This window comes from Photorhabdus cinerea (genome assembly GCF_011189575.1).
Taxonomy (GTDB): Bacteria; Pseudomonadota; Gammaproteobacteria; order Enterobacterales; family Enterobacteriaceae; genus Photorhabdus; species Photorhabdus cinerea.
Genome location: NZ_PUJW01000028.1, coordinates 1 through 46673, shown reverse-complemented (window position 1 = coordinate 46673; position 46673 = coordinate 1). Strand labels below are relative to the sequence as shown.

The 46673-nt window shown below is 42.2% G+C and carries 32 protein-coding genes and 4 pseudogenes; 17 read left to right on the top strand and 19 right to left on the bottom strand.

Annotated features, from left to right (window positions below; all coding sequences use genetic code 11):
• From C5469_RS19435 to C5469_RS19415, 5 genes and pseudogenes are all read right to left on the bottom strand, one after another.
• Positions 1-3073, bottom strand: a 3073-nt coding sequence (locus C5469_RS19435; protein ID WP_166310078.1) for a two-partner secretion domain-containing protein, incomplete at its 3' end; no start/stop codon positions are given.
• Positions 3074-3496: 423 nt separating this feature from the next.
• Positions 3497-8359, bottom strand: coding sequence for a non-ribosomal peptide synthetase (locus C5469_RS19430; RefSeq protein WP_166310076.1), 4863 nt, complete (start codon positions 8357-8359; stop codon positions 3497-3499).
• Positions 8356-13065: a non-ribosomal peptide synthetase gene (locus C5469_RS19425; RefSeq protein WP_166310074.1), complete on the bottom strand. Its 4710-nt coding sequence runs from the start codon at positions 13063-13065 to the stop codon at positions 8356-8358. Before C5469_RS19425 ends, C5469_RS19430 begins: the two co-directional genes overlap by 4 nt.
• Positions 13062-16565, bottom strand: a complete 3504-nt coding sequence (locus tag C5469_RS19420; RefSeq protein WP_166310072.1) for a non-ribosomal peptide synthetase — start codon at positions 16563-16565, stop codon at positions 13062-13064. Before C5469_RS19420 ends, C5469_RS19425 begins: the two co-directional genes overlap by 4 nt.
• A 192-nt stretch (positions 16566-16757) precedes the next feature.
• A pseudogene (locus C5469_RS19415) lies at positions 16758-17042 on the bottom strand (IS630 family transposase); the annotation flags it as partial.
• Positions 17043-17948: 906 nt separating this feature from the next.
• On the opposite strand from C5469_RS19415, the gene C5469_RS19410 reads away from it, so the two are divergent.
• Positions 17949-18536 (top strand): beta-class carbonic anhydrase, encoded by a 588-nt coding sequence (locus C5469_RS19410; RefSeq protein ID WP_166310070.1) that lies wholly within the window; start codon positions 17949-17951, stop codon positions 18534-18536.
• Between the two features lie 786 nt (positions 18537-19322).
• Here C5469_RS19410 and C5469_RS19405 read toward each other — a convergent pair.
• The 3 genes and pseudogenes from C5469_RS19405 to hrpB form a co-directional block, all read right to left on the bottom strand.
• Positions 19323-19622, bottom strand: a pseudogene (locus C5469_RS19405) (S-type pyocin domain-containing protein); the annotation flags it as partial.
• Between the two features lie 236 nt (positions 19623-19858).
• Positions 19859-22321, bottom strand: a complete 2463-nt coding sequence (gene mrcB / locus C5469_RS19400; protein WP_166310068.1) for a bifunctional glycosyl transferase/transpeptidase — start codon at positions 22319-22321, stop codon at positions 19859-19861.
• Between the two features lie 96 nt (positions 22322-22417).
• Positions 22418-24859: an ATP-dependent helicase HrpB gene (gene hrpB / locus C5469_RS19395; protein WP_166310066.1), complete on the bottom strand. Its 2442-nt coding sequence runs from the start codon at positions 24857-24859 to the stop codon at positions 22418-22420.
• Between the two features lie 91 nt (positions 24860-24950).
• Here hrpB and sfsA point away from each other — a divergent pair, with 91 nt between their 5' ends.
• The 8 genes from sfsA to panD all read left to right on the top strand — a co-directional run bounded on the left by sfsA (position 24951) and on the right by panD (position 31663).
• Positions 24951-25661, top strand: a complete 711-nt coding sequence (gene sfsA / locus C5469_RS19390) for a DNA/RNA nuclease SfsA (RefSeq protein WP_166310064.1) — start codon at positions 24951-24953, stop codon at positions 25659-25661.
• A 191-nt stretch (positions 25662-25852) separates the two neighbouring features.
• Positions 25853-26308 (top strand): RNA polymerase-binding protein DksA, encoded by a 456-nt coding sequence (gene dksA, locus C5469_RS19385; RefSeq protein WP_011145244.1) that lies wholly within the window; start codon positions 25853-25855, stop codon positions 26306-26308.
• 64 nt (positions 26309-26372) lie between these two features.
• The gene (gluQRS, locus tag C5469_RS19380) at positions 26373-27260 is read left to right on the top strand and encodes a tRNA glutamyl-Q(34) synthetase GluQRS (RefSeq protein ID WP_166310062.1); all 888 of its coding nucleotides are present in this window, start codon (positions 26373-26375) and stop codon (positions 27258-27260) included.
• Positions 27261-27349: 89 nt separating this feature from the next.
• Positions 27350-28918, top strand: a complete 1569-nt coding sequence (pcnB, locus tag C5469_RS19375; protein WP_166310060.1) for a polynucleotide adenylyltransferase PcnB — start codon at positions 27350-27352, stop codon at positions 28916-28918.
• A gap of 2 nt (positions 28919-28920) precedes the next feature.
• On the top strand, positions 28921-29436 hold the full coding sequence (folK, locus tag C5469_RS19370; RefSeq protein WP_166310058.1) for a 2-amino-4-hydroxy-6-hydroxymethyldihydropteridine diphosphokinase: 516 nt from the start codon (positions 28921-28923) through the stop codon (positions 29434-29436).
• A 66-nt stretch (positions 29437-29502) separates the two neighbouring features.
• Positions 29503-30294, top strand: a complete 792-nt coding sequence (gene panB, locus C5469_RS19365) for a 3-methyl-2-oxobutanoate hydroxymethyltransferase (protein WP_166310056.1) — start codon at positions 29503-29505, stop codon at positions 30292-30294.
• 53 nt (positions 30295-30347) lie between these two features.
• Positions 30348-31202 carry a pantoate--beta-alanine ligase gene (gene panC, locus C5469_RS19360; protein WP_166310054.1) on the top strand — a complete coding sequence of 285 codons (855 nt, stop codon included), beginning with the start codon at positions 30348-30350 and terminating at the stop codon, positions 31200-31202.
• An 80-nt stretch (positions 31203-31282) separates the two neighbouring features.
• Positions 31283-31663 (top strand): aspartate 1-decarboxylase, encoded by a 381-nt coding sequence (gene panD, locus C5469_RS19355; protein ID WP_166310052.1) that lies wholly within the window; start codon positions 31283-31285, stop codon positions 31661-31663.
• A gap of 86 nt (positions 31664-31749) precedes the next feature.
• Here panD and C5469_RS19350 read toward each other — a convergent pair whose 3' ends face one another.
• Together C5469_RS19350 and C5469_RS19345 are read right to left on the bottom strand one after the other, a co-directional pair.
• The gene (locus C5469_RS19350) at positions 31750-32520 is read right to left on the bottom strand and encodes an ABC transporter permease (RefSeq protein WP_166310050.1); all 771 of its coding nucleotides are present in this window, start codon (positions 32518-32520) and stop codon (positions 31750-31752) included.
• Complete coding sequence (locus tag C5469_RS19345; RefSeq protein ID WP_166310048.1) at positions 32517-33443, bottom strand: ABC transporter ATP-binding protein; 927 nt, start codon at positions 33441-33443, stop codon at positions 32517-32519. Before C5469_RS19345 ends, C5469_RS19350 begins: the two co-directional genes overlap by 4 nt.
• 187 nt (positions 33444-33630) lie before the next feature.
• Here C5469_RS19345 and can point away from each other — a divergent pair, with 187 nt between their 5' ends.
• From can to C5469_RS19330, 3 genes are all read left to right on the top strand, one after another.
• Complete coding sequence (gene can / locus C5469_RS19340; protein ID WP_039877613.1) at positions 33631-34284, top strand: carbonate dehydratase; 654 nt, start codon at positions 33631-33633, stop codon at positions 34282-34284.
• A 438-nt stretch (positions 34285-34722) separates the two neighbouring features.
• Positions 34723-34977: an AbrB/MazE/SpoVT family DNA-binding domain-containing protein gene (locus C5469_RS19335; protein WP_036769482.1), complete on the top strand. Its 255-nt coding sequence runs from the start codon at positions 34723-34725 to the stop codon at positions 34975-34977.
• Entirely contained in the window at positions 34977-35318 is a 342-nt protein-coding gene (locus C5469_RS19330; protein WP_065822344.1) for a type II toxin-antitoxin system ChpB family toxin, read from the top strand. The genes C5469_RS19335 and C5469_RS19330 overlap by 1 nt, the downstream gene beginning before the upstream one ends.
• A gap of 160 nt (positions 35319-35478) precedes the next feature.
• On the opposite strand, the gene hpt is transcribed toward C5469_RS19330, so the two are convergent.
• The 5 genes and pseudogenes from hpt to cueO form a co-directional block, all read right to left on the bottom strand.
• Entirely contained in the window at positions 35479-36015 is a 537-nt protein-coding gene (gene hpt, locus C5469_RS19325) for a hypoxanthine phosphoribosyltransferase (RefSeq protein ID WP_166310046.1), read from the bottom strand.
• 567 nt (positions 36016-36582) lie between these two features.
• Positions 36583-36759, bottom strand: a pseudogene (locus tag C5469_RS23765) (ClpX C4-type zinc finger protein); the annotation flags it as partial.
• 208 nt (positions 36760-36967) lie between these two features.
• Complete coding sequence (locus C5469_RS19315; protein WP_166310042.1) at positions 36968-37741, bottom strand: hypothetical protein; 774 nt, start codon at positions 37739-37741, stop codon at positions 36968-36970.
• 6 nt (positions 37742-37747) lie between these two features.
• Complete coding sequence (locus tag C5469_RS19310; RefSeq protein WP_166310040.1) at positions 37748-37972, bottom strand: hypothetical protein; 225 nt, start codon at positions 37970-37972, stop codon at positions 37748-37750.
• Between the two features lie 268 nt (positions 37973-38240).
• The gene (gene cueO, locus C5469_RS19305; RefSeq protein ID WP_166310038.1) at positions 38241-39785 is read right to left on the bottom strand and encodes a multicopper oxidase CueO; all 1545 of its coding nucleotides are present in this window, start codon (positions 39783-39785) and stop codon (positions 38241-38243) included.
• A 193-nt stretch (positions 39786-39978) separates the two neighbouring features.
• Here cueO and C5469_RS19300 point away from each other — a divergent pair, with 193 nt between their 5' ends.
• The 3 genes from C5469_RS19300 to speD all read left to right on the top strand — a co-directional run bounded on the left by C5469_RS19300 (position 39979) and on the right by speD (position 42123).
• On the top strand, positions 39979-40326 hold the full coding sequence (locus C5469_RS19300; RefSeq protein WP_054475903.1) for a YacC family pilotin-like protein: 348 nt from the start codon (positions 39979-39981) through the stop codon (positions 40324-40326).
• Positions 40327-40436: 110 nt separating this feature from the next.
• The gene (gene speE, locus C5469_RS19295; RefSeq protein ID WP_166310036.1) at positions 40437-41300 is read left to right on the top strand and encodes a polyamine aminopropyltransferase; all 864 of its coding nucleotides are present in this window, start codon (positions 40437-40439) and stop codon (positions 41298-41300) included.
• Positions 41301-41328: 28 nt separating this feature from the next.
• Positions 41329-42123 carry an adenosylmethionine decarboxylase gene (gene speD, locus C5469_RS19290; RefSeq protein ID WP_166310034.1) on the top strand — a complete coding sequence of 265 codons (795 nt, stop codon included), beginning with the start codon at positions 41329-41331 and terminating at the stop codon, positions 42121-42123.
• Between the two features lie 72 nt (positions 42124-42195).
• On the opposite strand, the gene C5469_RS24115 is transcribed toward speD, so the two are convergent.
• Both C5469_RS24115 and C5469_RS24110 read right to left on the bottom strand, forming a co-directional pair.
• Positions 42196-42498 (bottom strand): isochorismatase family protein, encoded by a 303-nt coding sequence (locus tag C5469_RS24115; RefSeq protein WP_339414586.1) that lies wholly within the window; start codon positions 42496-42498, stop codon positions 42196-42198.
• Between the two features lie 97 nt (positions 42499-42595).
• Positions 42596-42733, bottom strand: a complete 138-nt coding sequence (locus tag C5469_RS24110) for a hypothetical protein (RefSeq protein ID WP_278249778.1) — start codon at positions 42731-42733, stop codon at positions 42596-42598.
• A gap of 282 nt (positions 42734-43015) precedes the next feature.
• On the opposite strand from C5469_RS24110, the pseudogene C5469_RS19275 reads away from it, so the two are divergent.
• Positions 43016-43172, top strand: a pseudogene (locus C5469_RS19275) (type II toxin-antitoxin system HicA family toxin).
• 21 nt (positions 43173-43193) lie between these two features.
• Positions 43194-43604: a type II toxin-antitoxin system HicB family antitoxin gene (locus C5469_RS19270; protein WP_166310032.1), complete on the top strand. Its 411-nt coding sequence runs from the start codon at positions 43194-43196 to the stop codon at positions 43602-43604.
• Positions 43605-43734: 130 nt separating this feature from the next.
• Here C5469_RS19270 and C5469_RS19265 read toward each other — a convergent pair whose 3' ends face one another.
• Positions 43735-45639 (bottom strand): enterotoxin, encoded by a 1905-nt coding sequence (locus C5469_RS19265; protein WP_339414585.1) that lies wholly within the window; start codon positions 45637-45639, stop codon positions 43735-43737.
• A 45-nt stretch (positions 45640-45684) separates the two neighbouring features.
• Positions 45685-46539 carry a tagatose bisphosphate family class II aldolase gene (locus C5469_RS19260; protein ID WP_166310080.1) on the bottom strand — a complete coding sequence of 285 codons (855 nt, stop codon included), beginning with the start codon at positions 46537-46539 and terminating at the stop codon, positions 45685-45687.
• Positions 46540-46673 lie beyond the last annotated feature (134 nt).

The window sequence follows — 46673 nt, the reverse complement described above, 5'->3', positions numbered from 1 at the left end:
CAGTGACTTTGTTGGTGACATCATGACGGGTGCGTTTATGGGTTTTCTTCTTGCCATACCAGTTACGACTTGTTTCTGTTTTCTCATAATGACTGGATTCTTCCATTGCCTGCGCGTACAGATAACCACCTTTCGCCGCGACGTCCATTGCACCTTTGGCAGTCAGTTTAGTGGCCTGGAAAAGAATACTGCCGTTTGAGATCACGGTCAGTACGCCGCCGCTGGTCAGCTCAGTGCCCTGCTGAGTCACAGATTCCGTGAATTCCCTGTTACCTTCCCGGTAGGCGTGGTTCTGTACCGATTCAAAACGCATATTGCCCCCGGAGGAAAACATGATGTCACCCTCAGACGTCAATTGAGAGCCGGCTGTGGTGATGTCACCGTTTGCTGCCATCGTCAGTTTTTTATCACCACGAACCTGAGCAATAATATGCCGGTCATCTTTGTCATTATCGTTTGTTTTGTTCATGGCAGAATAAGCCAGGGCAGAGAGGGTAATATTCCGGCCTGCGGATAATAATGTATTACCGTTTGCCCGTATCTGAACGGCTTTCCCGTTGATGTCTGCCCCACTGATAATACTGACATGATCCTTTGCCGTGATTTTACTGCTGTATATGGCTGATCCCTGGGATAACGATAAATCAGCCTGATACCTGGGTTCACAAGCACTTAGATCAATATCTTTGGCTGCACTTAAATAAATATCTTTTCCGGCAGACATCTCTGAGCCTTTGGCAGAAAGCGTATTCCCCGCATTAATCGTTAATGATTTTAAGGCATTCAAAATTCCCGATATGGGGGCATGATGCCGATTGGCTGACGTTGATTTTGCAAAAGTATAAGTATCTGCATGGTTTTCTATGGTGACATCATGACTGGCTGACAAAGAGATATTTTCAGCCGGTTGTAAATAGACATTTTGTAAAAACAGGTTTTTACCCGAATTGATAGTTAAATTACCACGGGCATTTAATTGATTGGATGCGGGATGCTCACCCGTTCTATGTTGTTCCCAAATATGGCCGACTTCATCACCGTTATGAAATGCAATATCCCCATAACGACTGAGCGCGGTCACCTCCTTTCCGCTGATATGACTGCGCCAGAGAGAGATATTATTGACAGCCGCCATAGATAAACTATTAGGGGACAAAAGTATGGAATTTTTTAGGGTGATATCACTCTCTGAAACAATATTGACATCATGAGCCGCGTTGATTTTATCACTGAGGGTTATTTTTCCCGCATGTAATAGGATATTTTCAGCGGACAGTATTGCGGGCAGTTTTTCACTGTCGACGGGATAATTGAATAAATTGAAACCTGCCGGGGCACTGTAAGGATAATGAGTATCAATATGAATACTGTCACTAAAGTCGGCGACAAGATGACCTTTTGCGATAATACTGGCGCGTTCAACCACCAGTTTGTCTTTTCTAATATCATATTTGACTTCACCGTTGGGTAAGAGATGATAATTTTTATCATCCCATCGATGATAGGTGTCAATTTTTCCAGAAATACCATTAGAAGCCAGTTGATAGATCCCCGTAGGGATATTCAGTGAATCGGTTATAGAAACATAACTATCCTTAGGGAAATATTCAAAGAGATTAAAAGATCCTGATTTGTCCTCAGATATTCTGCTGGTATTGGAAAGATTTTTGCCCGTCAAAAATATATCTTTTCCGGCTTCAATTTTGCTCATTTCCTGATTTGATAATAGATCACTGTTAACATAAATATTTCCGCCAGACATCAGGACACTGGGTTGCATGCTTTTTAATTTATATTCACTTTTATATTGTGCTGCAAGGATATCAAAATTTTTATCTGTCGGGTTGGGTGCGGTTTCTCTTTTTTCGAAATAATAGATACTCCTGACATTATTCAGTTCATGAGTCCTGACAACCAAATCGCCCTTCACGGTTTTTATTGTTGCCGATCTATTCTCGACGAGTTTACCTTTATTCCCTTGAGCATCCTTCTGTATCCACATATGATTATTGGCTTGCAGAAGTGCTTTATCTCCGGTATTGCGTAAAGTATCACCAAATATCCGTGCATCCCGGCCCGCAGTGACACGCCCTTTATTATCCAATTCAGTACTTGCCAGAGTAATATCGCGTTCTGACTGTATCTGGATATTTGGCGCAATATGGGTTTCTTTCGCACTAAGATTAAAATCCGTTTTAGCGTTGACCTTTCCCAGTTCAATTTTACCATTAACGTTTAAGGTAATATCACGCTGGTCACTGGTTAAATCTTTCAGATTAACGCCGACCCCCTCTTCTGTGGCAATCAAGCGGATCTTATTAGCATACATACCCCCTAAGGCTTTGGTATCAATCGCTAATTGAGGCTTAGCGCCTTCTCCGGTGATTTTTTTCACTGTGCCATCGTTAAAATCAATCCGATTAGCACCTTGTGTCAGGGATAAATTATTCGCCTGAATTTTTCCATTTAATTCAGTCACCCGGCTGATAATATCGACATAATCCGTCGCCTTGCCATCCAGTCCTTTACCGCCAATGGTAATCTGGCCTTGTTTAACCTCCAATGCTTCCAACGCGCCCTGTTTATCAAATTGAGGCTTACCGGTAGTCAATGTTGCACTGCCGGTATTGATAAAACCACAGCCATCACAGGTAATGCCGTTGGGGTTAGCTATCATTACATTGGCTTTATTACCCAGAATTTCCAGTTTGCCTTGCAGGTCAGAGCGCCCATTACCGGTGACTTCATTAATAATTAATTCGGCTGCTTTACCTTTTAAGTTGCTATTTGCATTTAATTGCCCAGCTAATTGTGACTTAGCCGCCTGAGTAGCGTTATTAAGCACTGCTCCTTGAGTGGCAACATTAAACTCTTTATAAGTGTTGTGAGATATCCCGGCACTATTAGGAGTAGCAATATTGACAACCGGCACATTTCCCTGAATTTGTACCTGTGTTTGGGGATTATCCGGCGTTATTCCCGCCGCCATAGCCGGGTGCAGTGGCTGAATGGCCGTCAGGTAAATTAAAAGATAACTCGTGCCTCTCGCCACAGAGTTGCTGAGTTTATTCATCGTACTATCCCTTTTGTTAAACTTAAGTGTGACAAAGTCAATGATACTGACCAATAAGTGACTCGGTTATCTGCGGTCAGGCTGCGGTGATAAAACAGCCATCTTTCCACAGAGAATATTGATGATTTAATAGTGACATCATAAAACTATTCTAATGTGAAATTAATTGACTGTCAGAATGAATAGTGTGAAATGTGATCAGCGATCAGTTATTTACTGCTGTTAATGGTGAATTAGATATATTAAATTCCGAAAAATCACGATAAGACTGGAGATATTGTCCGTGTGGACATTGAGGGCTTCACGATAAAGTTCAGTTAAATAAGTAGCAGGAGAAAACACGGAAGATACTGCTCCCGGGGATTCTCTCCCTTGCCGTCGCAATGCACCTTGAAATCTATAGGGTATATATCTCAGAAAAATTTAGTCATAAAACTGACTGATACTCTCTTTTTCTTGGCCGGATACGATGACATTTAACAGCCGTTCATAATATATAGCCATCTTATCAATGACTGCTTCTGTATACAGTTCCGGGTTGTAATTGAGTTCACACTTGATATTTTGTGGCAAATATAAGAAATTCATCCCAAGTGATTCAAAAGGAATTATTTCGGTCTCTATCACTTCCACATCAAGATTTGGCAGTGATAGTTTTTCATCTTTAGACATGTCGATAAAATCATAGAAACTTTGTGCATCCAAATAGTTAAACAGAACGTTAAATATATTATCCCTCGCCTTTTCTCCCACCGCGTCAATCACGACAGACATGTGGATATTAGAATTCTCTATGGCGCGATGAATAGACTGACTAACCTGCTTAATGATTCCTTGTAGGCTCATTTCCTTACTGATATTTGATTTTACTATCAAGTCACCCAAGAATAACCCTATTGTTTGATGGCTTTCGATGCGAGTTCGGTCAACTTTTGGTGAGGTAACAATATGTTGTGATTCACCAGAGTGCATAAAAAGACACGTGTGGAACAAAGCCATAAATAACATATAAGGTGTGATCTTCTGAGTTTCACAATATTGCAAAACAGCTTTATCCAGCGAATCTGGTATTTTGATATGACGGGCGTTAGACCGATATTTTGAAGCCAGATGTTTTCTGAAAGAAACAGGAAAGTCGCGTTCTGGATTAACATCAGCAAATTGTTGTTGCCAGAATTTAATTTGTTTTTTAGCTGCCTCAGTCGCATGGATTTCTTGCAAGTCATAAACATAACCAGAATATTGCATGGCAATTGGCGGTAACGTGTTTTCTTTCCCCTGTGAATAAGCCGTATATAACTGTTTAAACTCATTCATAATGATATTAACAGACCACCCATCGGAAATAATATGGTGCACATCAATAAATAATACCGTGATTGTCTCCGAAACAGGCAGTAGGAATGTCTTGATTAGCGGACCATTATAAACATCAAAAGGTGTTCTTAGTTTTTCTTCCCAGAGCTTGTTAATTTCAATAATAATTTGGTCTTTCTCTATTCCTCTTGGTAACGCTTCGATAACTTGAAGATTAATTTTCATATTGTTATCAGGCTGCATAAAAATCTGCCCATTTTCTTTATAAAACTTAAAACGTAAACTTTCATGTCGTTCCAAGATGGTATTTAAGCTTTTTTCCAACGCACTGTGATTCAGTTCTCCTTCCATCAGCAAAGTAATGGGTACGTGGAAACTATCCTCCAACAACGCTTCTTGAACAAAATACCAATACATTTTCTGACAATAAGAAATAGGCATTTTTCCATCAAATGTATTGTGATCAGATATATTGTATGTTGTCTGCGGTGCGGATATTTCATGCTTATGACTGTGACGAATTACACTTGCAATCTGTGCAATGGTTGGATTTACAAACAGCTGATGCATACTGAAATTATTGGTTAAAATATTTCTTATGGAAGCGGTTATTTTAACTGCCAAGAGTGAATGACCACCAAGCGAGAAGAAATTATCATAAATACCAATTTGATTGATTTTTAGATGTTCTTGCCATAACTGACAAAGTTTTTCTTCGATTTCATCTCTCGGTGCGATATAAGCCTGACGACCTAAGTCATTTTCATCCGGAATAGGTAACGCTTTTTTATCCACTTTATTGTTCAAATTCAGTGGAATGCGTTCCAATGGGATATAGAGGCTGGGCACCATATAGTCAGGCAGTTGTTTTTTCAAGGCGGATTCCAGTAGCTCTGCAAGTTCTCCACTAATAGCAGGAAGTCGCAGATAATCAGCTAAATGCGTTTGGCTGTAATCTGCATTAAAAGCGGCTGCTTTCTCCGCCAGCCAATGCGTACTCGGGCAAACATAAGCAATGAGTTTCCTGTCCTCATTGTCATGACCATCAGCGATCACGACAGCATTACTTAAAATCTCCTGCCCCGCCAGCACCGACTCGATTTCCCCCAATTCAATACGATGGCTGCGAATTTTGACCTGCGAATCCAGGCGGCCAATGAATTCCAACTCACCTTCCGGCGTCCAGCGTACTAAATCACCTGTACAGTAAAGTCGGTCTGCCGGATTGGTGCTGAAAGGATCTCGGATAAACTGTTTTTCCGTGATATCCGGTGCATTCCGGTAACCACGTGCCAGTTGAATGCCACCGATATGCAGTTCCCCGATAGCCCCAAGCGGCACCAGATTACCGTCGGAATTCAGAATACGCATCACGGTATTCGGCAACGGTTTTCCAATCGTCACTCGCTTATTTGCTGTTAATAAGGCGGAGGTCACAATCGAAGTACACTCTGTTGGGCCATAAACGTTAAACAGCTTTCTGCCCTGCGACCACTGCGCGACAATATGCGGCGCCACAGCTTCCCCTGCCAACAACAAGGTTGAAACTGTGCGCCATTTGTTGAAATCCAGATGAGGCAACAACGCCGGCGGGAGTACGGCATAGGTAATGTGGTGTTTTTCAACCATCTCATCCAACCACTCAGGCGAACGGCGATGTGTTTCTGAAATCAAATACAATATGGCGCCATAGGCCAGGGTCATTGCCATTTCCAACACTGCGGCATCAAAGCTCCAGGAAGCAAACTGCAACCCGCGAATATCAGCATCCGCACCAAATAACGTGGCTTGTGCTTGTGCCAGATTCACCCAACCCTTGTGCTCCAGCATTGCTCCTTTGGGTCGGCCAGTAGAACCCGAGGTATAAATGACATAGGCCAGATGATTTTCTGTCAGGGGCACTGAACGATGAACAACATTGCCAGTGGGCAGGTTTTGCACATGTGACTGTACCGTTTTAGCATCCAGACAGATAACGCGTTGCTGGCTGATAGGCAATTTATCAACCAACGGTGTTTCGGTCAGGATAAACTCCGCCCCGCTGTGCTCCAGCATGTATTGCAGGCGGGCCTGCGGATAACTGGCATCCAAAGGCACATAAGCGCCACCGGCTTTGAGAATACCCAGCAGTGCAACCACCGTTTGCAACGACCGGGGCAGGCAAACTGCCACCAGAATATCTGGCTGGATACCCTGCTCAATCAGGTAATGCGCCAACTGATTAGCCTGAGCATTAACCGCCTGATAACTTAAAGCCTCTTCACCAAAAACTAGCGCGGTTTTTTCAGGATTCAGTGCCACCTGTTCTTCAAACAGCTCATGGAAGCAACGACCTTGTGGGTAATGGTTCTGTGGCCCATTTAATTCATGCAGTAAGATATGCTTTTCAGCTTCTGCCAATAATGGCAGTTCATGAATGGAGGGCTCTTTATTTACTGAATCATCTGTCATCACTTCAACAATGCCACAAAGCAAGGTGTCGTAATTGGCGATAAATCTTTCAATAGTACTACTATCGAACAGACTCGTATTTGAAATCCATACTATAGATAATTCACCTGTCCGTTCTTCTTCAAAAACATGGACTTCCAAATCAAACCGAGTTGTTCTAAATAAATTATCCCCGAGTTCAATAACATCATCCTGTCCCAGTATTGTGTCACGTTGGTTATTCTGTACTGCAAACATGATTTGGAAGATGGGATTATGGTTTAGGTTCCGTTCCGGGCTGAGCTTTTCCACCAACATCTCAAACGGCAAAGCTTGATGTTCATAAACATCCAGAATGGTACGGCTGTTTTGTTTTAATAATTCACTGAACGTCGGCTGACCAGATAAATCTGTTCTGATAACCAATGAATTAACAAAAAAACCGATCAGAGGTTCAATATCAGGATGTTGTCTGCCGGCAATGGCTGTTCCAACCAGAATATCTTTTTCATTGCTATAGCGGCTCAGTAATACGGTAAAAGCCGTTTCCAGGAACATAAATAGTGTAACGTTATGTTTGGTACATAATGCTCTGATTGCTTGAGTAAGATGTATTGAAATACGCTGTAGATGAAGCCGTCCTTCGATATTTTGTTTTTCCGAACGAGGATTATCCAGCGGCACACGGTGAACTAGTGAAATTCCGGCTAACTGATTCTGCCAATATGTTAGCTGTTTTTTCAGCACATCATCTTGCAGCCAACCCTGTTGCCACTGGGCATAATCGGTATATTGAATTCTCAGCGGCGGTAGCGGATTTTCCTTACCCAGGCAATAAGCTTTGTATAACGTGAAAAATTCATGGAGAAATATTGCCATCGACCAGCCATCGAAGGCGATATGATGTATCGTATAAATAATAAGATAATCATCTTCTGCCAATTTTATTAACCGGACGCGCAACATCAAGTCCATGCTAAGGTTAAAAATCAGATTCTCTTCTTCCTTACTGAGTTGTTTTACCTGATCGTTTTTCTCCGTTTCAGGTAACACAGATAAATCATGATGTGTAATCGGTAAATCATAATCACTGGCAATAAATTGCCGCGGTTCGTTATTAATGATTTTAAAATGGGTACGCAAGACTTCATGGCGTTCAAGTAATGCCTTAACGGCTGCCTCAAACGCCTTTATGTTAATAGATTCCCGCAGCCTGAAATCCCCCATACAATTATATTGGGGACTGCCTCCATCTAGCTGATCAATAAACCATAAACGCTGCTGAGCAAATGAAAGAGGATAATGTTCTGCTTTGCCATCACGCCGAATATCTTGCAAAAAGTGATGCATTTGAGTTTGCTCTTCTGAATCTAGCTGGTTCAGAAAATCAATTAACTCCTGTTTATACTGTTTCCATTCACTGAACAAGGCTGGTGGAATACTGCTGCGGCTAGTCTCGTATTGTAAACGGTTATCAGTAACGAACAGAGTAATTCCCTGATCTAAAGACTCATTGATAATTCGCGCGGCATTTTTCATATATCACCTTTCAACAGTTCTTGCGCTGTTTCTTTCCCAGCCTGGAAATGTTTTCTTTTTTCTTTGATAAGATGAATAGTGACAATCTGTGATAGCTGCTCAAGTGTCGGGTGTTCAAAAACACTTCTCAACGGAACTTCTATTTCTAATTCGTTACGTATTGAACTAATAAGGCGGGTTGCTTGAAGTGAATGTCCGCCCAAGGTGAAGAAATTGTCATAGATTCCTACCTGACTGACATTCAATAACCGCTTCCATAACTGACCGATTTTAATTTCTATTTCATTTCTTGGCGCCACATAGTTTTGTCGGCGTAAATCGTCTTCATTTGGGATCGGTAGCGCTTTTTTATCCACTTTATTATTTAACGTGAGAGGCATTCGTTCCAAAGGAATATAAAGACCAGGAACCATATATTCTGGTAATTGCTGTTTCAGTGCTGATTCGAGTAATTCTGAAAGTTCCCCACTAATGGCGGAAATTTGCGGATAATTAGCTAAATGGGTTTGATTATAGTCAGTACGTGCCTGTACAGGTGGTAGCTCTCCTCGACTAAAAATCACATCCAGCAAATCAGGTTGCTGTTGTGACCACGTGACACCGCATTGATAACCACATTGTTCAGCGTATTGCAGTAAGGATTCGAATTCCTGAACCTGTTGTAATGCCTGTAGGGAGAAACTGCCGGCATTTGTTGGTGGCGTTATCATCTGATGAGCTGACCAGTGACGCAGCCCTTCTGCCAAAGTGAGGTCATCTTTAATTCTGGCGTTGGGGATACCTGAGACACCCAATATATCCTCTGTGCCCATCTGTAACAAATTACGCAGACTTTCAAAAGAATCGAAATTATGCCAATTTAAAAACAACTCATTACCAGATTGGGTATTTTCATCTCTTTTGTACAATATGACATCGTAACGATAACGCAACATTTCATTGTCGCCGATGCCACGTTTAACCAAAATATCAACTCTTCCAATTTCAGGGTAACGCTCCGGTAATTGGGCAAAATAAGTTGGACTGAGTAAAAACTCGGGTTCTTGTTGTAAACGCCGCTGAATACGGTTCGCTAGCGTCCCTACTTGAATACGCTGCCCGTTAAGGTGACTTTGCTCTATCGCTGTAGCATGAGCAGTTAATAGATCTAAGTTGCGGATATCTCCCAGCAAAATTTTCCCACCCGCTTCAACCGCCGGTATTAACTGTTCAAGTACTTTTTCCAGATATTGAACATTGGGGAAATATTGGACAACAGAGTTAACCACGACAGTATCAAATTCATCAGCATTCAATGTTCCTAAGTTGAGTGCATCTCCTCTTCTGAGCTGCACATGTGACCAGCCACGTTGTTGCAGAATATGTTGATGCCGATTTAAAACCTCAGCCGAAATATCGGTAGCCACCACTGATTCGCACCATTCAGCATAGCGATACAACAATAATCCGGTACCACAACCAATTTCTAGTAAGCGATAAGGATGCAAGGCTTTAATCCTGTGCATGATTCCTGCTAACCATTCCCCCATTTGCTCAAGAGCAATTGGCTGTTCAGTATAGCTGTTCATCCAGCCACCGAAATCACTGTCTAATGCGACTACATCACCTTTCTGAGTGCTCCCTTTTTGAGTCCTATCCGTTGTGGGTTGGCGGTACTGCTCATCAAAAATTTCTGTCCAGTTCTCAACGCTGCTTGCATTAAATTCAACCGCTTTTTCACCTAACCACTCTGTACTTGGGCAGACATACGCAATAAGTTTTTTATCTTCATCTTGACCATAAGCAATCACAACAGCACTACTTAAAGCATCATGCCCGGACAAAACTATCTCAATTTCACCCAACTCTATGCGGTGACTACGGATCTTAACCTGAGAGTCAACACGGCCAATAAATTCCAACTGCCCATCCAGTGTCCAGCGTACTAAATCGCCAGTTCGATAAAGCTTGTTTTCCCAGCCATCCGTTGAATGTGAGCTGAATGGATCACGGATAAACTGCTTTGCTGTGATTTCCAGAGAGTTTCGGTAACCGCGAGCTAACTGAACGCCGCCAATATACAGTTCCCCGATAACGCCCATCGGAGCCAAATTACCTTCCGGATCAAGAATACGCATCACAACATTAGGCAATGGTTTACCAATCGTAATCTTTTCGTCAGTGAGTAAAGCTGTGGTGACAATAGATGTACATTCTGTCGGACCATATACGTTAAACAGTTTTCTATTCTGTGACCAACGAACAGCAATCTGTGGTGGTACGGCTTCACCCGCCAAAAGCAAAGTTGAGACCGAACGCCATTTGTTAAAATTCAGATGAGGAAGCAGTGCTGGCGGTAGTACAGCATGGGTTATCTGATATTTTTCAACGACTTCATCCAACAATTCAGGGGAACGCCGTTGGGTTTCAGAAATCAAATACAGTGTTGCACCATAGGCTAATGTCATAGACATCTCTAAGATCATGGCGTCAAAACTCCAAGAGGCAAACTGCAATCCCCGGCAATGTGAGTCAATGCCAAATAAATCTGCTTGCGAGAATGCCAGATTAACCCACCCTCTATGTTCCAGCATCACCCCTTTCGGTTTACCGGTAGAGCCGGAAGTATAAATCACATAAGCCAGATGATTTTCCGTGAGCGGAAGTGGGCGCTCAGTAATATTATCGGTAGGCATATGTTGTAGCTGAGACTGTACTATCTCTGTATCCAGGCAAATAACTTTCTGCTGGCTGATTGGCAGTTTTTCAACAAGGTGAGTTTCCGTCAGGATGAATTCGACTTCACTGTGATCCAACATATATTGGAGGCGGGCTTTCGGATAACTGGGGTCTAACGGTACATAAGCGCCCCCCGCTTTAAGAATACCCATTAATGCCACAACAGCTTGCAATGACCTTGGTATGCAAAGTGCAACCAACGTGTCCGGTATGATCCCCTGTTCAAGCAGATAGTGTGCCAATTGGTTAGCTTGTTCATTTAATGACTGATAGCTCAAGGTGTCATCGCCAAAAATCAGTGCATTTTTTTCAGGGTGTTGTGATACCCGATCTTCGACGAGTTCATGGAAACATTTCCCGGTCTGATAAGGAATCTGTGGCCCGCTCCATTCATGCAGTAAGGTATTCCGCTCAGTCTCTGTCAATAATGGAAGGTCATGAACGGACGGTTCGCTGATACCCGCATGATGCTTCATCACGTCAACAATATTGGTCAGCAAAATTCCGTAATTGGCGATTAATCTGTTAATGGTCGCATTTCTGAACAGGCTGGTGTCAGAGATCCATCCAATGGATAACTCACCTTCGTCTTCTTCATAGATATGAACTTCCAAATCAAATCGGGTGGTCAGAAGGGAACGTTCTTTAGATGTCACAATGCTATCCTGCTCCAGCGTTGTATCCCGTTGATTATTCTGAACTGCAAACATGATCTGGAAAATAGGATTATAATTTAAATTCCGTTCTGGACTGATTTTCTCCACCAGCATCTCAAAAGGCAGGTCTTGATGTGCATAAGCATCCAGGATCGTACGACTATTTTGTTTTAATAGTTCACTGAATGTAGGCTGACCGGATAAATCCGTTCTTATCACCAGTGAATTGACGAAAAATCCAATCAAAGACTCAGTGTCTCGGTGTCTTCGTCCAGCAAGTGGCATGCCAACCAGAATATCCTTTTCACTACTGTAACGACTCAACAACACAGCAAAAGCCGTTTCCAGAAACATAAATAACGTCACTTCATGTTTGGCGCACAGTGCTCGTATTTCTTGGGTCAACGCTTTTGAAATATGTTGTGGATGAACATTCCCTTCAAAATTTTGTTTTTCTGGCCGTGGATTATCCAGCGGAAAACGGTGAAGTGGAGAAATACCTGATAATTGGTTTTGCCAGTAATCCAGTTGTTTTTGCAGAATATCACCTTGCAGCCAATCCCGTTGCCATTGAGAATAATCAGTATATTGAACTTGTAATGGCGGCAGAGGATTCCCCTCTCCTTGACAATAAGCACGATATAATGTCAGCAGCTCACTGATAAAGATTGCCAGCGACCAGCCATCACAGGCGATATGATGAATCGTATAGAGAATGAAATAATCATTATCTGTTAATTTTAGCAACCGAATACGCAGCATCAGGTCAGTGCTGAGATTAACCACTTGTTTCCACTCTTGCTCACCGAGTTGTTTAAGCTGTTGTTCCTGCTCAGATTCTGAAAATGTGGACAGATCATGTATTGTAATAGGCAAATCATAAGAAGTAGCGATAACCTGCCGTGGCTCATTATCAATGATTTTGAAATAAGTACGCAGCGATTCATGGCGTTCAAGCAATGTTGCTACAGCAGCCTCAAAAGCGTTGAGATTGAGCGGCTCTCTCAACCTGAAATCACCTGTGCAGTTATACTGAGGACTGCCTTCGGTGAGTTGATCGATCAACCACAAACGCTGTTGAGCAAATGAAAGAGGGTAATGTTCCGCACGATCATAACGCGGAATACCTTGCAGTCGGTGAGTGTCCGTATCCTCTTCTGAATCGATTTGCTTCAGGAAATCAATCAATTCTTGTTTATGTTGTTTCCATTCACTGAGCAATTCCGAAGGAATGCTGTCTCGGCTGGTTTTATATTTCAGTTTGTTATCAATAACAAACAGAGTAATCCCTTGATTTAAAGCTTCATTGATAATTTGTGCTGCATTTTTCATATATCACCTTCCAATAGTTCCTGTGTTGTCTCTTGCCCAGCTTGGAGACGCTTTCTTTTTTCCTTAACCTGATGAATCGTGGCGATTCGTGCCAATCGCTCAAGTGTTGGATGCTCAAAGACACCGCTCAACGGTATTTCAATGTTTAGATCATTGCGTATTAAGCTAGTAAGGCGGGTTGCCTGAAGAGAGTGACCACCCAGCACGAAAAAGTTGTCATAAATGCTGACTTGACTCACGCCCAACACTTCTTGCCATAACTGACTGATTTTTCTCTCCACTTCATTTCTTGGCGCGACATAACCTTGTTGGCGGAAATCATTTTCATTTGGAATAGGCAACGCTTTTTTGTCCACTTTGTTATTTAACGTGAGTGGCATTTGCTCTAGCGGAATATAAAGGCTTGGAACCATGTATTCTGGTAATTGTTTTTTCAGTGCTGATTCAAGTTGCTCTGAAAGTTCAGCTTTAATATCGGAGGATTGAGAAGCGTTATCGGTATTAAATTTCAGCTCTTTTTTATCCAGCCAGTCTTTGGTTGGACAAACATAGGCAATCAATCTCTTATCGCTCCCATAAGTAATAACCGCAGCACTGCTTAAGGCTTCATGTCCGACCAGTGTCGTTTCGATTTCTCCCAACTCAATCCTAAATCCTCTAATCTTGACTTGAGAGTCAATCCGGTCAATAAATTCCACACTACCATCAGGCAACCAACGGGCTAAATCTCCCGTTCGGTATAAACGTTGGGATTGGGATTTGTCCGTTAAATCAGTCATAAATTTCGTTGCGTTTGTTTCAGGAGCATTCAAGTACCCGCGTGCCAGTTGGATGCCACCAATACATAATTCCCCCGCGACACCAATAGGTACCAGATTGCCTGATGGATCAAGAATACGGATAACGGTATTGGACAATGGTTTCCCAATCGTAATTTTGTCATCAGTTAATAAGCCCGAAGTCACAATAGCGGTACACTCTGTCGGGCCATATACGTTGAACAGTTTTCTGCCCTGTGACCAACGAACAGCGATCTGTGGTGGTACAGCTTCCCCCGCTAAAAGCAAGGTTGAAACGGAACGCCACTTATTAAAGTCCAGGTAAGGCAGCAAAGCCGGTGGTAATACAGCATGGGTAATCTGGTGTTTATCAACTAATTTATCCAAGCATTCAGGGGTATGCTGTTGAGTTTCTGAAATTAAATAAAGTGCTGCTCCATACGCCAGTGTCATAGATATTTCTAAGATCATGGCATCAAAGCTCCAGGAAGCGAATTGCAACCCCCGGCTATATGCATCAACACCAAATAAGCCCGCCTGTGAAAGGGCCAAATTTACCCACCCCTTATGTTCCAACATAACCCCTTTCGGCTTACCCGTAGAACCAGAGGTATAAATGACGTAAGCCAGGTTATTTTCCGTGAGTGGGAATGGGCGTTCAGCGATATTGTCCGTAGGCATGTGCTGCAATTGTGATTGTATTGTCTCAGTATCCAAACAGACGACTTTCTGCTGGCTGATTGGCAGTTTTTCTATCAAATCTGTTTCGGTCAGAATGAACTTAGCTTCGCTATGTTCCAACATATATTGAAGACGGGGTTTCGGATAGCTGGGATCTAACGGCAAATAAGCACCCCCTGCTTTAATAATCCCCAATAGTGCGACTACAGCGCGTATTGAACGAGGAATACAGAGCGCGACCAATGTTTCTGGTTTAATCTTTTGTTCTGTCAAGTAGTGAGCGAGTTGGTTAGCTTGTTTATTTAATTCCTGATAGCTTAATGAATTGCCGTCAAAAATAACTGCTGTTTTTTCAGGATATCGGGCAGCTTGTTCCTCAAACAGTTCATGAAAACAGCCGCCATGCTGGCTATGATCCTGTAGGCCATTCCATTTATGTAATAAAGTGTGTATTTCAGCCTCTGCTAATAGTGGAATGTCATGGACAGAGGGTTCCCTGTGTATTAGATCGGAGCCAATACATGGCTTCATGACACTAACAACATTAGCAAGCAAGGTTTCATAATTGGCGAGCAATCTTTCAATAGTCATATTTCTGAATAAGCGGCTATCATAAACCCATAAAAGGGACAATCCGCCCTCTTCTTCATAAATATGAATTTCCAAATCAAATCGGGCTTTCAAAAGCAGACGCTCTTCAAACTCAATATTATTATCCCGCGCCAGTACCGTATCACGCTGAGTATTCTCCAGAGTAAAAGCGATTTGAAATATAGGATTATAATTTAAGTTTCGTCCCGGACTGATTTTTTCCACCAGCATTTGAAATGGCAGATCTTGATGTGCATACGCATCCAGGATAGTGCGACTGTTCTGCTTTAATAACTCACTGAAAGTGGGCTGGCCGGATAAATCCGTTCTGATCACCAGAGAGTTAACAAAAAAACCAATCAAAGGCTCAATATCATGGTGTCTTCTCCCTGCAAGTGGTGTTCCGACCAGAATGTCTTTTTCATTACTGTAACGACTCAACAATACGGCAAAGGCTGTCTCCAGAAACATGAATAATGTGACTTCATGTTGGTGACATAATGCTCTTATTTCTTGTGTTAAATCCTTTGAAATACGTTGATCATTAAGATGCCCCTCAAAACTCTGTTTCTCTGGTCGTGGGTTATCCAGAGGAAGACGGTGAAGTGGAGAAATACCTGATAACTGGGTTTGCCAATAATCCAATTGTTTTTTGAGAATATCACCTTGCAGCCAATTTCGTTGCCATTGAGCATAATCGGTATATTGGATTTTAAGTGGCGGTAATGGGGCTATTTCTCCTTTATTATATGCACGATATAAGGTGATAAGTTCATTAATAAAGATTTCTATTGACCAGCTATCGCAGGCAATATGGTGAATGGTATAGATAATCACATAATCATTTTCGGCCAGCTTTATCAGGCGAATACGCAACATCAAATCAGTACTGAGGTTAAAAACCAAGTTATCTTCTTCTTTACTGAATCTTTTGATTTGAGATTCTTGCTCAGTTTCAGAGAATGCAGTCAGATCATGTAGTGTAATGGGTAAATCATAGGAATGTGTTATGACTTGCCGTGGCTCATTATCAATAATTTCAATGTGGGTACGTAACGCCTCATGACGCTCAAGCAACGTTTTTACCGCAGCCTTAAACGCGTTGAAATTCAGTTGTTCCCGTAATCTCAAATATCCGGGACAATTATATTGGGGGCTACCTTCGGTAAGTTGGTCGATAAACCACAAGCGTTGTTGAGCAAATGAGAGTGGATAATGTTCTGCATTGCCATCACGTTGGATATTCTGTAATTGATATGTTTGAATTTCTTCTTTTGCATCGATCTGGCTCAGGAAGTCGATCAACTCTTGTTTATAATTTTTCCATTCACTGAACAATTCCGCTGGAATACTATCACGGCTGGTTTCGTATTGTAATCGGTTATCAGCAACAAACAGAGTAATTCCTTGATTTAAAGCCTCATTCACAATTTGCGCTGCATTTTTCATATATCTCCTTGAAAATATAATATCAAATTATTTATACACGTGATTATTTATTACATCCGTAATTGTAAAATAACAAATTTATAATCATGTTAGCATATAGGAATCGAAAATCATTATCGACGTTGTTTGATTTTATTATCAAAACAGAGGAAAAATAAATAACTCCTCATAATTATGACACGCCCCATTTTATTACTCTCTGTTATTCCTATCGGAAAATGAATTCAAAAACACTTTCACTTTTTCGGGCAACTGCCACATGTACTGGCAGCAATGATTTCGTGTCACCATTTCATACAGGGGTTGCCACAGGCACTCAATTTTATTCAGTCAGGAATAATAAACAGGTAAAATAATAAACAGGTAAAATAATAGGTAAAATTTAGGATAATGGGTCTGCCAATCACTGACCCGCCGGTTTTTATGAATACGATAATTATCCAAAATTAACGTTAAGGTTTCAGCGTGACAATATTCGCAATTGAATGATTGATCCCCTTCAAAATGAAACCTAAACATCCCTTTAGGTATCTCACCAATTTCAACTAATGCTTAGGCAGTTTTTCCAGGATATTTAATTAATTTCGTAATATTAGTTATTACCTATATAGCCTTATTCTTCATTCAATCAGTGTATACCTGTTATCTTTCAAGTTGCCTCTTTGTTGGCTGCACTCACTCACCCCGGTCACAGAGTTATCTATGCTCCCGGGGATTCGCTCCCTTGCCGTCGCGATGCATCTTGAAATCTATTGGGTATAGTTATTCCAATATTACTCAAAAAATCATCGGGAATAATTGTCCCTTTCAATGCCGAAAAAAACCATCCCAGTCGGGTGGATTACGGGGTAATATTACATCTCCGGTCTCAAAATCCTGCCGAATAAAAACTTCATCAGGGTCAAACCAATAAGCCGCAGGCAAACACACCGCTTGATTCCTCCCATTAATAAACAATTTCGCGACAATATCAAAACAGATGACAGATATTGATATGTGACCAAACACGATGTTATAAAGCGATCAATTTAACCGTAAGTGATAAATTCGTTGTCCTTCAAAAAAACACTCTGTTTTACTTGACCCGTATCAAGGATACGAGTATATATTTTCATAAATTTTCTTTATGTATACCGTATTTTCAGACTCATATTCATTTATTAAATGGATATCCTGGCTTTATTAAGAAGTTGAGTTTTCTTTCTATCTTTTGTTTTACATCACAATTTACTATACCCAATGGATTTCAAGATGCATCGCGACGGCAAGGGAGCGAATCCCCGGGAGCATAGATAACTCTGTGACCGGGGTGAGTGAGTGCAGCCAACAAAGAAGCAACTTGAAAGATAACAGGTATAAACCAGAAAATATGAAGGAGAGAAGATGAGCAACGCGATCAAAGAAATAAGTGATGCTAATATTGCATATGCAGCAACTTTTGATGATGATAAAAGAAACCTTGGTTTACCTGCTGTCAGACGATTTGCCATATTGACTTGTATGGATGCCAGATTAGACCCGGCAAAATTTGCAGGTTTATCTGAAGGCGACGCCCATATTATTCGTAACGCAGGCGGAAGAGCCAGTGATGATGCCATTCGTTCACTTATCATTTCTTACAAACTTTTCGGCACAAAAGAGTTGTTTGTCATTCATCATACTCATTGTGGGATGGAACTTTTTACAGACAATATCATGGGCGATCTACTGGAAAGCAGCCTGGAAAGTGTCATCATGACAGATGAGGGATTTAAAGAAGTCGGCACCAGCGCCGGTTCACCTGAGGGAAAATATATCAAATGGCTCACCATTGACAATCAAGTTAATAGTTTAATTGAAGATATTCACCGTATTCGTACTCACCCTCTTGTACCCGCAAGTATCGCCATATATGGGTACATCTATGATGTGAAGTCAGGAAAATTAATTGAGGTTCCTGAAGCAACAAGTCTTGCAAATGCAGAGTCGTGAATCAAACTTGTTGGTATACCGTAATCATTGAAGATGTTTGATTTCGATAGGCTTGTGTGATTTATTCCCCACGCTCAATCTATAAGTGATTAGCGTGGGGTTTCTTATCAGTGATTCTATACTCTGCTTATTTTACTGCTATAAAAATTTAAAAATGTGAGTGCTGCAATATTAAAGATTTTATATAAAGGGTAAATTTAACTCAATAAATGCAAATTTTTAAAAAGATAATTACTACGCTTAATCGAAGCCCATTAACCATTAGTAAAAAGTAAAAAGTAAAAAGTAAAAAGTAAAAAGTAAAAAGTAAAAAGTAAAAAGTAAAAAGTAAAAAACCATCAGTGTAAAACCGAACGGACTGGTATTTAAACACTTTCTCTCCGCTATTGATGCCTTATTAAAACTATTCAAAATTACAGGTAAAACAGCGCCAGTAAAAATAAAATCGACGATGATTAACGTTTATTAAACGTAAAATACGATATGCCATGATGATTACCCCCAAAAATTAGGCATTAAAAACAGTTAAAAATTTACCCCAATTAAAACCGGGGATTAATACCATGAATTTTAAAACTGGCCTATTATATAGTTATCAGTAAAGAGATTAAAAACAAAAATTAACTCTGTTAATGCTTATATCCATTTTTGTGGAAAACAACAAATAAGAATATCAATTGCTTAATCAAAAATGTATTTTCAAAAAGGAAATAACTTTATTAATGTTTTCAATTTTAATTAAACTTCGTCTTAAATCAGTTAAATAATCGTTATAAGAATAAGAAGCACCAGAATATAATCGCGGAAATCCTTTTCTTCCGGCATCGGTAGCGATTCAATATCGCTGCCCACTTTATCCGGGATCGGCAATACGGTTATTTGCGACGGAATAAACGGCGGTTCTTCATTCCCGGTATGGGCCGGCACTTTAAATTCCTGTTCGTTCGGCGTCCATAAAATCGTCGGCCTGTTTTCTCCCGGTTCCCAGAACTCGTAATTCCCTGTAGTCCGGTTCAATCTCATCATATGAACCGGCACTCTATCCAGACCACTTTCCGGGCTGACGTGATACCCCTGAACGGTCAGACCAAGCACAATGGATTGAAGAAAGAGTCAACAAAGCACTTTTAGAAAGGCAAAAATAAAGCGCTGACCCAAGGATCAGCGCTTCGCCATTATTTATACCCGTTATCTTTCAAGTTGCCTCTTTGTTGGTTGCACTCACTCACCCCGGTCACCGAGTTATCTATGCTCCCGGGGATTCGCTCCCTTGCCGTCGCGATACATCTTGAAATCCATTGGGTATATCTATTAGATATTCATTATTGTCCAAACATCTCCCGCAACCAGCCCGGCGCTTGTTCTTGTTGCTGAACAGGTTCTGACACAGCTGTTTGCTGGCACAAGCTCTGTGGAGCATCAGTCCAAACCGGTAATGTTCTCCAACCACTGCCACTACAGTTGAAGCTGCCATCTTCGTTAACCGCCATATCCACAATCCCTTCTGGCGGAATGTTGTTCAACATCAGCGGTGTCTGATTTTCCAGATAACGGCGATATACACTTAACGCTCCAGTAGCCCCGGTCAAATTAGTCGGTTCATTGTTATCCCGGCCAACCCATGAAATCACGACTTCTTTGCCATCAATACCTGCAAACCAGCTATCACGCAGGTCATTAGTTGTACCTGTTTTACCGGCTAAATTATAACGACCAAACTTAGCCGCCAGAGAACGAGATGTCCCCCTCGCTACAACCTGCTGCATACCATACAGCGTCAGATAAGCCGCTTGAGCAGGTACAGCCCGTTCAGCTTGCGGGTAACTCTGATATATCACCGTGCCATCTTCCGTGATGACAGAACGTAATGCAGAAAGCGTCGCACGGTTGCCGCCGCTCGTCATCGTCTGATATTCCTGAGCCACTTCTAATGGCGTCAAACTAAGAGAACCCAGTAACATAGCCGGAACCTGATGAATCACTTCTTCCGGCACGCCAAGCCGGACCAAAGTATTACTGACATGATCAAGACCCACAGCCAATCCAAGATTCACCGTCGGAATATTAATTGAACTCGCCAGCGCATCAACCAACATGACTCGCCCACGGAAACGACGGTCATAATTTCTCGGCTCCCAAGCCTTACTGTTAGGCTGTTTTACCGTAAGGGGTTCATCTGCCAACCAGGTATTTAACCGATATTGATCAGGTTCACTCAGCGCCGCCAGATAAGTAGAGGGTTTTGCCAACGAACCAATTGAACGACGTGCCATCATCGCCCGGTTAAATCCCGCATACTGAGGCTGAGAACCACCGACCATCGCCCTGATTTCACCACTAATGCGATCGACAATCACCATTGCCCCTTCAAGATCAGCAATCTTGCGGGTTTTTCTCAGGCTGGCAATCCCTTCTTCCACTGCATTTTCAGCCGCATCCTGGGATACCGGGTCCAGAGTAGTAAAAATTTTTACACCGGACAGATCATTCACTTTGTCGCCCAGCTTGTTCTGTAATTCCTTGCGAACTAATTGCATAAACGCAGGTTGTGGGGTAATCACTCCACTTTTCGGTTTTACGCCCAATGGACGAGCACTCAGTAACTTATAAAGATCTTCATCAATAATTTGCTGATTTTGTAAAAGTTTGAGCACCACATTACGACGTTGAAGAGCTAGTTTAGGATTACGCCACGGGTTATAGAGTGAAGCCCCTTTTACCATACCAACCAGCAATGCTTGCTGATCCAAACTTAATTCATCCACCGGGCGACCAAAATAATAGAGGCTCGCCAGTGGAAATCCTCGGATCTGTTCATCACCACTTTGACCTAAAAACACTTCATTCAGATACAGTTCGAGAATCCGATCTTTGCTATAGCGGTAATCCATCAGAACCGCCATGTACGCTTCATTGGCTTTACGCACTAAAGTACGTTCATTGGTCAGGAATAAGTTTTTAACCAATTGTTGCGTTAGGGTACTTCCCCCCTGAACGGTACGCCCTGCAACCAAGTTAGCCAATGCCGCACGCCCAATAGAAAGAATACGGATACCATCATGTTGATAGAAATAGCGGTCTTCTGTCGCCAGTAAGGTATTAACCAGTAAATCTGGGAAGCCAGAACGTGGCACGAACAACCGCTGTTCGCCATTGGGTGACTGCAACATGGTAATCAGCTTCGGATCAAGACGGAAGAAACCAAACTGACGTTGGTTTTCTATATTTTCGATCTCTGCCAGACGATTATCACTGAAAGTCAATAGAGCGTGGATCTGCCCTTCTTTACTGTCAGGGAAATCAAACGGACGACGCAGCATTTCAATTGTTTCGCCTCTGACAGAAAACTCACCTGGACGGGTGATTTTCGTCACCTGACGATACTGCATTCCCTCCAGCAGATGTACCATCTCTTTTTTACTGTAGTTCATGCCCGGTTCAAGATTGACCATCCGGCCATAAACTGCTGCTGGCAATTCCCAGACTTTTCCATCAATGCGGTCACGAATTTTAGCATCCAGATAGACACCATAAATTCCCACTAATACCGCAAAAACAATAAATATTTTGAATAACAACCAGAACCAACGCCACTTTTTCTTAGGTGGACGGGCATTTTTTCCTTTCTTTGTCATGGGTTGGTCCTCTTCATCATCGTAGTCGTCATCCTCTTCATAGCCATCATCATAATCATCTAACAGATGCCGTCTTTTCAATGGCGGTTTACGACGGGATACAGATTTTTTGCCTTTACGTCCGATTGGTTGACGATCTTCACCAGACATTCCAAAATTCTCCAAAACCATTTAGATGCTGAATAATGGGTATTCATATTTCTTTCTTTTAATGAATTTATTCGCCTACAAGAAAGTTGTTAAATTCTATTGCGAATATTTTTTTACCCGCCGGGTTGGTGCTGTATTTGCCGGATCATCCGGCCATAGATGTTTTGGATAGCGTCCTTTCATCTCTTTTTGCACTTCACGGTATGATCCTTGCCAAAAAGCAGCCAAATCCTGCGTAATCTGCAATGGCCGCTGAGCTGGCGATAACAGTTCAAGCACCAATGTTACTCGCCCTTTTGCCAGAGATGGGCTTTGTTGCTCACCATACATTTCCTGCATCGTGACTGATAATACTGGGGGTTTGTCACTGAAATAACGGATTGCAATCCGGCTACCGGTAGCAACAGTGTAATAAACCGGCAGTTCATTATCCAGACACTGTCGTTGTTGCCAGTCCAGTAAACTTTCCAGTGCTGGCAACAAATCAATCTGTTTCAGCCCTTTCAAATCATGCACATTAGTCAGAAACGGCATTAACCAGCGTTCAAGAGAAGCCATCAATGAATCATTATCTACCTCAGGCCACTGTATTTCAGGCAACCACTGAGCCGCACACTGGATACGAGTGCATAACTGAACAGCCGCAGATGACCAATTCAGTTCATGTAATCCCTCACTGCGTAACCAGTTTAACAGAGCCTGTTGTAATTGCTCATCAGAAGGTTTTGCCAATAACTGGGCTTTGACTGTCAGGTTTCCACATTGCAACTTTTTCCATGCTTTTAATGTGCCTTTATTATCGTCCCATTCAACAATACTTTGTTCGCTAAATAAACCCGGTTGTTGTTGTGCCAGTTGTTCAATGTCCAGTGAACAAGCCAGCAAAATGCGGGCATCAGGGTTTTTGCTACTTTGTAATAATGAAGGCGCCACCAGCCACGATTCGTCAGATAATTTTTCTTTATCATCGATCATTGCCCCTAAACCATTTGCTAGTTGAAAGCGACCATGTTTATCTCGATTTTTAGCTATTCGGTCAGGAAAACTCTGAGCCAATAACATTGCAACTGCTCCACAGGCTGGCTCGCCAAAATGGCCGCCGATATTGCTGACTAACTGCTTTGCCCGCCGTAGCCATTGAGTCTGACGCTGCTCAACCCAATAAGTGATATCCGGCTGAACATCACGGGGAGGTTCCTCTAGAATCGCTGTCAGCATAGCGGCAGTGGCCAGCGTATCGGCTCCCTGCTCCGAACCGGCACATAACATAGCAGCCAAACGCAGATCACTGCCGGATTCTGCCATTTTCCTGCCTCTGGATGTTAACTGACCATTATGATTTACCGCGCCTAACTGTAATAACAGCGATTTGGCTACCGCCAGTGCAACGGTTGGCGGCTTATCCAACCAGTGCAGTTGGGAAGTATCATGACATCCCCACTGCAATAAAGAGAGCCATAAGCTACCGAGGTCAGCATTCAGTATTTCGGGTTCACTGTGCTCTGCGGCCCTTTCTGCCTGTTCCTGGCTGAATAGATGCCAACAAATTCCAGCTTCCAACCGTCCGGCTCGTCCAGCTCGTTGTGTCATAGAAGCCTGACTAATACGTTGTGTGATCAAACGGGTTAATCCGGTTTTTGGCTCAAAACGGGTCGTGCGTTCAAGGCCACTATCAACCACCAATCGAATACCTTCAATCGTTAAGCTAGTTTCTGCAATGTTAGTCGCCAAAACGACTTTACGGCGTCCAAGTGGTGAAGGTTCGATAGCTTTTTGCTGTTCAGCTAACGATAAGGCACCGTATAACGGGCAGAGAGCGGTATCTTCTGCCACTTTCCCGTGAAGAAATCCCAATACCCGCTGAATTTCCCCAATCCCCGGCAAAAACAATAACAAAGAACCCTGCTGTTGTTGGAGTAATCGCAATACAGTGGTAGCCACACTTTGCTCAAAAGGCTGATGAGCAGGTAAAGGATGATAGTTTCTGGTTACAGGAAAGCTGCATCCTTCAGAAATAATCACCGGCGCATCAGGTAATAAAGCAGAAAGGCGCTGATTATCCAACGTCGCTGACATGATCAGAATCCGCAGATCATCCCGCAATCCTGCCTGTACATCCAGAAGCAATGCCAGCGCCAGATCAGCCTGTAAGCTGCGCTCATGGAATTCATCCAGAATCACCAAAGAAACACCTTCCAGCATCGGGTCCTGCTGTAACATACGTGTCAAAATGCCTTCTGTTACCACTTCAAGACGGGTAGCCGTACTCACTTTGGTTTCTGAACGCATCCGGTAACCCACAGTCTGCCCAATATTTTCATTCAGTTGAGTCGCAAGACGGTTAGCTACACTACGAGCGGCAATCCGCCGTGGCTCTAACATAATGATACGTCCGGGAAAATCAGCTTTTTTCAGGAGTTCCAATGGTAATCCCGTAGACTTCCCAGCACCGGCAGGAGCATGCAGCAGTACCTGTTGTGAGTTTTTCAATGCATTAAGGATAGGTTCGATGACCTCGTATACAGGCAATAAAGACACAAACACTCCATTAAAGAAAGTTAACTTTCAACCGCCGACATTGTAGCATTGCCTGCCTCAATCTTATGCCATCAGTCATTAAGGCGTTTTTATGAAATTCCATCCTCCGTTACAATCTGCCACGCTAATTCGTCGCTATAAACGTTTCCTGGCTGATGTCATCACACCAGAAGGTGAAACATTAACTATCCACTGCGCCAATACGGGTGCTATGACCGGCTGTGCTACGCCAGGAGATACGGTTTGGTACTCCACATCTGATAGTCCAAAGCGTAAATACCCCAACAGTTGGGAATTGACAGAAACACAGGATGGTCACTGGATTTGCGTTAATACGCTCAGAGCAAATGATTTAGTCGCTGAAGCCATTGCACAAAATGCCATTCCAGAATTTTCTGAATATAAAAAAATCAGCCGGGAAGTGAAATATGGCGAAGAGAACAGCCGGATAGATCTACTGTTACAAGCAGAACAGCAAGTTAATTGCTATATTGAAGTGAAATCAGTAACACTGCTCCAAGAAAATTGTGGCTATTTCCCAGATGCTGTCACGACCCGCGGACAGAAACACTTGCGGGAATTGCAACACATAGCAGAACAAGGGCAAAGAGCTGTTTTATTTTTTGCTGTCTTGCACTCTGGGATCAAACAGGTCGCTGTTGCTGCACATATTGATGATAATTATTCATCTCTTTTGGAACAAGCGCAAAACTTTGGGGTCGAAGTTATCTGTTACCAGGCCAATATAACAAAAAAAGGGATGGTTTTAGGTGATAAATTAACTTTTATTCTAAATGGTTAATTTATTGATTCACCTAATATATACAGTCAGATTGTACAGGGTGTAAAGACATCCGATACGTTTGTCTTCACTCCATTGTGAAACTAATAGCAGGAACAATTGCCAACCCATGCTCCATCTGCTATTTATAGCGGCCTGTTTTTTTCCCCGCTAGGGGTTCGTTTGATAGTGCGTGAGTTAGGAGAAGTATTATGCAAGAAGGGCAAAAACGTAAAACCTCGTCCTTAAGCATTCTCGCCATCGCTGGGGTAGAACCTTACCAAGAGAAGCCAGGTGAAGAATACATGAACGATGCCCAGTTGGCGCATTTCAAGCTAATTCTTGAAGCATGGCGCAATCAGCTCAGGGATGAAGTAGATCGTACTGTATCTCATATGCAAGATGAGGCAGCGAACTTCCCCGATCCAGTTGACCGTGCAGCGCAGGAAGAAGAGTTCAGTCTTGAATTACGTAACCGTGATCGTGAACGTAAATTGATTAAGAAGATCGAGAAAACACTGAAAAAAGTCGAAGATGACGATTTCGGTTTCTGTGAATCTTGTGGAATTGAGATAGGTATCCGTCGTTTGGAAGCCCGTCCAACCGCAGATTTATGTATTGATTGTAAAACCTTAGCCGAAATCCGTGAAAAACAGATGGCTGGCTAATTAATCGTGTTCCAAATACGGCGTCTTTGATGGCGCCGTATACACAACCTTCACTGATCCCCATATGATAAAGCCTGAACGTCCCCTCGCTTATATTGGGCGTTTCGCCCCGTCACCTTCGGGTGATCTTCACTTTGGTTCGTTAATCACAGCAATTGGCAGCTATTTGCAAGCCCGTGCTAATCAAGGAAAATGGCTGATACGTATTGACGATATTGATCCGCCCAGAGAGGTTGCCGGCGCTGCCAGCCGTATTCTCCAATCCCTTGAACACTATGGCCTACATTGGGATGGTGAAATTCTCTACCAATCTCAGCGCTATGAAGCTTACCGTTATGTTCTTAATCAGTTGCAACAACAAGGCTTAAGCTACAACTGTATCTGTACTCGTCAACGTATTCAGCAGGCTAATGGTTTTTATGATAAAAACTGCCGTGAATCAAATCTGCCTCTTAATCATGCAGCAATCCGACTTAAGCAGAATAATCCTGTTTATGGTTTTGAAGATAAATTGCTGGGATACCTGAGCGCCGACCCTGCCATGGCTGAAGAAGATTTCATTATTCATCGTCGTGATGGCTTATTTGCCTATAATCTGGCGGTTGTTATTGATGATGATTATCAAGGTGTGACAGAAGTTGTAAGAGGGGCTGATTTAATTGAGCCAACTGTTCGCCAGATTGCACTTTACCAGCAATTAAATTTAAAGATACCTGATTATATTCACCTACCATTGGCTCTGAATAAAAACGGCAATAAACTTTCCAAACAGAATCATGCCCAGCCCGTCCCACTGGATGATCCCCGACCGTTACTCATTGAAGCATTAGCTTTCCTTAATCAGCCTGTCATAAAAAATTGGCAGGATCTTTCCCGTGACCAGTTGTTGAAAAAAGCAACAACACATTGGGATCTGGACCGGATTCCACGACAAGGTAAAATATACAAGTAACATGAATAAAGTTACCGTTAGTCATAACAACCATTCTCAAAAAATACACAGTAGGCTATGATTAGCCGCTGTTTTTTATTCGTTTTTATATGATTAGTTACTTATCGAGGTGTACCATTTTTAACCGAGTAGCAAATTTCTGCCGTAATTTATTGATCCGCGAGGGAAAAATTAACCGCGAACTACAGGCAGCCAGTGAAAGGCCAGTCACCGTATCTGACCGTTCTTCTCAGGAAGAGTACGTAACTCTTCACTCTAATCACCAAAATACCTGCCAACTTTCATCCAGCGTGAACGCTCAAAAGAAAGTTGAACAGGAAAATCCTTATTCAGATTTACCCATAATGGTAATTTCACGTGAACAACACAATATTTCCCGTAGGGATATCAGTGAAAATGCGCTTAAGGTACTTTACCGTTTAAATAAATCTGGTTTTGATGCTTATCTGGTTGGCGGTGGTGTCCGTGACTTGTTGCTGGGCACAAAGCCGAAAGATTTTGATATTGCCACCAATGCAACACCAGAACAGGTTCGTAAATTATTCCGTAATTGCCGTCTGGTGGGACGCCGTTTCCGCTTAGCTCATATTATGTTTGGCCCGGAAGTGATTGAAGTTGCAACATTCCGTGGTCCGCATGAACAAACTGATTCCGATGATAAAAGTCAGTCACAACAGGCTCAGAGCGGTATGCTGTTACGGGATAACATCTTTGGTTCAATTGAAGAAGATGCTATGCGCCGTGATTTCACGATCAACAGCCTCTACTACGGCATCAATGATTTCTCTCTGCGTGATTATGTTGGCGGTCTTCATGATCTGGAAACCGGCGTTATCCGTCTGATTGGTGATCCAGAAACCCGCTATCGGGAAGATCCAGTAAGAATGCTGCGGGCAGTTCGTTTCGCCAGCAAACTGAATATGACCATCAGCGAAGATACCGCCGAACCTATCTCTCGTCTGGCTTTTCTACTGAACAATATTCCACCTGCTCGCCTGTTTGAAGAGTCTTTAAAACTTTTGCAAACAGGCCAAGGCTACAGCACTTATAAGCTGCTACGTGAATATCACCTGTTCCAACCACTATTCCCATTGGTTCAACGCTATTTCACCGAAAATAACGATTCGCCAATGGAACATATGCTCAATCAGGTTCTGAAGAATACCGACTACCGGTTACAGAATGATAAGCGGGTTAATCCGGCGTTTTTGTTCGCTGCGATGCTTTGGTATCCACTGGTTGAACATGCTGAAAAGCTATCTCAGGAAAGTGGTTTAACTTACTACGACTCCTTTGCATTAGCTATGAATGATATTCTGGACGAACAGTGCCACTCTATTGCCATTCCTAAGCGCCTGACAACCATCATGCGTGATATCTGGCAATTACAGTTACGTCTGCCACGCCGTCATGGTAAACGGGCAAACAAACTGATGGAACATCCTAAATTTCGTGCTGCCTATGACCTGCTGGAGTTGCGTGCCAATGTTGAAAACCGCAATGAGCTAAAAGACCTTGCCCACTGGTGGGGAGAATTCCAGCAAGTCAATGCATCACAGCAACGGAGTATGATTTCCGAATTGAGCAATGATGTTGTCCGTCGCCGTACACGGTCACACCGCTACTACAAACCAAGATTGGGCAGGGATAGCAGATAATCATGGCCCGTGTTTATATCGCTCTTGGTAGCAATCTAGCGAAACCTGTGCAGCAAGTAAAAAATGCGCTTGCTGCATTAAAAGAATTACCAGAAACAGAGTTTATTACCTGTTCCTCTCTGTATCGTACCAAACCGATGGGACCACAGGATCAACCAGACTTTCTGAATGCGGTGGTAGCACTGGAAACCACTCTGGAACCGGAAGCATTGCTCAATTACACCCAAGCGATTGAATTGGCTCAAGGACGAGTAAGGAAAAATGAGCGCTGGGGACCAAGGACACTTGATCTGGATATCATGCTATTTGGTGATCAGGTCATTAATACTGAACGCCTGACAGTTCCCCACTATGGACTAAAACAGCGCGAATTCATGCTTTATCCATTAGCTGAAATTGCCCCTGACCTCGTGTTTCCTGATGGGGAAGCTTTATCTGAAAGACTGAAACATACCCCAGAAAACGGCCTGGCACTTTGGCTACAACCACAGCCCTCTGATTCCAGTAATTGCATATAAGGATTTCAGTTCAGTTCGTGGCCGATTTCTGTACATAACAAGAAAAATTGCAGGAGAAGATAGATAATGAAACCAATGACCATGACTGATCTGAATCAGCTTAAAAAAGAAAAACGGAAATTCGCGACGATTACCGCTTATGACGCCAGCTTTGCTCGCCTGTTCGCCGAGCAAGGTATTGATGTCATGCTGGTTGGTGATTCTTTGGGTATGACATTACAAGGGGCGGATACCACCATTCCAGTAACTGTTGAAGATATTGTCTATCACACTCGTTGCGTCCGTACCGGAGCACCATATGCTTTTCTCATTGCCGATATGCCTTTCATGAGTTATGCCACACCAGAGCAGAGTTGTGAAAACGCGGCCAAACTTATGCGTGCTGGCGCTAACATGGTTAAAGTTGAGGGCGGTAACTGGTTATTCGATACCATTAAGATGCTTACCGAGCGTTCCGTACCAGTTTGCGCTCATTTAGGGCTAACTCCCCAGTCGGTCCATATTCTGGGAGGTTATAAAGTTCAGGGACGCGATGAAATATCAGCCAATCAATTGATAAAAGATGCAATTATATTAGAAAAGGCGGGCACACAATTGCTGGTACTGGAATGTGTCCCCGTTGAATTAGCTAAACGTATCACCGATAAATTACAGATCCCAGTAATTGGTATTGGTGCCGGTAATATGACTGATGGGCAAGTTTTAGTGATGCATGACGCATTAGGCATTACAGCAAGCCCACCTAAATTTGCAAAAAACTTCCTTGAAAAAGCTGGAAATATACGTGATGCCATCCGTCTATATAAAGAACAGGTGGAAAACGGCACCTATCCTGGCAAAGAACACTCATTTTATTAATAACTCACCCTTGTTAGCCCGAAAGCTTTGAACAAATTAAGGAGTATTAAGCAATGCTGATTGTCGAAACTGTACCGATTCTACGCCGTGAAATCCGCCGCTGGCGTCAGGAGGGGAAACGCATTGCACTAGTGCCAACAATGGGTAACTTGCATGACGGCCATATGACGCTAGTCGATGAAGCCAAAGCGCAAGCAGACGTTGTTATCGTCAGTATTTTCGTTAACCCGATGCAATTTAATCGTCAGGATGATCTGGCAAGATACCCGCGCACTTTGCAGGAAGATTGCGAAAAGCTCCATCAACACGGTGTCGATCTGGTATTTGCTCCTGCCGATAAGGAAATGTACCCTAATGGTATGGAACATCAGACTTATGTTGAAGTTCCTGAACTTTCTACCATTCTGGAAGGTACCAGCCGTCCCGGTCATTTCCGTGGCGTTTCAACGGTGGTAAGCAAATTGTTCAATATGGTACAGCCGGATTTGACCTATTTTGGCGAGAAAGATTTTCAGCAATTACAGCTTATTCGCAAAATGATTGCCGATATGGCTTATGATATTACTTTGATTTCAGTACCGACTGTACGCGATAAAAATGGCCTGGCTCTCAGTTCACGTAATAAAAACTTAACAGCCGATGAATATAAAATCGCGCCAGAACTCAGCAAGATCATGAAATCTATAGCTGAAAAAATGGCACAAGGTGAACGCCACACAGAACAATTGCTCACCCAAGCTTCCGAACAGTTACGCGAAGTTGGTTTTATACCTGATGAGCTGTTTATCCGTGACGCCGAAACTCTGGCTCCGTTAAATATCGAAAGCAAAAAAGCGGTTATTCTGATGGCTGCCTGGTTAGGACAAACCCGTTTGATCGATAATCAACAGATAGATTTAATGCAATAATCGCCCGCTGTATCAGGCATTACTGATGCAGGAAAATAAAATAATAGATTCTAAGTTGTCATCGAATCAGGAGAGAAACCATGTTGCGCACTATGCTACAGGGGAAATTGCACCGAGTGAAAGTCACTCAGGCAGATCTGCATTATGAAGGTTCCTGTGCAATTGATCAGAATTTTATGGATGCAGCCGGTATTCTGGAATATGAAGCCATTGATATCTATAACGTGGATAACGGTGAGCGCTTTTCCACTTATGCTATTGCTGCTGAACGTGGCTCTAGAATAATTTCAGTCAACGGAGCAGCAGCGCGTCGTGCCGCAGTAGGTGACAAGCTAATTATCTGCTCATATGTACAAATTTCAGATGAAGACGCCCATCATCATAAGCCGAATGTAGCTTACTTCGACGGCGATAATATTATGAGCCGTATGGCTAAAGCCGTGCCAGTTCAAGTGGCTTAAATATTAATTATATGCTCGATAATGGGTAGGTCGTGAAGTCATCTGTAAATAAACTTCCCCTACCCATCAAACAAAATAATCTACAATTAAGTCCTCAATCCCCGCCCTGTTTCAATTAAATACCAGGCAACAAGATAAAAAACCACAATAAACGCGGTTAAAACCCCCAATGTTGTGACTAAAGAAACATCGGTAATTCCCAAGAAACCATAACGGAAACCGCTGATCATATAAACTATCGGATTGAGTTTAGAAACGGCTTGCCAAAATGGAGGTAATAATGTCAGCGAGTAAAACACCCCGCCAAGATAGGTCAACGGTGCTAATACGAACGTTGGAATAATACTGATATCATCAAACGTCTTAGCGAAAATTGAATTCAGCAATCCCCCTAATGAGAATAGAATTGATGTCATCAACAACGTGACAACAATCATCCACCAGGAATGAATATGAAGCGGAACAAAAAACAGGGAAACCAATGTCACCAGAATACCAACACAAACACCACGAGCGACACCACCACCCACAAAGCCCGTGATAACGATGTGCGTTGGCACCGGTGCTACCAGTAATTCCTCAATACTGCGCTGAAATTTCGCCCCAAAAAAAGAGGAGGAAACATTAGCGTAAGAGTTGGTAATCACTGCCATCATAATCAGGCCAGGGACAATAAACTGCATGTAATCCACACCACCCATTTCCCCAATACGCGAACCAATCAAGCTACCGAAAATAATAAAATAGAGTGACATAGTAATAACTGGCGGTAATAAAGTTTGTACCCATATACGACCAAAACGGGTAATTTCTTTAATCCAGATAGTTTTTAGTGCCACCCAATACAGCTGAATCATTTACTATCTCCTTGCACGTTATTTACCAAGCTAACAAATAACTCTTCCAAACGGTTCGCTTTATTACGCATACTCAAAATATGAACCCCCTGAACACTCAACTGGGTAAATACGTCATTTATCCCTTGCCCTCGCTGAACATCCACTTCCAAAGTCAACCTATCCAACAATCGGTAGTTATATCCTGAAAGCTTAGGAATTGGGCTTTCTGTTGACAGATCGAAGAAGAATGTTTCAGACTTCACCTGACTGAGCAATTTTTTCATACTGGTGTTTTCTACCAACTCACCATGCTGAATAATGCCAATATTCCGGCACAGCATTTCCGCCTCTTCCAGATAATGAGTGGTTAAAATAATCGTGGTTCCCTGCGCATTTAATTCTTTCAAAAAATTCCACATCGAACGACGAAGTTCAATATCGACACCCGCTGTCGGTTCATCAAGGATCAATAATTTAGGCTGATGCATCAAAGCACGTACAATCATCAGACGACGTTTCATACCACCGGATAGATGAATCGCCCGTTGATCGCACTTTTCCCATAGATCCAACTGCGACAAATAGGTTTTCGCTCTGGCCTGAGCTACGTTTCTCGGTACACCGTAATAACCTGCCTGGTTGAGAACAATCTGCAACACCGTCTCAAACGGATTGAAGTTAAATTCCTGTGGAACAAGACCTAACTGACGTTTGGCATTGACAATATCAGTATCAATATCGTAGCCAAATACCTTAACCTTACCGCTGCTTTTATTTACCAGAGAACTAATAATGCCGATTGTGGTGGACTTCCCTGCACCGTTCGGACCCAATAATGCGTAGAAGTCTCCTGCTTCTACATTCAGGTCAATCCCGCGCAGCGCTTTAATACCACCAGCGTAAGTCTTGGTAAGCTGCGTTAACTCCAATGCATAAGTCATAAATTAAAAAACACCTTTATTATCTAGCCGCCTTTACGGGCAATATGAAAATATAATGCTCCTTTCCTACCTAACTTTCTTTGCAAAAACAGCAGAAAGATTAAAAACAAGCAGCAACAAAATATTAAAATTTCTATTGATGTTGTATATGATTCTATCTTAAAGAAACACTACCAGGCTATTAACCATGATGAAAAAAATAGAAGAGCTACTTGCCAATAACAAGCAGTGGTCAGAATCGGTTAACGAAGAAAATCCAAAATTTTTCAAAGAATTAGCGAAATCGCAGAAGCCTCATTTCTTGTGGATTGGTTGTTCAGACAGTCGGGTACCTGCCGAGAAGCTGATTGATGCTGCTCCAGGTGACTTATTTGTTCACAGGAATGTTGCAAACCTGGTTATCCATACCGATTTAAATTGTCTTTCTGTTATTCAGTACGCAGTAGACGTACTGGAAGTTGAACATATTATTATCTGCGGCCACTATGGCTGTGGTGGTATTGAGGCAGCCATTGATGGTACCGAACTGGGATTGATTAATAACTGGCTGCTACATATTCGCGATCTCTGGTACAAACACAGTTCTATGCTGGGTGAATTACCGCCCAATGAGCGCTTGAACCGTCTGTGTGAAATCAACGTTGTCGAGCAAGTCTATAACCTTGGTCACTCGACTATTATGCAAGCAGCATGGAAACGGGGACAGAAAGTGATGATCCACGGCTGGGTTTATGGAATCCATAATGGTCAGTTGCAGGATCTTGAAGTCACGGCTGATAGTCGCGAAAAACTGGAACTTGCCTATCGTCAGACCGTATCCAAGCTGACGAATAAAAAATAAGTTTTCAGATAACTATACCCAATGGATTTCAAGATGCATCGCGACGGCAAGGGAGCGAATCCCCGGGAGCATAGATAACTCTGTGACCGGGGTGAGTGAGTGCAGCCAACAAAGAAGCAACTTGAAAGATGACAGGTATAACAAAATACGCTGTAGAAAAGGTTATATTTAATCTCTTCTACAGCGTAATTAAACGAAGACTAATACAGATTTTAATTTTATTAAATCGCAACCTATTTAAATATCAAGTATCTATTTTAATTTCTTTATTTTATGAATGTACGCATATGGTAATAAAAAGAAAACAAAATAATTCATGAAAAAGAACATTTTTATGGGCTATCGAATCACATTACCTGTAATAACAATGTTGACACTTAGGCAAAACCACTCTAAAGTGTCAACAATGTGATAACCGTTACTTACGAGGAAAGTTCTATGCTTACTCATGTCAGAAAAATTGGAAACTCTGTTGGTACTATTATTCCAGCTCAACTATTGAAATCCCTCCACCTGAAAGAGGGTGACCAATTATCAATTGTCGAAGAACAAGGGAAAATCGTGATATCTGCGGTAAACCATCGTCCCAAGTACAAATTAGCCGATCTACTTGCTCTATGTGACTCAGAAGCACCAATGCCTGAAATCTTAAAAGAATGGGATGCCAGTAAACCTATAGGGAATGAAGTGTAATGGCAATATTTCAACGAGGGGATATTGTTGAGGCTTGCTTAAACCCAGTCGCTGGTCAAGAGCTGCAAGGTGACAAAAGGCCATGCTTAGTAATAAGTCCATACGATTTTAACAAATTAGGTTTAACAATTATTATTCCTATAACACAAGGAGGAAATTATGCCAGGTTTGCAGGTTTTGCCGTGACATTGATGGGCACCGGAACACAGACTCAAGGAGTTCTATTAGCGAATGGCATTCGTTCAATCGATCTAAATGCAAGACAAGCAAGAAAAATTGAAGAGGCACCGACGTCTGTAATTAATGAAATTTTAGCCATGGTGTCCAGCATATTGGAATAAATTCTGCTATTAGGAATATCTGCTGATATGGTTCTACGACTGGAAGCCGTATTAGGCACCCGTGCCGAAATGCAGATAGGGGCGCAGCCCTATGCATTATTCCTGAATCACAAAATAAAAACGGCAACCCGGAAGCTGCCGTTTTCAAATTCGATAAAAATTACTCTTCTAGCAAAATCACATGCCCGATATAAGGCAAATGGCGGTAATGTTGTGCATAATCGATGCCGTAACCCACGACAAATTTATCTTCAATTGAATAACCAATCCACTCAACTGGAACATCAACCTCACGGCGGGAAGGCTTATCGAGTAAGGTACAAATCGCCAGTGATTTTGGCTCACGTAGTGCCAAAATTTCACGCACTTTATTCAACGTGTTACCGGAATCAATAATATCCTCCACAATTAGCACATGCTTACCACAAATATCTTCATCCAGATCTTTCATGATTTTCACATCACGAGTGGAATTCATACCATTGCCGTAACTGGAGACTGTCATAAAGTCTACTTCATGAGGAACCTGAATTTCGCGGCATAAATCCGCCATAAAAATAAAGGAACCTCTTAGCAATCCGACCAGCACCAGTTCACTACCGCTGTCACGATAATATTCAGTGATCTGTTTTCCCAGTTCAGCGATACGTTGCTTAACCTCCTGTTCGGAGATCATAACTTCTACAGTGTGTTTCATTATAAATTTAACCAGTTGTTTTTAATGGTAATAATCAAGATAAAGATCAGTGAAAATCATGATTATTAGTATGCCTATTGATACGCCGTTCTTTTGAACGGATAAAATAACACTTAGAAGCATCATTACAAATAAAATTGAAACAGGAAACTTACGCCCCCTTTCAGTAATGAACAAATTTCGAACAACCATGATCGAATGATGATTATCAAAAGTTCTTCGAAAATATGGGGTATCTCAAACAAAGATAAAGATGGTTTCTGATGATCACTATGTCTATGGCAACATCTTTAATTTGGGATTAGGTTGTAACAAAACATTAGCGGCAACTCTGTAAAGCTTAGTTTCTTCATCATAAGTTTTACTTATCCTCTTCCCACTCACAAAATATAACGTCATCCCATCAGCACAAGGTAGAATTTCTATTAATTTTTTCCTTTTAAGAGCTCTAAGAGCCTTATGTAAATCGTCAATGCTTATTTCCAATGTTTCTGTAAGGATTTCATCGGAACAAATAACCGCACTTTCAATAAAGCAGCCAGAATTATATGCCAAAAACGTATACAGTAAGGCTGAGTGAGGATGACTTACTGCTAAAACTTTAAGCTTTTTTTCTTCATCAATGATTCCCTGACTCAAAGCAACACATTCATTGCAGATGTAAACGCTTGGACCAGCAATTAATTTAGCTACTTCATCTTGCTTTTTCCCACAAAAGGAGCAGTACAAACATTTTTCAGCCATGATGCCTCCATCATTCAACAGCCCATGACAAACTGAAATACTCCAGATAGCACCAGCTGTTGCTGCTATTCTTTACTCATAGAAAACGCAAAGTTTCCATATTCTATCTGCCATGTACCGAACAACATTAAAAAAAGAGACTACCAAGTCTATCTTGTTAAATTTCTTCGGACTGATGAACTACAAAACCTATTTGAGACGTTTTACCTCAATTAGATTTATCTTTAATAACTTCCTGGAACTTATCATAGGTTTCAGGATTAAAAAGCGATAGAGACTCTATCTGCTCAAGCGGAAGAACATGACGAAACTGATACACACTCAAAGGCTTTGAAGTTAGTGTAATACCTTCATTCCTGTAATGATCAGCGTAATTATGCTCGGCACAAAATGTCAGCGTATCTTTATCTCTGTAACCACTCATAAAAGGAATGATAACGATAGTATCGGTATCCAAATGATGAAATCTCGCTTCATCAACCATTCCAACATAAACTTTTCTCGACTTTAAAGTAATTAACAGCAACAGACCACTTTCAATTGATTCCAAAAGAAGGCTTTCAATAGCATTGTTAGATGCAATTTCTTTAAAAATACCATTGCGCTTTTCAGGATTTCTAAAATCTTTCTCTGCGTTATAGGATGCACTGATACTTATCAACACGGTAAAACTTAAGATGAGAAAAGAAAAAACACTCATCCCCACTAACCGAGAGTTGAACAAATCATGAGCAAAAGTAAAAGGGATATATTTTGCACCAAAATATACAGGGATGTTCAGTAGCATCATAACAGCAAAGACTAAACAACTCAGTGTTAAAGCCAGACAAAAACCTGCGATAAGAAAAAAGCCACCTTGTCGTGCTACTTCAAAGTAAGCGTTCCAACCAATGGCTTTATTTTGCTTAAATCTAGAGGGTAGATGACTATTTGTATAAACATAACCACATACTAAAACAACAATAACCACAGCTGCCCACATTGATGGTTATCCCTCTTTTTTAGTACTCAACCACTCAACGTTTAAAGCGAAAGCCTGTTGAACATCAGGATTACAACGATTCAGAGTAACCGTTCCAGAACGATTAATGATGAACTTTTCATCTTTCTGATCAGCATCAGAACAAGTTTCTTTATGTGCGCCAACGAGACGTGCCATCACCCTTTCCGGAGAAACAAGAGCATATCCCATATTCTTGAAAAAACTAGACATTTCACCTCTCCTTCACTGAGTAACAAACAACCAACTGTATCATAGTCTAATACCTGCAGTAATCACTGACAATACTTTGTTGTGTCCATTTACTACTGATTAAGCATCTATCAACACCAGTTCATAGTAGAAGCAATTGCGTATAACCTTTGTTCTATCATGTACATCCTATAACAATAATTCATTGAAAAGACTACATAACTATGGACTATAAGGCACAGTGAGACTGCCCCTGATAAGCCAAGCCAGAGTCAATCTGTTAACAAGATTATTGACTAACAGTAAAACCCAGCATCATACCGGTATCCTCATGTTCCAACAGATGACAATGCGCCATAAATGGATGTTTGGCTCCCGCCGTATGATTGAACTGAACCAACACTTCACTCTCCTTACCTTCCACATGAACAATATCTTTCCAACCGCTACGGTGAGCGGCAGGTTTACGACCATTTTCACTCAAAATACGAAAACGCGTGCCGTGGATATGGAACGGATGCAGCATCATATCGCCAACCCCTGAAATCACCCAGCGCTCATACTGCCCCTGTTTCACATCAAAAGCGGGTTCTGTCATTGAGAAAGCCTGTCCATTGATAGTGTTCGCGTGATGGAAATTTAATTCACCACCATGATGCATATCTCCGTGGTTCATATTCCCATGATGCATTGCCATACCCGCCATAGCTTGCTCACCGTAACGCTGAGATATCATCATCATCCCCTGCATATCCAGACGACTATCCATCGTCAGATGTAAATTGCGTCTGTTCAGGCCCGTCAAAGAAGGCAATGCAGGAAGCGAGGCAAGCTGCTCTGACAGTATTATGCGGCTAGAAAAAAGCTGAGGTTGAATGCGTAAAACAGGCAATGGTTGATCGAACGGCGGTAGTGTCATTCCTATCTGCATCACAGGTAAAGTCACCAGATCGAAAGTTTTTCCATCAAACGTATTCACCAATACTTCAAAACGTTCTCCCGCCAGAATCGATAACTCATTAACCACAACTGGCTCGGCTAACAAACCACCATCACTGGCAACAACATACAATTCACGACCATCACTGGCAGCAATATTCAGGCTACGGGCATTGCAGCCATTCAGCAATCGCAGACGCAACCAACCGCGTGGGGCAATATGTTGAGGTAAAACAACGCCATTGGTCAGCATCATATCGCCGAACCACCCCACAGCCGCGCTCATCACATCCAGTTGATAATCAATTTCCCCTTCTTTATTCAAACGTTTATCTTGCAAAATCAATGGGATATCATCTACTCCCCATCGGTTCGGCAAACCAACGTTAATGCTGTTCTCATCTTCAATCAGAACTAATCCGCCCAGCCCCATAGCAACCTGATAGCCAGTCTTACCATGCGTATGCGGGTGGAACCAGCAAGTTGCTTCTGGCTGTTCAAGGGTAAAACTGACCGTCCGATGTCCACCTGATGCAATCACTGCTTGCGGACCACCATCGGTTTCCCCGGTAATTTCGAGACCATGCCAGTGAACCGTCGTCTCTTCCGGCAGGTTATTACGAATATCGATAGTAACGGGCTCACCTGAAGTCAATTTCAATGCAGGGCCAAGTAAATCACCGTTATAACCCCAGGTTTCAGTCGCTGTTCCGGTCTTAAAACAGGATTGCCCTGCATTGATTTCAATAATAATTTTACCGGTCTCATCTGGCGTTATCTGTGGCGGGATCGGTAATAATGGGTAGGGTTTAGCAAAGGAGAAACGGCTCCATACAGGCAACAAACTGGATACACCAATAACAGCACCTAATTTAATAAAATCACGTCGTTGCATATTCATTTCCTGATTAAGTCAACCGAGAATAAACAATAAAAGAAGAAACCTAAAGGTTCCCCTTACAGGAAGGTCAAGCAATGGGAATGTGATTTAGGTCGATCTTTACAATAATTTAAAAAAATAAATTTTAGCGAAATAAAAATATTAATATGTTAACGTAACCTGACATGAGTTCATTATAATAATACAGATGCGAAAATTATCCCTCTTGATTTACATATTAGTTCTTTTCGGTTTTTCTCACCCCGCAAAAGCGCTGACAGAAGATGAAGCAGAAGATCTGGCGGATCTGACAGCGGTGTTTATCTACCTGAAATATGACTGCGGTTACAGCCAAATTCCTGATCGGGAAATCAAACGAGCCATTATCTATTTTGCCCAGCGTAACAAGTGGGATTTAAATAATTACAATAGCCAATTGATGAACACCCTTAATGAAAAAAGCTATCAGGATCTAAAAGGTATTTACCTATCCAATGCGATAAAGTGCCATGCTCTCGCTAGAGATTCACTGAGTCTATTCGCCTACGTTAAATAGTTCTTTTCCAGCTACTCCTTAAGGGGTAAATTTCACCGTGCAACTATGAGAATTGTTGGCTATTATGTAGCCCAATTTTCACGGTCATCATAGTGGAGGAAAGCTGGGATATGTCACAAAAAGAAATTTGGCACGAAACCCTACACACCAATTTTGGTCAGTATTTTTCCGTCGATAAAGTGCTTTATCACGATAAAACTGAGCATCAGGATTTGATTATCTTTGAAAATGCGGAGTTAGGCCGCATTATGGCGCTGGATGGTACAGTACAAACGACTGAACGTGATGAATTTATCTACCACGAAATGATGACTCATGTTCCTCTATTCGCCCATGGGAATGCTAAACGAGTACTGATTATCGGTGGTGGTGATGGCGGTATGTTACGTGAAGTCTGTCGCCATCAATACCTTGAGAATATCACTATGGTTGAGATTGATGCTGGCGTAGTTGAATTTTGCCGCCAATATCTGCCTAACCATAATGCTGGTGCTTATGATGATCCACGCTTCAATCTGATCATTGACGATGGTGTTAATTTCGTTAATACCACCGATCAGAAATTCGATGTCATTATCTCTGACTGCACTGATCCGATCGGACCTGGTGAAGGATTATTTACATCTGAATTCTATCAAGGTTGCCAACGCTGTCTGAATGAAGGTGGCATCTTTGTTGCTCAAAATGGTGTCTGTTTCCTGCAACAGGATGAAGCGGTGACCAGCCATAAAAAATTGAGCAATTATTTCGTTGACAACAGTTTCTACCAAGCTGCCATTCCTACCTATTACGGCGGAATTATGACCTTTGCATGGGCAAGTCAGAACCCAACACTACGTCAGGTGGATCTGGCAACACTACAGCAGCGCTTTGACAGTGCGGGCTTTACCTGCCGCTACTACAACCCAGCTGTTCACACAGGTAGCTTTGCCTTACCGCAATACCTGCTGGATGCATTATCTATAAACCAATAATCACCCATTAGCCAGGAAGTGAATTAAATTGCACAAGCTGAAATTGCACGGCTTTAACAACCTGACAAAAAGCCTGAGTTTTTGTATTTATGATATCTGTTACGCAAAAAGCCAAGCCGATCGGGATAGCTATATCGCTTACATTGACGAACAATATAACGCTAACCGTTTAACGGAAATTCTCAGCGAAACCTGTTCGATTATTGGTGCAAATATTCTGAATATTGCCCGCCAGGACTATGAACCGCAAGGGGCCAGTGTCACTATTCTCGTCAGCGAAGAACCGATGGACCCAAAGGATGTGGACAATACTGAAAATCCAGGCCCACTACCTGATTCTGTTGTTGCTCATTTGGATAAAAGCCATATCTGTGTTCACACTTACCCAGAAAGCCATCCGGGTGGTGGCATATGCACTTTCCGAGCTGATATTGAGGTATCGACCTGCGGTGTTATTTCACCTCTTAAAGCGCTAAATTATCTGATCCACGAACTAGAATCGGATATTGTCACAATGGATTACCGCGTCCGCGGTTTTACCAGAGACGTGAATGGCGTGAAGCACTATATCGATCACGAAATAAGTTCTATTCAGAATTATATGACCGAAGAAGTCCAATCGCAGTATTACATGATGGATGTCAATATTTATCAGGAAAATCTATTTCATACAAAAATGATGCAAAAAAGATTTGACCTGAATGATTATCTATTTAATGCCACACCAGAGCAATTGAGTGAAACTGAGAAGCAGGAAATTACCCGTCTCTTAAAAAAAGAGATACAAGAAATTTATTACGGTCGTAATTTACCCGTTATTTAGATTTTACTAACTTATATTTAACTGGCAGATGCCAATATTTACAGGTATCTGCCAGATAATTTCTTAACAGCTTTACAAATAAATTATCCTGATTAACACACCTAACGCGGTACTGGTTGTAATTTCAGCACCATAAATAGTTTTAAGATAATCAAGGGCGGCTTCCTGATCAACGCCAGGGAAAACACTCACGGCATCTGATGAAACCTTGATTCGATAACCACGTATAAACGCACCATAGGCGGTATGTCTGACACAACAATGAATATGTTGGCCGGTTAACACAACTTCCGTCACACCATACGCTTTAAAAACATCTTCCAGATCGGTTACCATCGAAAGCCCCATAAAATCGCTTAGGAGAAACAATTTCACGATCTGCTCCGACAGGAGCCAATGCCTCAATAACATTAGCACCCGGTGTTCCGGCCATTGCATGTCTGCCCCAGATAGCTATTTCCCGATCATCAGTTCAGTGAGCATCATTAGCATAAACTACCAGCCAATCGGATTGGCATCGGGCGTAATTAATCAGCCGTTTAATTACCGGTACGATCTTCATCGCATCCGCCTCATTGGCGAGTGCTCCTGTGACAAAATCGTTCAGCATATCGACTACGATCAACGCTTTAATTAGTTTTACCCTTTAAATGAATTCTTAAAAAACAATTACTGTGACTTACCATACCGCTTAGTCACAGGCAATTCTGACAAGATCTTCTTATGATTCATATTAGCTCATGAAACCGAGCTGGCCGACTTTTTAGCTATTCCATTAGCTAATCACAACGTCAATACCCGCTAATCTTGACACATAACATTGTAGGGTTATTATAACCCTATCAAGATAAAACAAGAGAACCGGAGGATGGATAGCAGAAACGCGATAGCAATGATAGAAGCTGACGGATGGTATTTGGTGAGGGTTAAAGGGTAGTCATCATCAATTCAAACATCCAACCAAGAAAGGATTGGTAACGGTAAAACACCCACAAAAGGACATACCTTCACCAACATTGAAAAGTATCAAGAAACAATCGGGACTTTGAGTCCACTTTTCGGAGGTGTAAATGTTATATCCAGTTGCTATTGATAAAGGTCATTCATCCTTCGGCGTCCGTGTCCCTGATATCCCGGGTTGCTTTTCTGGAGGGGATAATTTTACAGACGCACTAGAAAGCGTCCGAGAAGCAATTGAAGCGCATATCGAATTGCTAATTGATGATAATGAAGCAGTACCAGAAGCGACAAACGTAGAAAACTACCTAACAGATCCTGAATATACGGGAGCAATATGGGCATTAGTTGATGTGGATATTACTCAGTTAATGGGAAAATCAGAGAAAATCAACGTAACTCTTCCATCATTACTGATCCGCCGTATTGATCAATTCGTCACAAGCCATCCAGAATACAAGAGTCGCTCTGGCTTTCTATCACACATAGCGGCAGAAAAAGTTATTGGCAGAGTCAAAATATAATATCTCTGAGGTGTCAAGTTATTGATAATAAGCTAGCTTTTTTCTAATAAAACACCATCACAATAGTTTCCTCAAATCATCACTGCCCCGAATAAAATAGTTTATTCAGGGCAGGTTAATAACACGGTGATTATTTCGATGGGGTCAGAGAAAAGGTCAACGTCTCTAACGGCTGAAGGGTAATCAGCACCGCTTTATTGATAAACCTCGGCACCGAGTTGTTTTCGCCATAGTCTATCTTAACGTCATATACCGAAAGCTGATTATCAGGCAATTCAAGATCGCTTTGCAGATCCAGATAATATTGTTTCACTTCATCAGCCGGATTGCGCAAAGTAATAATCGACTTTTTCGGACTCCAGGCTCCCCAACCGTACACCTCTAGATCGGTAGGATCTTTACCAATCCAATGGGTATCAAACAGCACATCTTGGTTTTTCTCTGACCATTTCGCCGCGTTTGCTAACGTATCCCAATCCTCTGTGGTCAACAGTTCAGGCGTAACATACATCTCCTGTAACTGAGTACCGCTGCCAAAATAGCTCCAAACCTGATCGGCAAAATCTTTAGGTGACTGTTTATCCAGATGCCTGGCCTGTTTGGCATAAACAATGCCATGCAGCATCAGAGAATTCAGTGGGAATAACGGTCCTTTTCTTACGACATTACGATAAGTTTCCGCATCACGGTAGGTCAGCCACTGCTGCACTTTGGAACCTTTACCGTAAAACTCCACATCATAGCCATTACGCCAAATAGAATCGGCGAAAAATAGCCAGGAAGGCGTGGCTTTGGTGCCTGTCGTTAAGTTGATAAACAGATCATTCCTTGTACTACGCATATCTTCAATAAGATGGATAGCGGCATCAAAATCACTGGTGAATGCACTCCCTTTAATCACACGATCAGCATTGCCGGTGCCATCTAATTTAAACATGGATACATTTTGTTGTTGAATCAGATTGAGCACCCGGTTATGGAAATTGGCGTAGTAATTAGGGCCTGAAAGCGCAAATCTGCCATCTATCACTTCATAACCAAACTCCGCCGCATGAGAAACACGTTGCTCACCAGGTGGGCCATAACCGCCCCAAGGAGAAAGCCAAATACCTAAACGAGCACGATATTGATCCGCTGCCCGTTTAAGATTTTTGAACTCATGGGGAAACGCCTGACTAAAACCCCAATCTCCTTTGAGGTTATCCCAACCATCATCAAACAGATAACCATTTAACGTCACACCGCGCTTAGTCACCAACTCCTGCCCAAACTGCTTGATACGGTTCAACGCCTCTTGTTCGGTATAAGGAGTGAAGAAACCAATATCGTACCAAGAGTTGTAATGTAGGTAAGGACTATATTTACGCGGACGAGCATTGTTCAAAAACTCATTAACATTGCGCCGCAATTGCCCTTCCTGATAAACACCAATATACGTCTTATAACTTAACGTTTTCCCCGGCTCTAACGGGATAGAGAGTGCAATTTTTTGCAAAACGTCTCCGTTATCAGCCTCAGTGTTAATCAATGGATTACCGGGAACAATAAAGAAGCTATCGCTGATAATCGGTGAACTGACGATAGAGCCGTGAACAAAAGGGATTTTAGTGCGAAATGGCATCAACGAGACAGAACTAAGCTCCAACGCGTTTTCCTGCGGTGTAATAGTGATTTCAAACGAGCCGTACTTATCTTTATCCTCCATTGTAATAATATTTTTTACCTGTATATCGCCATGCTTCAGAGAAACAACAATACGATTGCGCTTTTTGCTGATATCAGTGACCTGAAAATCTTTAGCCGCAAGCTTCTCTCCTGATTTCAACGTGATTTCAAACAGATTGTCAGTGATGATTTGATCATGGTTTTTCGGGTTCTCAAATTTTAACTGAGTGACTTTACCCTGCCCGTCGCTAACAGCCACGTGGTAATTATCACCCTCCAACTGCCAACTACCCGCCCAAACCGATGCACTACACAACACAGAACTGGCTAACAAACTAAGCGTAATTTTATTTAACGTTCTTATTTTCACAGCAATTTCCTTTATCAGATAATTGAAAAAACAGAACCTTTACCTTTACAACTTACCTGCACTGCCACAAATCTGAATCTTTTCTTCAACCACTGCCTGCATAGCCTGTTTTCCCGGCACAATATATTTGCGTGGATCATTAGCATCCGGATGCTGAATAAAATAGCTTTTTACTGCGTCAGCAAAAGCAATTTTCAGATCAGTCGCTACATTGACTTTACAAACGCCAAGAGCAATCGCCTGCTGTACCATAGCTTCAGGAATACCCGACGCACCATGCAACACTAACGGAATATCCACCCGTTCCCTGATCGCCGCTAACCGCTCAAAATCCAGATGAGGTTCACCATGATACAAACCATGCGCAGAACCAATCGCTACCGCTAGCGAATCAATACCGGTACGGGCCACAAAAGCTTTCGCTGCCAGCGGATCGGTAAAAAAGCTATCAGTATTAGAGACATTCAAATCATCTTCCTGTCCCCCCAGTCGCCCCAATTCCGCCTCAACGCTAACATCGTAACGCTGGCAAAATCGTACCACCTCAGTCACCTTACGAATATTCTCTTCAAAGGGTAAATGCGAGCCATCAATCATTACCGAACGCACACCTGCGGTCACTTTATGGCTGATATCCTCCAATTCCTCATGATGATCGAGATGTAGCGCCAGCGGCAAATTATGACGACGTGCCGCTTCCTGACAGATCGACACCAAATAGTCAGTGCCCGCATAGCTAAAGGTAGCCGGTGTACCCGCCAGAATCACCGGTGATGCCAGACGAGCCGCGGTTTCCGCTATCACCTGAACAGTTTCCAGATTGTGGACATTAAACGCAGGGACTGCATAGCCTTCACACAGAGCTTTTTTCAGCATTTGACGACTGGAAATCAGATACATATAAGCCTTATATGAACGCATCCCGTTTGCAAGGCTTCCATTGTTCTGACATTGACTGGTAGGTTGCAGCTTTATATCCGGCTTTATTGCAGCCTGACAGCTGCGAGCCCCTATGTCATTCGCCGACTCACGCC

Coding starts and splice junctions, on each gene's coding strand:
- C5469_RS19310 (WP_166310040.1), bottom strand. CDS start 37,972: ATGTCTAGTTTTTTCAAGAATATGGGATATGCTCTTGTTTCTCCGGAA.
- panB (WP_166310056.1), top strand. CDS start 29,503: ATGAAACCAATGACCATGACTGATCTGAATCAGCTTAAAAAAGAAAAA.
- C5469_RS19300 (WP_054475903.1), top strand. CDS start 39,979: ATGCGAAAATTATCCCTCTTGATTTACATATTAGTTCTTTTCGGTTTT.
- C5469_RS24110 (WP_278249778.1), bottom strand. CDS start 42,733: ATGCTGAACGATTTTGTCACAGGAGCACTCGCCAATGAGGCGGATGCG.
- mrcB (WP_166310068.1), bottom strand. CDS start 22,321: ATGTCTGGTGAAGATCGTCAACCAATCGGACGTAAAGGCAAAAAATCT.
- C5469_RS19260 (WP_166310080.1), bottom strand. CDS start 46,539: ATGTATCTGATTTCCAGTCGTCAAATGCTGAAAAAAGCTCTGTGTGAA.
- C5469_RS19430 (WP_166310076.1), bottom strand. CDS start 8,359: ATGAAAAATGCCGCGCGAATTATCAATGAGTCTTTAGATCAGGGAATT.
- gluQRS (WP_166310062.1), top strand. CDS start 26,373: ATGATAAAGCCTGAACGTCCCCTCGCTTATATTGGGCGTTTCGCCCCG.
- C5469_RS19270 (WP_166310032.1), top strand. CDS start 43,194: ATGTTATATCCAGTTGCTATTGATAAAGGTCATTCATCCTTCGGCGTC.
- speE (WP_166310036.1), top strand. CDS start 40,437: ATGTCACAAAAAGAAATTTGGCACGAAACCCTACACACCAATTTTGGT.
- C5469_RS19330 (WP_065822344.1), top strand. CDS start 34,977: ATGGCAATATTTCAACGAGGGGATATTGTTGAGGCTTGCTTAAACCCA.
- can (WP_039877613.1), top strand. CDS start 33,631: ATGATGAAAAAAATAGAAGAGCTACTTGCCAATAACAAGCAGTGGTCA.
- C5469_RS19350 (WP_166310050.1), bottom strand. CDS start 32,520: ATGATTCAGCTGTATTGGGTGGCACTAAAAACTATCTGGATTAAAGAA.
- folK (WP_166310058.1), top strand. CDS start 28,921: ATGGCCCGTGTTTATATCGCTCTTGGTAGCAATCTAGCGAAACCTGTG.
- dksA (WP_011145244.1), top strand. CDS start 25,853: ATGCAAGAAGGGCAAAAACGTAAAACCTCGTCCTTAAGCATTCTCGCC.
- panD (WP_166310052.1), top strand. CDS start 31,283: ATGTTGCGCACTATGCTACAGGGGAAATTGCACCGAGTGAAAGTCACT.
- C5469_RS19425 (WP_166310074.1), bottom strand. CDS start 13,065: ATGAAAAATGCAGCACAAATTATCAATGAAGCTTTAAATCAAGGGATT.
- C5469_RS19335 (WP_036769482.1), top strand. CDS start 34,723: ATGCTTACTCATGTCAGAAAAATTGGAAACTCTGTTGGTACTATTATT.
- C5469_RS19410 (WP_166310070.1), top strand. CDS start 17,949: ATGAGCAACGCGATCAAAGAAATAAGTGATGCTAATATTGCATATGCA.
- cueO (WP_166310038.1), bottom strand. CDS start 39,785: ATGCAACGACGTGATTTTATTAAATTAGGTGCTGTTATTGGTGTATCC.
- C5469_RS19345 (WP_166310048.1), bottom strand. CDS start 33,443: ATGACTTATGCATTGGAGTTAACGCAGCTTACCAAGACTTACGCTGGT.
- sfsA (WP_166310064.1), top strand. CDS start 24,951: ATGAAATTCCATCCTCCGTTACAATCTGCCACGCTAATTCGTCGCTAT.
- C5469_RS19315 (WP_166310042.1), bottom strand. CDS start 37,741: ATGTGGGCAGCTGTGGTTATTGTTGTTTTAGTATGTGGTTATGTTTAT.
- C5469_RS19420 (WP_166310072.1), bottom strand. CDS start 16,565: ATGAAAAATGCAGCGCAAATTGTGAATGAGGCTTTAAATCAAGGAATT.
- pcnB (WP_166310060.1), top strand. CDS start 27,350: ATGATTAGTTACTTATCGAGGTGTACCATTTTTAACCGAGTAGCAAAT.
- panC (WP_166310054.1), top strand. CDS start 30,348: ATGCTGATTGTCGAAACTGTACCGATTCTACGCCGTGAAATCCGCCGC.
- hpt (WP_166310046.1), bottom strand. CDS start 36,015: ATGAAACACACTGTAGAAGTTATGATCTCCGAACAGGAGGTTAAGCAA.